This window comes from Rhodanobacter sp. Soil_C_14, assembly GCF_057657335.1.
In genome coordinates, this window is record NZ_JBDGIQ010000003.1 from 166,580 (window position 1) to 222,892 (window position 56,313).

Here is a 56,313-nt window from a genome sequence, read left to right on the forward strand (position 1 = left end):
TGCCTGGTGGTGACGGCTTCCTCGGGATCGCGCGGCGTCTACGGCGCGATTTCGCTGGCCGGCGCGTGGGGCCTGCCGCACGGCTGCGCGGTGGCGTATACCGACAAGGGCACCGGCACGGGCTACTTCGATTTCGCCGACAACAGCGGCGTGGCGCTGGACGGGCGTCGCGCGAAAAAGGGCGACGCTGCGCTGGAATTCCAGCCGATGCCGGGGCCGCCGGTCACCGGCATCGCGATCAAGCACATGCATTCGGGCGACAACCCGGAGGCGGCCTGGGGCAGGCACGTGATCCAGGCCGCGCAGTTCGGCCTGGCCATGCTCGATCGGGCGTATCCGGAAGAGGCGCCGTTCACGCCGCAGAACACGAAGATCATCGCCACCGGCATCTCCAATGGCGGCGGTGCGGTATTGCAGGCGGCCGGGCTGGATCACGACGGATTCTTCGCCGGCGTGGTCGCGCTGGAGCCGAATGTGCACGTGAAGGATCGCGGCCGCGCGCTGTACGACTACGCCACCGAGGCGGCGATCTGGCTGCCTTGCGCCCTGAGCGCGGAACAGTTTGCCGGCGTACCGATGGCGCGCGGGCCACGCGGCGTGGCGTTGCCGGCATGGCCGATCCGCTGCGCCAGCCTGCGGGCGCAGGGCAAGCTCAGTGGCAACACGCTGGCGCAGCAGTCCGCGCAGGCGCGGGACTATCTGCATGCGCGTGGCTGGACCGACGAGGCGATGGACACGGCGGCCAGCACTACGGCGTTCGACCTGTGGCGGGTGATCGCGGCGGGCTACGCCTCGTCCTACCTGCGGCGCGGCGCGGGTGACATGCCTTGCGGATTTCATTACGCGGCGATCGGCGCCGGCGGCGCGCCGGGCGTGGCGGACGCCGCGACGCGGGCAGCGTGGTGGGCCGATGGTTCGGGCATTCCCCCGGGCAACGGCATCGGGCTTTACGGCGGCGTCAATGTATCGGCCGATCCGACCCTGATCGGCAGCGAATGCCTGCGCGCGCTGTGGACCGGCGAAGATCACGAGGCGCAGGCGCTGCACGCTTCGGTGGCCGAAACCGCCGCCCGCCTGCCGCGGACGGACCTGCCGCTGTGGGTGCTGCACGGCGCCAGCGACGGCTTGCTGCCCACGGCTTTCAGTTCCGAACCGTACGTGGAGTGGCTGCGCGACGAAGGGCGCCGGCCGATCTACTGGAAGGTGCCGCATGCGCAGCACTTCGATGCGTTCCTCGCCCTGCCGGGTTTCGGCGAGCGCCACGTGCCGCTGTTGCCGTACGGCTACGTGGCCCTGGATCGGTTGTGGAGGCACCTGTACGAGGGCGAAGCATGGCCGGTCGATGCGCCCGCACCCGCGGCCCGGCCGCGTGGCGTCGGTGCCCTCGATCGCGGCAAGCTGGGCCTGCCTTGAGCATCGACGGTCGGCCATGGCTGATCCACCGCCCGGGCTGGGTTATCCTTCACGACCCCGATATCCGTGCCGTGGCACGGTGCAGCTCTTGAACCCAAGGATTTGCCATGACCATCAATGTCACCTTCACCACCAACCGCGGCCCGATCCATCTGCGCCTGCATGAAGACAAGGCGCCGGTCACGGTGGCCAACTTCGTCAACCTGGCAAAGCGTGGCTACTACGACGGCCTGTCGTTCCATCGCGTGATCGCCGACTTCATGATCCAGGGTGGTTGCCCCGAGGGCAGCGGTCGCGGCGGTCCGGGCTACAAGTTCGAGGATGAGTTCAACGCCTCGCTGAAGCACGACAAGCCGGGCGTGCTGTCGATGGCCAACGCCGGTCCGCGCACCAACGGCAGCCAGTTCTTCATCACCCATGGCCCGACCCCGTGGCTGGATGGCAAGCACAGCGTGTTCGGCGAAGTGGTCGATGCCGCCGACATGGACGTGGTCAACGCGATCAGCCAGGGCGACACGATCGAGAAGGTCACCGTGGACGGCGACGTCGACGCCCTGCTGGCGGCGCAGTCGGATCGCGTCAAGGAATGGAACGCGGTGCTCGACCAGCGCGGCTGATTCCATCATCAGGATTCGCAGAAAATCGCCGGCGGATGCCGGCGATTTTTTTGGGGACGAAGGTCATGGTCGCGCCGGTTTCATCAGCCTATGATCGACTGGCTTCACGCTTGTTCATTCATCAAGGAGAACGACCATGTCATTCCTCGACGATTTGCTTGGCGGTCAGGGACAGCAGCAGGCCGGCGGTGCCGGCTCGATGATCTCGGTGGCGGGTGATCTGCTGCAGCGCGCCGGCGGCGTGCAGGGCCTGATCAGCATGTTGCAGCAGCACGGGCTCGGCGGCGCGGTGCAGTCGTGGGTGGGCACCGGCGCGAACCAGCCGGTCTCGGGGGATCAGCTCGGTCAGGCGCTGCAGAGCGGTGGCATGGGTTCGCTGGTGCAGGAGGCTGCGGGCAAGCTCGGTGTCGATCCGGGCGTGGTGCTCAGCGGGCTGTCGCACGTCCTGCCACACGCGGTCGATCACATGACGCCGGATGGCCAGGTGCCGGATGCGGGGCAGGGCGGCGGCTTCGATCTGGGCATGCTTGAAGGTCTGGCCGGCAAGCTGCTGGGTGGGCTGGCGCAGGCCTGACAAACCCAGCACGATCAGGTGAGCCTGATCGGAAACATCCCGGCAGAGCGGCGCTCCGCCGGGATCGCTGCTCAGGCGGACTTGCGCCTGAGCAGGTGGTAGATCATCAGCAACACGATCGCACCGATCACCGAAGCGATGAAGCCGGCCGATTGCCCCTCCTGGTACCAGCCAAACACGTTCTGGCCGACCCAGGTGGCGAGCAGCGAGCCGGCAATGCCGATGATGGCGGTGATGATGAAGCCGCCCGGGTCCTTGCCCGGCATCAGCAGCTTGGCCACCAGGCCGACGATCAGTCCAATCACGAATACCCAAAGCCAGTGCATGTGGATCTCCTCCGCGTTGAGTGAGCCGCCCGTCGCGCGGGCGTGGCCATCATGCCCGGTTCTCGTGGACGTGGCGTGCACGACCAGCGCCGGGCCCGGATGGCGTGATAAAATCACCGCCTTTGCTTCCTCCCCCAGCGTGAGAGACCCATGCCCCAGCTCGCCCAGCGTGTCGGCCGCGCCAAACCCAGCGCGATCATGGTGATTGCCGAGAAGGCGAAACAGCTCAAGGCTGCCGGCCGCGACATCATCAGCTTCTCCATCGGCGTACCGAACTTCCTGCCGGGCGAACACGTGTATGCCGCCGCACGCGAGTCGCTGTCGCATGACTCCGGCCAGTACGGCAGCAACCGCGGCGCCGACGCGCTGCTGGATGCATTCCTCAAGCACATCGAGGCACTGGGTTTTTCCGGCTACGGGCGCACGAACCTGTCGATCGGCATCGGCGCCAAGCACGTGCTGTACAACCTGGCCGAGGCGCTGCTGGACGAGGGCGACGAGATCTGTTTCGCCGCGCCGTACTGGACCACGTACCGCGACATCGCCGACATCGTGGGCGCGAAGATCAACGTGATGCATTGCGGACCGGAGCAGAACTACAAGCTCACCCCGGCCCAGCTCGACGCCGCGCTGGCGCTCAAGCCGAAGGTGTTCCTGTTCAACAACCCGTCCAACCCCACCGGCATGGTCTACACCGGTGCGGAGATCGCGGCGCTGGCCGAGGTGCTGGCGAGGCACCCGGATACCTGGGTGATCACCGACGACATCTACAACTCGATGGTGTTCGACGGCATCGGCTACCACAACTTCGTGTTCGCCAAGCCCGAGCTGAAGGAACGGGTGATCTTCGTCGATTCGGTGTCCAAGACCTACGGCATGCCGGGCTGGCGGGTGGGCCTGATCGCGGCGCCGGAAGCGGTGGCGAAGGCCGTCACCACGCTGAACTCCAACCACATCACCAGCCTGCCGGAAGTGATCACCGCCGCGGCCGTGGCGGCGCTGAGCGGACCGCAGGATGTCCCGCAGGCCAAGTGCGAGGAATTCGCCGGCCGTCGCGACACCGTGTTTGCCGCGCTTAGCGCGATTCCCGGCGTGGTGTGCCCGCGGCCGCAGGGTGCGTTCTACGCATTCCCCGACGTTTCGGTGGCCTTCGGCAAGAGCCACCACGGCGTGGCGATCAACAACGACGTGGAATTCTGCGCCGCGCTGCTGGAGGCCAAGGGCGTCGCCTGCGTGCCCGGTTCCGCCTTTGGCGAGCCGCGTGCGATGCGCATCTCGTACACCTGTCCGGCTGCACAATTGCAGCCGGGCCTGCAACGCATTGCCGAGTTTTTCGCCGAGCTGAATTGAACCCGTGAATCGGGAATGGGGAGTCGGGCATCGGCCCGCTCCGCTCTTCCGATTTTCCTTTGCCGATTCCCCCTTCCCGGAGATCAAATGATGAAAGCCCCCGTTCGCGTTGCCGTTACCGGCGCTGCCGGCCAGATCGGTTATGCCTTGCTGTTCCGTATCGCCGCCGGCGACATGCTGGGCCCGGACCAGCCGGTGATCCTGCACCTGCTGGAAATCACCCCGGCCTTGCCGTCGCTGCAGGGCGTGGTGATGGAATTGAACGATTGTGCCTTCCCGACCCTGGCCGGCGTGGTCGCCACCGACGATGCCAACGTCGCCTTCAAGGACGTCGACTATGCGCTGTTGGTCGGCGCCCGCCCGCGCGGCCCGGGCATGGAGCGCAAGGATCTGCTGGAAGCGAACGGTGCGATCTTCGGTCCGCAGGGCAAGGCGATCAATGACCACGCCAAGCGCGACGTGAAAGTGCTGGTGGTCGGCAACCCGGCCAACACCAATGCGCTGATCGCCCAGCAGAACGCGCCGGACCTGGACCCGAAGTGCTTCACCGCGATGGTCCGCCTGGACCACAACCGCGCCAAGGCGCAGCTGGCCGAGAAGACCGGCAAGCACAACACCGACGTCAAGAAGATGACGATCTGGGGCAACCACAGCTCCACCCAGTATCCGGACCTGTCGCAGACCACCGTCGACGGCAAGCCGGCGCTGAGCCTGGTCGACCAGGCCTGGTACGAGAGCGACTTCATCCCGACCGTGCAGCAGCGCGGCGCGGCGATCATCAAGGCGCGCGGCGCCTCGTCCGCGGCCTCCGCCGCGTCGGCCGCGATCGACCACATGCGCTCGTGGGCGCTGGGCACGGCCGAGGGCGACTGGGTTTCGATGGGCATTCCGTCCGACGGTTCCTACGGCATCGCCCCGGGCGTGATCTACGGCTACCCGGTGACGGTGAAGGACGGCAAGTACACGATCGTGCAGGATCTGCCGGTCAGCGACTTCTCGCGCGCCCGCATGGATGCCACCGACAAGGAACTGCGCGAAGAGCGCGCCGGCGTCGAGCATCTGTTCGCGAAGTAACAAGTCGGCTCCCGCAGGGAACCGGAAAGGGTGGCCGATCGGCCACCCTTTTTTTTGCGCGCCGGTCAGTGCGGAGTGTGCGCCAGGCCCTTAAATGCCTGCCGCACGTAATCCAGCAGCGTGTCGTCCACCGCGGTGCCGCTGCGCAGGTCCGGTTCCCTGGCATAGGCCTCGCGGATGCGGGCGTGTGTCGCCGGATCATCGCCGGCGTAGGCGCGGAACAATGCCATCCAGCGCGTCGCCAGCTGTCGCGCATGCGGATCGTCGGTGGGCAGATGGTCGGCGATCGCCTGGCGCAGTTCGGCGATCAGTGGCGGCCACGCGTACATCTGCCGGCCGTAATGCTCGCGCATGCGCTGCATGTCGTGCGGCGTGAGGTAGCGCTCGAAGATCGCCAGCCGCTCCGCGACCATCGACTGCTCCACGAACTGCTCCAGCTCGCGGGTGATGCCGCTGCGTTCGCGCAGGCCGGGCTCGTTCTCGTTCATCGCCTGCAGGCGCATCAGGAAGGCGGGATTGCCGCCGGTGCCGCGGCCGACCATCGTCATCCACTGTTGCGCCAGGATCTGCGCGTCGGGATCGTCCGGCGTGGCGCCGCGGTCCATCGCCGATTGTACGGCGCTGACCAGGGCGCTCCAGTCGGTCAGCACGTCCGGGTCGGTGTGCAGCGGCAGGGTCTTCAGTTCCTCGGGTGAAAAATACTTCTCGTACATCGTCATCAGCTCCAGCGTGTCCAGCCAGTCGGCCAGGTCGGGGGGCTGTCCGTTCGCCAGCTGCGCGCGCAGATGCACCAGGCGCTCGCGCAGGCGGGTGCCTTCGGCGAGTTCGCGGTCGATCTGCGAGATCTGCTGGTCGACCACCTCGGCCAATGGCTGCAGCGGTCCGGACAGGGCTTTGCCGATGTCGGCCAGCGACAGGCCCAGCTGACGCAGGGCCTGGATACGGTGCAGGCGTTCGATGTTCGCCCGGTCGTAGTGTCGATAGCCGGCAGCGGAGCGCACCGAGGGTGTCAGCAGGCCGATGGTGTCGTAATGGTGCAGCGTGCGGACGGTCAGTCCGCAGCGCCTGGCGAGTTCGCCCACGGTCAACAACATGGCCTGCCTTCTCCTTCGGTGTGCGCCGTGCACGCTGGGGCCTCACGTTACGTGAGGGTCAAGCGTGGCGAAAGGCCATGCTCAGCTACGACCATTGTCGCGATGATGCGGCTGCCGGGCTGGTCTAGGCTGGCGGCAACGAAACCCTGGAGTCCGCCCATGCGCTACGAGGAGTTCTACCGGCAGTCCGTCGACGAGCCGGAGCGATTCTGGGCCGAGCAGGCGCGGCTGATTCACTGGGAGACGCCGCCGCGTCAGATCCTCGATCAGTCGAACCCGCCGTTCCGGCGCTGGTTCGTGGGCGGCACGACCAACCTCTGCTACAACGCGGTCGATCGCCACCTGGCCGAGCGCGCGGAGCAGCTGGCGCTGGTGGCGATTTCCAGCGAAACCGACATCACTCGCGAGTTCACCTATCGCCAGCTGCATCGCGAGGTGAACACGTTCGCCGCGGTGCTGCAGTCGCTGGACGTGGGCAAGGGCGACCGGGTAGTGATCTACCTGCCGAACATGGCCGAGGCGGTGTTCGCGATGCTGGCCTGCGCACGGATCGGCGCGATCCACTCGGTGGTGTTCGGCGGCTTTGCGGCGCACAACCTGGCGCTGCGCATCGACGACGCGCAACCGAAGTTGCTGGTTGCCGCCGATGCCGGCATGCGCGCGGGCAAGGTGATCCCGTACAAGCCGCTGGTCGACGCGGCACTGAACGAGGCCTCGGCACCGCCGCCGCATGTGCTGATCATCGACCGCGGGCTGGATCCGCAGATGACCCGGGTGACCGGGCGCGATCTGGATTACGCCAGCCTGCGCGCGCAGCACGCGGATGCCGAGGTACCGGTGACGTGGCTGGAATCGAACGAGCCGAGCTACCTGCTGTACACCTCGGGCACCACCGGCAAGCCCAAGGGTGTGCAGCGTGACGTGGGCGGTTACGCGGTGGCGATGGCCTTGTCGATCCGCCACGTATTCGACATCGCGCCGGGGCAGGTGATGTTCTCCACGTCCGACGTGGGCTGGGCGGTGGGGCATTCCTACAACGTCTACGGCCCGTTGATCGGCGGCGCCACCACCTTGTTGTATGAAGGCCTGCCGACGCGGCCTGATGCAGGCATCTGGTGGCAGCTGTGCGAGCGCTACAAGGTGCGCACCATGTTCTCCTCGCCCACCGCGATCCGCGTGCTGAAGAAGCAGGACGAGAGCTGGCTGAAGAAGTACGACCTGTCGACGCTGAAGTGGCTGTTCCTCGCCGGCGAGCCGCTGGACGAGCCGACTGCCCAGTGGATCACCGGCGCGCTGGGTGTGCCGGTGATCGACAACTACTGGCAGACCGAGACCGGTTGGCCAGCGATCACCCTGATGCCGGGGCTGGATTTGAAGACGGTGAAATTCGGCTCGCCCGGCCTGCCGGCGCCGGGCTACCGGATGAAGGTGATCGACGAGAACACCGGCGCGGAAGTACCCCACGGCACCAAGGGCGTGCTGGTGCTGCAGCTGCCGTTGCCACCGGGTTGCCTCAGCACCATCTGGCGTGACGACGATCGCTACGTGTACAGCTATTTCAGCCACTTCAAGGAGCTGCTGTACAGCTCGCTGGACTGGGCGGTGCGCGATGAGGACGGCTATACGTTCGTGCTTGGCCGCACCGACGACGTGATCAACGTGGCCGGCCATCGCCTGGGCACGCGCGAGATCGAGGAGTCGGTGGCCAGCCATCCGGCGGTGGCCGAGGCGGCCGTGGTCGGCGTGAAGGACGAGCTGAAAGGGCAGGTGCCGATCGTGTTCGCCACGTTGAAACGGGATGCCGGTGATGGTGCCGCCGAAGTGGCGAAGGCCATGCAGCAGCGCGTGGTCGACCAGCTTGGCGGCGTGGCAAGGCCGTCACGCATCTATGTGGTGAATGCCTTGCCGAAGACCCGTTCCGGCAAACTGTTGCGCCGCTCGTTGCAGGCGTTGGCGGAGCAGCGCGATCCGGGCGATCTGTCCACGCTGGATGATCCGGGCGCGCTGGAAGACATTCGCCGCGCGCTGGAACACGGGCCCGATCAAGGCAGCTGACGCCGGGCCATGGGCCCGCCCGGCGAAACGGTGAACGGGACAGCGAGTCATCCCGTTCACTTCGATCCGTTCGTTTCGATCAGGCGGCGACCGCTTCCTTGCGGTCTTCCGTGACCACCAGCGGGCTGCGGATCAGGTGATCGAACGCGCTCAGCGCTGCCGTGGAGCCGGCACCCATCGCGATCACGATCTGCTTGTACGGCACCGTGGTGGCGTCGCCGGCGGCGAACACGCCGGGCAGGGAGGTCTGGCCGCGTTCGTCGATCACGATCTCGCCGCGCGGGGACAGTTCCAGCGTGCCCTTCAGCCATTCGGTGTTCGGCAGCAGGCCGATCTGCACGAAGATGCCTTCCAGTGCCAGCGTGTGCATCTGCTCGTTGGTACGGTCGCGATAGACCAGTGCGCTGACCCGCTGGCCGTCGCCCAGCACCTCGGTGCTCAGCGCGCTGACGATGATGTCGACGTTGGGCAGGCTGCGCAGCTTGCGCTGCAGGACTTCGTCGGCGCGCAGCTTGCTGTCGAATTCGATCAGGGTGACGTGGGCCACGATGCCGGCCAGGTCGATCGCCGCCTCGACGCCGGAGTTGCCGCCGCCGATCACCGCCACGCGCTTGCCCTTGAACAGCGGACCGTCGCAGTGCGGGCAGTAGGCCACGCCCTTGTTGCGGTATTCGTCTTCGCCGGGCACGCCCATCTGCCGCCAGCGGGCGCCGGTCGAGAGGATCACCGTTTTCGACTTCAGCGTGGCGCCGTTGGCCAGTTCGATTTCAACCAGGCCGCCGGTCGCGTCGCTGGCCGGCACCAGCTTCTCGGCGCGCTGCAGGTTCATCACGTCCACGTCGTATTCGTGCACGTGCTGCTCCAGCGCGGCGGCGAGCTTCGGGCCTTCGGTATAGGTCACCGAGATGAAGTTCTCGATCGCCATGGTGTCCAGCACCTGGCCGCCGAAACGCTCGGCCGCCACACCGGTGCGGATGCCCTTGCGCGCGGCATAGATCGCCGCCGCCGCGCCGGCCGGGCCGCCGCCGACCACGAGCACGTCAAACGCGTCCCTGGCCTTGATCTTCTCCGCCTCGCGGGCGCTGGAGCCGGTGTCGAGCCTGGCCACGATCTGCTCCAGGCTCATGCGGCCCTGGTCGAACACTTCGCCGTTGAGGAACACGGTGGGCACCGACATCACCTGGCGCTTTTCCACCTCGTCCTGGTACAGCGCGCCGTCGATCGCCACGTGCTGGATGCGCGGGTTGAGCACGCTCATCAGGTTCAGCGCCTGCACCACGTCGGGGCAGTTCTGGCAGGACAGCGAAAAATACGTCTCGAACTTGAAGTCGCCATCGAGGTTGCGCACCTGCTCGATCGTATCGGCGGCCGCCTTGGACGGATGGCCGCCCACTTGCAGCAGGGCCAGCACCAGCGAGGTGAATTCATGACCCATCGGCAGGCCGGCGAAACGCACGCCGACGTCGGTGCCGACGCGATTGATCGCGAACGACGGCTTGCGCGCGTCGCTGTCGTCACGGCGCAGGCTGATCTTGTCCGACAGCGCGGCAATCTGCTGCAGCAATTCGTCCAGTTCCTGCGACTTGGCGCTGTCGTCCAGCGCGGCGACCAGCTCGATCGGCTGCACCAGCTTTTCCAGATAGGCCTGCAACTGGGTCTTGAGGGTTTCGTCGAGCATGGCTACCACTCCAGTGATGGATGCGTGGGGATCGTGGGGAGGGAAGAGGCTTGTGACAGCAGCCTGCGCCGGAGGGGAGGGCGGCAGGGCGGGAGCGGTGCCGGGCGCAAGCCGCTGACACAAGCATCCAGGCGGGTTGGAACCGGGCGCCGTGGCGCCCGGTTCCGATGCAGCGGTGAATCAGATCTTGCCGACCAGGTCCAGCGACGGCGCCAGGGTCTTCTCGCCTTCCTTCCACTTGGCCGGGCAGACCTCGTTCGGGTGGGCGGCGACGTACTGGGCAGCCTTGACCTTGCGCAGCAGTTCGGACGCGTCGCGGCCGATGCCACCGGCATTGATCTCGACGATCTGGATCTTGCCCGCCGGATCGATCACGAAGGTGCCGCGATCGGCCAGACCGGCTTCCTCGATCATCACCTCGAAGTTGCGGCTGATCGTGCCGGTCGGATCGCCGACCATGGTGTAGTTGATCTTCTTCACGGCGTCCGAGGTGTCGTGCCAGGCCTTGTGCGCGAAATGGGTGTCGGTCGAGACCGAGTAGATCTCCACGCCCAGCTTCTGGAACTCGGCGTAGTTGTCGGCCAGGTCCTCGAGCTCGGTCGGGCAGACGAAGGTGAAGTCGGCCGGGTAGAAGAACACCACGGACCACTTGCCCTTCAGGTCGGCATCGGAGATCTGGACGAATTTGCCGGCTTTCAGTGCGTCGGCCTTGAACGGTTTCACTTCGGTATTGATCAGGGACATCTTGGTTTTCCCGTGGTGGTTGAACAGTGGTGACGATGCTACGAGGGTGGGCGCGATAAATCTAATTGATTATCGGCATCGCAACGATTGGCCTGAGCTATCAGGTGCCCTGTCCCGATCTGTGGCCGGACGGGCCTGCTTCAAGCCCGCACTTCGGCCATGCCGGTGCGCTCAGGGCGCGACCAGTCGTCCGCGCAATTGCTGGTCCACCACCGTGGCGGTGACGATGTCGCTGCCCACGTTCACCGTGGTGCGCATCATGTCCAGGATGCGGTCCACGCCGATGACGATGCCGATGCCTTCGGGCGGGATGCCGAAGGTTGCCAGCAAGCCGGCGATCATCGGCAGCGAACCGCCAGGAATCCCGGCCACCGCCACTGCGCTCAGCACCGACAGCAGCATCAGGATGGCCTGATGGCTCAAGCTGAGTTCCACGCCGAACGCCTGCGCCACGAACAGCACCACGCAGCCCTCGAACAGGGCGGTGCCGCTCATGTTCATGGTCGCGCCCAGCGGCAGCACGAAGCCGGCGGTGCTGGGGTTGAGTTTCAACTCGTCATGCGCCACCGCCAGCGAGGCAGGCAGGCAGGCGTTGCTGGAGCTGGTGGAAAACGCGGTGATCAGCAGGGCGCGGATCTGCCGGAAGTACGCCAGCGGCGAACGCCTGGCCAGGAAACGCAACCACAGCGACATCGTGCCGAACAGGTGCAGCGCCAGCGCGACGCTGCAGCCGACCACGAACACCGACAGCGCCAACAGCACGTCCACGCCGACCTTGACGATTACGCTGTAGATCATTGCCGGCACCGCGAAGGGCGCCAGTTGCAGCGCGAAGCCCACGATCTTCGTCATCAGGTCGGTGATGGTGTCCAGCGCCACCTGCACCCGCTTGCGCTCCTTCTCGCGCAACTGGGTGGCCGCCGCACCGACCAGGATCGCGAACAGGATCAGCGGCAACACGTCGCCCAGCGCATTGCGGCTGGGGCCGGCCACCGCGCCGACCAGGTTGCGCGGCATGAACATCTCCACCAGCGTGCTGAAACTCATGCTGGGCTGGGCGGCCTTGGTGTCGATCGTCTTCTGCGCGCTGCTGCCGTATTCCTGCATCAGCTGGGTGCGCGCCTGCTCGTCCAGATGATGGCCGGGCTGTACCGTGTTCATCATCACCAGGCCGATCGCCACGGCGATCAGCATGTTGGCGAAGAACAGCGCAAAGGTGCGCCCGGCCAGCGGCCCCAGCCGGTCCAGCCGGCCCAGTTGGGCCACGCCGGAGGCCAGCGAGCTGAACACCAGCGGGATCACCACGAAGAACAGCAAGCGCAGGAAAATCTGGCCAAACGGATCGAACACCGCCGAGGAGATCTTCTGCATGAAGGCCAGCGTGGGCGGATGCAATTGGCCGACGCCCAGGGTGGCCACGGCAGCGACCACGCCGATCACCAGGCCCCAGAGGATGCGTTTCGCGAGAGGAGTCGATGTGCTCATGGGTTGAATGTACGGGGCGGCGGCGGATTCGTCACGCAGGAAATTGCGGCTCGCCGCCAGCCCGGCGCCAGCCTCCGTTCGAGGCGATGGCAGGGGTGTAGGAAGGTCCAATCCCGGCGGGATGCCCCGGTGGGCTAAAATGCCCGTTTTGACGGAGGCGACATGACTCAGCCCGCATCCCCCGGTACACGTTTCCGTACGGCCGTTGCCGCCGAACAGCCACTTCAGGTGATGGGCACGATCACCGCCTACGCCGGCCTGATGGCCAAGCGCGTCGGCTACAAGGCGCTGTACCTCTCCGGCGGCGGCGTGGCCGCCAATTCGCTGGGCATGCCGGACCTCGGCATCAGCACCATGGAAGACGTGCTCACCGACGCGCGCCGCATCGTCGACGCCACCGGTTTGCCGCTGCTGGTCGACATCGATACCGGCTGGGGCGGGGCGTTCAACATCGCCCGCACGATCCGCTCGTTCGAGCGCGTGGGCGTGGCCGCGGTGCACATGGAGGATCAGGTCGGCCAGAAGCGTTGTGGCCATCGTCCCGGCAAGGAAGTGGTGCCGAAGGACGAGATGGTCGACCGGGTGAAGGCGGCGGTGGATGCGCGCACCGATCCGGACTTCGTGATCATGGCGCGCACCGACGCGGCGGCCGTGGAAGGCATCGACGCGGCGATCGAGCGCGCAGTGGCCTATGTCGAAGCCGGTGCCGACATGATCTTCCCCGAGGCGATGAAGACGCTGGCGGATTACCGCAAGTTCAAGGCCGCGGTGAAGGTGCCGATCCTGGCCAACCTCACCGAGTTCGGTTCCACCCCGTTCTTCACCACCGACGAATTGCGCGACGCCGGCGTGGACATCGCGCTGTACTGCTGCGGTGCTTATCGCGCGATGAACAAGGCGGCGCTCAACTTCTACGAAACCGTGCGCCGCGAAGGCACCCAGAAGAACATCATCGACACCTTGCAGACGCGCGAGGAGCTGTACGACTTCCTCGGTTACCACGCCTATGAGGACAAGCTCGACTCGCTGTTTTCGAAGCAGGGCTGATCCCTGCGCAAACGCATACGCCAAGCAAAAAACCGCACCCTGGAGAACCCGATGAGCGAACAAGTCCTGCCCAAGGCCAAGAAATCCGTCGCCCTGTCCGGCGTCGCCGCCGGCAACACCGCGCTGTGCACGGTCGGTCGCAGCGGCAATGACCTGCATTACCGCGGTTATGACATCCATGACCTGGCGGCCAAGGGCTGCTTCGAGGAAGTGGCCTACCTGCTGGTGCACGGAGTGCTGCCAACCTGGACCGAACTGCAGAACTACAAGGCCAAGCTGAAGCGCCTGCGCGGCTTGCCCGCGCCGGTGAAGGCCGCGATGGAGCTGCTGCCGGCCTCGACCCATCCGATGGACGTGCTGCGCACCGGTTGTTCGGTGCTGGGCACTGTGCTGCCGGAGAAGGACGACCACAACGTCACCGGCGCACGCGACATCACCGACCGCCTGATGGCCAGCTTCGGTTCGATGCTGCTGTACTGGTACCACTTCAGCCACAACGGCAAGCGCGTCGAGACCGAGACCGACGACGACTCGATCGCCGCGCATTTCCTGCATGTGCTGCACGGCAAGAAGCCCAGCGACCTGCATGCGCAGGCGCTGGACAAGTCACTGGTGCTGTACGCCGAGCACGAGTTCAACGCCTCCACCTTTGCCGCCCGCGTCATCGCCGGTACCGGTTCGGACATGTATTCGGCGATCACCGGCGCGATCGGCGCGCTGCGCGGTCCGAAGCATGGCGGCGCCAATGAAGTGGCGATGGAGATCATCGCGCGCTATCGCAATGCGAACGATGCCGAGGCCGACATCCGCGCCCGCGTCGAGAAGAAGGAAATCATCATCGGCTTCGGTCACCCGGTCTACACCGTCTCCGATCCGCGCAACGAGATCATCAAGGAAGTCTCGCGCAAGCTGTGCACCGACGGCGGCAACCCGACCCTGTTCGAGGTGTCCGAGCGGATCGAGAAGGTGATGGGCGAGGTCAAGAAGATGTTCCCCAACCTCGACTGGTTCTCGGCCAGCGCGTACCACATGATGGGCGTGCCCACCGCGATGTTCACCCCGCTGTTCGTGATCTCTCGTACTTCCGGCTGGAGCGCCCACGTGATCGAGCAGCGCCAGGACGGCAAGATCATCCGCCCCAGCGCGAACTACACCGGCCCGGAAGACCAGGCCTACGTGGCGATCGACAAGCGCTGAACCCGTGGCGGCGAATCCGGGGCGCGGCCCCGGGTTCGCCGTGTCGACCAGCGTCCCCGGAGCGGGACCGGTTCAGTCCGCTCCGGGTGGGGCCTCGATTCAGTGGTTGGCCAACCTGGCCTGTTCCCTGCGCCTGTGCACCAGCCAGCCTCCGCCGCAGATGCCGATCACGGCCAGCGCATCGACGCCGTACTTCACCCATGCGTGCGCCTCGAACCAGCTGCTCAGCAGATGGTCGTGGGTGATCATGCGGCCGGCGGTGATCGCGATGGCCGCGGCGCCGATGTACATGATGATCGGGTAGCGATCGATCAGTTTCAGGATCATCGTCGAGCCCCAGACCACCAGCGGCACGCTGATCAGGAGCCCCAGGATTACCAGCAGCAGGTGGCCCTTGGAAGCGCCGGCAATGGCCAGCACGTTGTCCAGGCCCATCAGCGCGTCGGCGACGATGATCGTGCGCAGCGCAGCCCAGAACGTGTTGCCCGACTTGATGTCCGGGCCCTGGTCGTCACCGTGGTTCAGCAGTTTCCAGGCGATCGGCAGCAACAGCAGACCGCCAACCAGCATCAGTCCGGGAAGCTTCAGCAGATAGACGACCACGGCGGTCAGTACGAAGCGGATCGCGATGGCGCCGAACGTGCCCCAGAAAATCGCCTTCTTCTGCAGCTCCTTCGGCAACCGGCTGGCGGCCATCGCAATGACGATGGCATTGTCGCCGGCCAGCACCAGGTCGAGCAGGATGATGGCCAACAGGCCGGAGAGAAAGTCGGGAGCAGCGAAATCCATCGAGGTTTCCTTGCGCGTCGGACAATGCAATGGCCACGGACGCGCGCGGCCCGTGACCACCGCAAAAGTCTCGTTCGCAGGCAACTGCTGGACGACCGGAGCGAGACCTCGCTCGTGTTGACGATCGTCGCACCGGGGCGGGACAAAGCCTGCCGCGGGAACTACTCCCTTTTGGGAAGGTGTCCGAGCATTGTCGATGCCGTCGCGCACACCAGTCAAGCCAGGCCCTTAAGGAAAATGCCTGCTCCCGCTACAATCAGTCGTCCAATGATGCAGTTCTCCCGCTTTGCCCCCATGACCGGTTTGCCATGAACAGCACTTGTCGGGCGGGAGCGCAGACAACGCATCGACCTGCGTTCAACCGGGTATTTATCTCCAGGGTTCCCCAGCATTCATGAATACTGTCTATCGCCAATCCCTTTCCGGCACGTCGCTGGACTATTTCGATGCGCGCGCCGCCGTGGAAGCGATCCAGCCGGGCGCCTATGACGCGCTGCCCTATACCTCGCGCGTGTTCGCCGAGAACCTGGTGCGTCGTTGCGATCCGGCGATTCTCGTCGAGTCGCTGAAGCAGGTCATCGAGCGCAAGCGCGAGCGCGATTTTCCGTGGTTCCCGGCGCGTGTGGTGTGCCATGACATCCTGGGCCAGACGGCGCTGGTGGACCTGGCCGGTCTGCGCGACGCGATTGCCGAACGCGGCGGCGACCCGGCCAAGGTGAACCCGGTGGTGCCGGTGCAGTTGATCGTCGATCACTCGCTGGCGGTGGAGTGCGGCGGCTTCGACCCGGACGCGTTCACGAAGAACCGCGCGATCGAGGATCGCCGCAACGAAGACCGCTTCCACTTCATCGACTGGACCAAGCAGGCGTTCGAAAACGTCGACGTGATTCCGCCAGGCAACGGCATCATGCACCAGATCAACCTGGAGAAGATGTCGCCGGTGGTGCAGGTGCAGGACGGTGTCGCTTATCCGGACACCTGCGTGGGCACCGACAGCCACACGCCGCACGTGGACGCGCTGGGCGTGATCGCCGTCGGCGTCGGCGGCCTGGAAGCCGAGAGCGTGATGCTTGGCCGTGCCTCGTGGATGCGCCTGCCCGACATCGTGGGCGTGGAGCTCACCGGCAAGCGCCGGCCCGGCATTACCGCCACCGACATCGTGCTTGAGCTCACCGAATTCCTGCGCAAGCAGAAGGTGGTCGGCGCGTACCTGGAATTCCGCGGCGAAGGCGCGGCCAGCCTTACGCTGGGCGATCGCGCGACGATCTCCAACATGGCGCCCGAGTACGGTGCCACCGCCGCGATGTTCTTCATCGACGGGCAGACCCTCGACTACCTGCGCCTCACCGGCCGCAGCGACGAGCAGGTCCGGCTGGTGGAAACCTACGCCAAGGCTGCGGGCCTGTGGGCCGACACGCTGCTGCATGCGCAGTACGAGCGCACGCTGACGTTCGACCTGTCCGCCGTGGTGCGCAACATGGCTGGCCCGTCCAACCCGCACAAGCGCCTGCCGACATCGGATCTCGCCGCGCGCGGCATCGCTGCCGAGTGGGAAGAACAACCGGGCCAGATGCCCGATGGCGCGGTGATCATTGCCGCCATCACCAGCTGCACCAACACCAGCAACCCGCGCAACGTGATCGCGGCTGCGCTGCTGGCGCGCAACGCCAATGCGCGCGGACTCACGCGCAAGCCCTGGGTGAAGAGCTCGCTGGCACCGGGTTCCAAGGCGGTGCAGTTGTATCTGGAAGAGGCGAACCTGCTGCCCGAGCTGGAGAAGCTCGGCTTCGGCATCGTCGCGTTCGCGTGCACCACCTGCAACGGCATGTCCGGCGCGCTCGATCCGGCGATCCAGCAGGAGATCATCGATCGCGATCTTTACGCGACGGCCGTGCTGTCGGGCAACCGCAACTTCGATGGTCGCATCCACCCGTATGCCAAGCAGGCCTTCCTGGCTTCGCCGCCGCTGGTGGTCGCGTACGCCATCGCCGGCACCATCCGTTTCGATATAGAGAAGGACGTGCTCGGTCTGGACGCCAACGGCCAGCCGGTGACGCTGAAAGACATCTGGCCCACGGATGAAGAGATCGACGCGATCGTCTCCTCCAGCGTGAAGCCGGAGCAGTTCCGCAAGGTCTACGAGCCGATGTTCGCGCGCACCGGCCACGCCGGCACCCGCGCCGCGCCGTTGTACGACTGGCGCCCGCAGAGCACTTACATTCGTTGCCCACCGTACTGGGAGGGCGCCCTTGCGGGTGAGCGCACGCTCGCTGGCATGCGTCCGCTGGCGGTGCTTGGCGACAATATCACCACCGACCACCTGTCGCCGTCGAACGCGATCATGCGTAACAGCGCCGCGGGCGAATACCTTGCAAGGATGGGCCTGCCGGAAGAGGACTTCAATTCGTACGCGACCCATCGCGGCGACCACCTGACCGCGCAGCGCGCCACTTTCGCCAATCCCACGCTGATGAATGAAATGGCGGTGGTCGATGGCGAAGTGAAGAAGGGTTCGCTGGCCCGCGTGGAGCCGGAAGGCAAGGTCATGCGCATGTGGGAGGCGATCGAAACCTACATGGAGCGCAAGCAGCCGCTGATCATCATCGCCGGTGCCGACTACGGCCAGGGCTCGTCGCGTGACTGGGCGGCGAAGGGCGTGCGCCTGGCGGGCGTGGAGGCGATCGCGGCTGAAGGCTTCGAGCGGATCCATCGCACCAACCTGATCGGCATGGGAGTGCTGCCACTGGAATTCAAGCCGGGCACCAACCGCAAGACGCTTGGCATCGATGGCACCGAAACCTTTGATGTCGTCGGCGTACGCAGCCCCTTGGCGGAGCTGGTTCTGGTCATCCACCGCAAGCATGGTGAACGCGTCGAAGTGCCGATGATCTGCCGCCTGGACACCGCCGAGGAAGTGCTGATCTACGAAGCGGGCGGTGTGCTGCAACGCTTCGCGCAGGACTTCATCGAGGCTTCGCAGGCGGCCTGACCGCGCGTTGTTCCGCGGGTGATGCCACAAGGCATCGCCATGCGGTTGGCGGTTGCGCCGGCATGATTTGCCGGCGCGGCACAGTCACCACAGGATCACAGATACATGGCAAAGCTCCCCCAGCTCCGCATTCCCGCCACCTACCTGCGCGGCGGCACCAGCAAGGGTGTGTTCTTCCGTCTGCGGGACCTGCCCGAGACCGCGCAGGTACCTGGCGCCGCGCGCGATGCGCTGCTGCAGCGCGTGATCGGCAGCCCCGATCCCTACGGCAAGCAGATCGACGGCATGGGTGGCGCCACCTCCAGCACCAGCAAAGCGGTGATCGTCTCCAGCAGCACCCGGCCGGATCACGACGTGGACTACCTGTTCTGCCAGGTGGCGATCGACAAGGCCTTCGTCGACTGGAGCGGCAACTGTGGCAACCTCTCGGCGGCGGTCGGTCCGTTCGCCATCGCGGGTGGCCTGGTGGATCCCGCACGCGTTCCGCACGACGGCATCGCCACCGTGCGCATCTGGCAGGCCAACATCGGCAAGACCATCATCGCCCATGTGCCGATGACCGACGGCGCGGTACAGGAAACCGGCGACTTCGAGCTGGACGGCGTGACGTTCCCTGCCGCCGAAGTGCAGTTGGAATTTCTGGATCCGGCAGCTGAGGAAGACGGCGCTGGCGGGGCCATGTTTCCCACCGGTCATCTCGTGGACGACCTGGAAGTACCGGGTGTCGGTACGCTCAAGGCGACCATGATCAACGCCGGCATTCCCACGATTTTTGTGCAGGCCGACGCGATCGGCTACACCGGCACGGAGCTGCAGGAGGCCGTCAATGGCGACGCCACGGCTCTGGCGATGTTCGAGGCTATTCGCGCACATGGCGCGCTGCGCATGGGTCTGATCAAGTCACTCGACGAGATCGCCACGCGGCAGCACACGCCCAAGGTCGCATTTGTCGCCAGGCCGGCCGACTACGTCGCATCGAGCGGCAAGCCCGTCAAGGCGGATGACATCGACCTGCTCGTGCGCGCGATGTCGATGGGCAAGCTGCACCACGCCATGATGGGTACGGCGGCGGTGGCTATCGGTACCGCCGCGGCCATTCCGGGCACGCTGGTGAATATTGCGGCAGGCGGTGGTGAGCGACAGGCCGTGCGCTTTGGTCATCCGTCGGGCACCTTGCGCGTGGGTGCGGAGGCAACGCTGGTTGATGGTGCATGGACCGTCACCAAGGCGATCATGAGCCGAAGCGCGCGCGTGCTGATGGAAGGCTGGGTGCGCGCACCCGCAGGGTGATTCCGCAGAGCGGGGCAGTGTCCCCTTCGGTGCCACCACATGCTCAGGTGGCTTCTGACAAGATAGGCATCAAGCGACAAGGATGGTTCATCCCGAGCTATGGCGGCTTTCCTGCCGTCAGGAGACCAAGCACTCATGAGTACACACGACATCCGCTCCGCCAAGCGCCCAGATCCCGACCAACCGATGGTCGACGTCGCCAACTATGTCGTCGACTACAAGATCGACTCTACCGAAGCGTACGACACTGCGCGCTACATGCTGCTGGACTCGCTGGCCACGGCGATGATGGCGATGAAGTTCCCCGAGTGCGTGAAGCATCTCGGGCCGTTGGTGCCGGGCGCCATCTTGCCGGGTGGTGCGCGCGTCCCGGGGACCCACCATGAGCTTGACCCGGCACAGGCGGCGTTTGCGATCGGCACGCAGATCCGCTGGCTGGATTTCAACGACACCTGGCTGGCGGCGGAGTGGGGTCATCCTTCGGACAATCTCGGCGCGATCCTCGCCGTGGCGGACTACCTGAGCCGCAAGGCCGAGCGTGAAGGTGGACGACCACTGACCGTACGCGATGTCTTGGGTTACGCGATCAAGGCCCATGAGATCCAGGGCTGCTACGCGCTGCTGAACAGTTTCAACCAGGTTGGCCTGGACCACGTGATTCTGGTGCGGCTGGCGTCGACCGCCGTGGCCACTGCCATGCTTGGCGGGAGCAGGGAGCAAGTCACAACGGCCTTGTCACACAGCTGGATCGACAACGGCGCCCTGCGTACCTATCGCCACGCGCCAAACACGGGTCCGCGCAAGAGCTGGGCTGCCGGTGACGCCTGCCGTCGCGCGGTGACCCACGCCATCAATGCGGTCTACCGCGGCGTGGCGGGCTATCCGTCGGCGCTGTCGGCGAAGACCTGGGGCTTCTACGACGTGGCATTCGGCGGCAAGCCGTTCGAGTTCGAGCGTCCGTTCGGCAGCTACGTGATGGAAAACGTGCTGTTCAAGATCAGCTATCCGGCCGAATTCCACGCACAGACCGCGGTGGAGTGCGCCATGCAGCTGCATTCGCAGGTGGCGGGTCGGATCGACCAGATTGAAAGGATCGCCATCGAAACCCAGGAAGCCGGTTGTCGCATCATCGACAAGACCGGTCCGCTGGCGAATTACGCCGATCGCGATCATTGCATCCAGTACATGGTGGCAGTGCCGCTGATCCACGGTCGACTGGTGGCCAGCGATTACAACGACGACGTCGCCGCCGATCCGCGCATCGATGCGTTGCGCGAGAAGATGACGGTCGTCGAAAACCCGCAATTCACCCGGGACTACTTCGATCCGGCCAGGCGCTATATCGGCAATTCGGTCCAGGTGTTCTTCAAGGACGGCAGCAGCACGGAAAAGGTTTCGATCGATTTCCCCATCGGCCATCGCAAGCGTCGCGCCGAGGGCATACCGGTGCTTCTGCAGAAGTTCGAGGCCGCGATGCAGGGCCACATGCCCGCCCACAAGGTCAAGGCCATCATGGCAGCAACCCGGGACCCCGCACAGCTGGATGCGATGCCTCTGCATCACTTCCTGGAGCTCTTCACGTTGTAAAGACGACGTGAGTGGAAAATTAACGCAGGGTCGGGCGCCGGGATGGGCATTTCTTCGTCCCTGCGTTTCCATGTTCCAGCTAATGCCATATTCCGTTCAAATCCGACTTTCCTGAATGAAACCTCACCGGTAGTTGTTCTGAATAGTGTTAATTCGATCACGGCTTAACGCTTTTGCTACAATCCCCGCCGCTTGTCGCATAAACGCCAAGCAGGGGCTTTAAAAGCTCTGAGTGACGTAGTTCAGTCTGATGCGGGACTTCCGGTCAGGGTTGAACGGACGCGAAATTCTAATAATTGAGGAGACACCTGATGAAACGTAAGGGCTTGTATTTTCTGATCGCGCTGGCCCTGGGCGGCGTAGGTGCCGTTCATGCTCAGGACGCAGCCGCTCCGGCCGACACCGCCAGCTCGATGACCTCGCCGTCCTACGACGGTCGCTGGTACATCGCCCCCACGGTCGGCGGTTACTACAACGATACCGACCGCAACACCAACAGCCGTCAGATCTACTACGGTCTGGGCGTTGGTCGTTTCATTTCGTCGAACACCTCGATCGACATCTTCGTCGATCGCACCAAGCGTGATCGCGACTCGCGAGTGGGTGGCGGAAACTGGTCCAACAATGCCGTAGGTGCAGCCGTACGCTTTTACGCGGGTGACTGGAATTCGTGGCGTCCGTATCTGCTCGCCGGTGTAATGGGGAGCTTCCACAGCGCCACCGGCACCGACAGCGGCTGGTCCCCGGCTGCCGAACTGGGTGGCGGTCTGTCCAAGACCATCGACGACAGCTCCGATTTCCGCGTGGAAGCCGGCTATCGCTATGATTGGGACAACAAGACCCAGCCCGAAATGGACGGCTACGGTGACTGGTTCCTGGGTTTCAGCATCGTTTCGCGCTTCGGCGCCCCGGCTGCCGCTCCGGCTGCTCCGGTCGCCGCCACTCCGCCCCCGGCTGACTGCTCGACGATGGACAGCGACAGCGATGGCGTGAACGACTGCGAAGACAAGTGCCCGGCCACCGCCGCTGGCACGATCGTCGGCCCTGATGGTTGCGCGCAGAAGGTCGTGATCGACCTGCGTGGCGTGAACTTCAAGTTCGACCGCCCGAAGAAGGGTGAGACGGACATCTCCAAGTCGCTGGCCGAGCCGAGCGCTGACTCCATCGCGGTGCTGAACCAGGCCGTCGATACCCTGCAGCGTTACCCGCAGGTCAAGGTGACGGTTGCCGGTTACACCGACTCGAAGGGTACCGACGAGTACAACCAGAGCCTGTCCGAGCGTCGCGCCTCGATCGTCTACAACTACCTGACCAGCCACGGCATCGATGCCAGCCGTCTGGAAGGCCCGATCGGTCACGGCGAAAGCAACCCGATCGGTGACAACGAGACCGATGCCGGTCGCGCGCAGAACCGTCGTACGGAACTGCAGGTTCAGCAGTAATCGGACCGCAGTAAATCGGCAAGGAAAAACCCGGCTTCGGCCGGGTTTTTTTTCTCCTAGGGGGCCGCAATTGAGCACATTGAGCGGTTGGGGAGATTTGGAGCGGTGGGCTTTGAGGGGGGCACCTTTCCGTTCACGATTATGACCAACGGGCTTCTAATGGCGGGATTACACCTGCTGATATCCGTGCGGGCGAATGAATAGGCGTTGGCAAGACGGCTTTTCGCTGCGGTGAATATGCCCGATCACCACGAATCCACAAACAGTGGTACGCGCACATCCATCGTGGGCGTCGGCTGACATCATCTGGCGCGTCGCCATGTCACATTCCTTTCCGGTCGGGTACGGCATTCGCTGGCCGGTCAGCGGCACGTTTTCGGGCCTCACTGGAAGGGGAGTGATTGTGATGGTGACGATCCTGCTGAAGCCATTGGCAAACGGGGGCTGGAGCATCTGCCGCCATCACATCACCTTGTTCAGTGATCTGCAGCTGGGCGCTGCGATCAAGCTTGCACGCGAAATGGCACGGGACGAGTTTCAGCGCCTTGGCAGGGAAATTCGCGTAGAGATGCCCGGACCGATCTCCACCCTCGTTCTGGCGAGTTACACCCATGGCGCGGCTACGCTCGCGCAGGGGACCACCGGTCAGGGCCGGGGTGTGCTGGCCGCCTGAGCCTGTTGACGGATTCGGACACGCTGACTGCAACGCGCGGAGGGGGAGCGCGCGGCTGGACTGGCCGGGCGCAAGGATCGCGCCGGCGGTTCATGGGCCATGAGGCCACTTGCATTGGCGTACCATGCAGCCTAATTTCAAGCAGCCCTACCAAGGAGGGAGTCAAGTGATCAATGTGGTCCTGGTGGACGATCACGAGCTGGTGCGCACCGGCTTTCGAATGATCCTGCAACAGCAGTCGGACATCCACGTTGCCGGCGAGGCGGGCACCGCCGAGGAAGGGTTGCGGCTGATCCGCACCCTGAGTCCGGACATCGCCCTGGTCGACGTGCACATGCCGGGCATGAGCGGGATCGAGCTCACCGAACGCGTGTGCCGGTCGAAACTGTCCACGCATATCGTGATCGTGACCGTCGTGGACGATGCGCGTTTTCCCAAGCGCCTGCTTGACGCGGGGGCACTGGGCTACCTGACCAAGGGGTGCAGTGCGGACGAACTGGTTTCGGCGGTACGCCAGGTTGCCGGCGGCAGGCGCTATCTCGCCCCGGCCGTTGCCCAGCAACTGGCCCTGGCCACCCTCGATGGCAGCGCTTCGCCCTTCGATACGCTGTCCAGCCGCGAGCTGGAGGTGGCGATGATGCTGGTTCGGGGCAAGCCGCTGACGATGATCGGCGAGCAGCTCAATTTGAGTCCCAAGACCGTTTCCACCTACAAGCAGCGATTGATGGAAAAGCTCCACGTGGACCACGTGCTGAGCCTCGCCCATCTGATGACGGTGCATGGCTTGATCGATACGCCGAATCACCACGTGGGCAACTGAGGCCCCCGGCAACGGAAGCCCCGATGCGAGGCAAAAAAACCGGACTTTCGTCCGGTTTTTTTATTGCTGCAATCAGCCTTGCGCGTCGCTCTTGTCGTGCGGGACTGGTGCAGGTTCTTCCGTGTCTTCGATGGCCTTGTCCGTCACCGTGACGTGACGGGGAGGCATGCCCAGCAGGTCACCTTGCTTGGGCATCGGAAGGGGAGCGGACACAGCCTCGGTGGCGGTCGCCGGCCCGGTCTGCCCCGCCGCCACCAGTGATGCGGCCGTGCTGGGTGCCGCCGCCGGCTTGGGGCTGGTCGAATCAGTGTTCGGGAAACCGGAGGCCACTGGCGCAGCCGACGTGGGCTTCTCGACCGGAGCCGCCCTCACCGTGGGGGCGGGCGCTGTCACCGCCGCAACCTCGGCGGTGGTTTCTTCGGCAGGCCGTGCCGCCGGTGCGAGGATGGCGTCACTTGAAGCAACCGCGTGCGTGGACGGCTGGCTGACGGCTGGCGTCACCGCTGGTGCTTCAACAGCCACGAACCTTGCTTCGGGCGAAGCTTCGACGTCAACGGTTCCCGTCAACGTCTTTTCCTGGTCAGGCTTGGCTGCCAGCGTGCTGGATGGGGCCGTTGCGGGCCTGGTTTCGGCCACTTCAACCTTGACGGCATGCTGATCGGTGCCGCTGTTTGCCGGAGCCGGTTCGTCCTGGAGCGGAATCGGCGGCAGCGCGGGCAGGTTGAAGGCAGTTGCTGCGCTGATCACAGCCGCAGGTGTCTCCAGCTTCGACTGGCCTTCTGTCACACCAGACGCAGGGCTTTCATGGGTCGGGCGAGCCGGTGCCTTGGCCTGATCCGCGGCGCCAGTCCTGACGTTGGCGGCATCCGTGGACACGCGTTCGGCAACGCCTGCCTTAGTCTCGACGGGCGTGGGCGCCAGGGCGCTTTCCTCGCGGTCCTCGTCGTCCAGCGCCTCGGCCTGCTCGCTGCTGATATCGGTTCCATTGGCACCGGCTTCGTCATGACGACGGCGACGACGGCCACCGCGCCGACCGCGCCGACGCCGCGACTGGGCACCTTCGGTATCCGCCGCGCCTTCTTCGGACGAGGGCACCGGTGCCTCGGCAACGGGCGTCACCAGCAACTCGGCTTCCTTGGCCACCTCGTCCATCGGGGCCGCAACAGGACGCTGGTTTTCCACGACGCGCGGCTGGCGCTCAACCTTCGGCTGCTGTTGCGGATTGGGCTTGCGCTCGGCACGGGGCGGAGCGTTCTCGGCCGGCGCCTTGGGCTGGCGTTCCGCCCTGGCAGACTGGGCTTGCGCCTGCGGTGCCGGTCGCGACTGGGATTCGTTGTTGCGCTGACGATTGCTGCGCGCCTGCTGCTGAGCTGCCGACTTCGGCGAGCCTTGCGGCGGTGTCGTTTCGCGACGTGGCTGGCGGGCCGGCGTGGCATTGGCGCCGTTGCCGTTGCGGTTGCCGCGTTCGTCGCGACGACTGCGGTTGCCGCTCTCGTTGCCGCTGTCGCTGCGCGCCGGAGCAGGGGAGGTCGCCGCCGGCGTCTCCGGACCGCGGAACCAGCCCAGCAAACGGGCAATGACGCCGCCGGCGGGCGCACTGCGCGTTGCCGTGGGTTCTGCCGGGCCGCGACGGGGCGCGGTCGGCCGGCTGGGCGCCGGGGCGGCCGCGACTTCCTCGCGCACCGGGGCCGGGCTTGCCGGAAGCACGCCGCTGACTGCCGGCTGCTCACCGCTGCCAAGGGCCTGGCCCATCTTCGGCAATTCGGCGGTTTCCACCGCGGTCAGCATTTCGTAACTGGGCTTGCTGTGCTCGCCCATGTCCGCTTCGCGGATGCGCTGGATCTCGATGTGCGGGGTCTGCAGCTTTTCGTCGGCGATGATCATCACGTGCACCTTGTGGCGCAGTTCGATCTCCACCACGCTGGCACGCTTCTCGTTGAGCAGGAAGTTGACCACGCTGGAAGGCGCCTGCACCAGCACCTGGCCGGTGTTGTCCTTCATCGCGTGTTCTTCGATCAGGCGCAGGGTCGACAGCGACAGCGATTCCACGCCGCGGATATGGCCGTGGCCTTCGCAACGCGGGCACGTGATCTGGGTCGCTTCGCCGAGGCTGGGGCGCAGGCGCTGGCGTGACATCTCGAGCAGGCCGAAGCGGGAGATGCGGCCGATCTGCACGCGGGCGCGGTCAAGCTTCAGCGCTTCCTTCAGGCGGTCTTCCACCTCGCGCTGGTGGCGCGGGCTGTCCATGTCGATGAAGTCGATCACGATCAGGCCGCCGGCGTCGCGGATGCGCGCCTGGCGGGCGATTTCCACCGCGGCCTCGCAGTTCGTGTTGAACGCGGTTTCCTCGATGTCGCTGCCCTTGGTCGCCTTCGACGAATTCACGTCGATCGCGGTCAGCGCCTCGGTCTGGTCGATCACGATCGAGCCGCCCGACGGCAGGCGCACCTGGCGGTCGAACGCGCTCTCGATCTGGGTTTCGATCTGGTAACGGGTGAACAGCGGGGTGTCGTCGCGGTAGAGCTTGAGCTTGCGCAGGGCGTTCGGCATCACCTGCTGCATGAAGTCGCGAGCGTCGTTGTAGAGCGACTCGTCGTCGATCAGGATCTCGCCGATGTCGCTGCGCAGGTAGTCGCGCAGGGCACGGATGAACAGCTTCGATTCCTGGTAGATCAGGAACGGCGCCTTCTGCTTGCCGGCCGCCTCGGAGATCGATTTCCACAGCTGCAACAGGTAATCGAGATCCCACTGCAGCTCTTCGGCATCGCGACCCAGGCCGGCGGTGCGCACGATCAGGCCGACATCGTCCGGCACGGTGACGTGGTCCAGCGCTTCCTTCAGGGCCTGCCGGTCTTCACCCTCGATCCGGCGGGACACGCCGCCGGCCTTCGGGTTGTTCGGCATCAGCACCATGTAGCGGCCGGCCAGGCTGATGAAGGTGGTCAGGGCGGCGCCCTTGTTGCCACGCTCTTCCTTTTCCACCTGCACGACGACTTCCTGACCTTCCTTGATCAGTTCGCGGATGTTCGCCTTGTGCGGGTCCAGGCCGTTGGTGAAGTATTCGCGGGAGATTTCCTTGAGCGGCAGGAAACCGTGGCGTTCGGCGCCATATTCAACGAAGCAGGCTTCCAGCGAAGCCTCGACACGGGTGATTCGACCCTTGTAAATATTGGACTTTTTCTGTTCCCGCGAAGGGATTTCGATGTCCAGGTCGTACAGGTTCTGGCCATCGACAATGGCCACGCGCAACTCTTCACGCTGAGTCGCGTTGATCAACATACGTTTCATGGTGGTAATCCTCGGCTTGGCCGCGCGTCGCGTGCCGCGGTGGCGCCACAGTGGCGGCCTGCCGGGGATCGCGCCGCTGCAGTTAAGCGGCAAAAAAAACGGCACCGTTTCCGGCGTCGGGATGATTCGGTCAGCTGCGCCTGCCGCCCCGATGCCGCAACGGCATCGGACAAACGACGGCCCAACCGTTACGATGAAAGGGAGTCGCGACCGGTCGCCAGAAGGCAACCGGGGCAATCCTCGCCGACGTTACGGGCGGGCACTCGACCCGATCCAGACTTCGATGGGCAGAATGTAGCGCCCGCCGAGTATCCTATTTCAGCAGGTTTTTTTCAATGCAGACGGCAACTTCCCATGACGCACCTCACGGTGTACGTCAAGTCGAGATCGGTCCCGAACGGGACGGTCAACGCATCGACAACGCGCTGGTGACCCTGCTCAAGGGCGTCCCCAAGAGCATGATCTATCGGCTTTTGCGTACGGGTCAGGTGCGCGTCAACGGCAAGCGGGCCAAGCCCGATACCCGTCTCGCAGAGGGTGATACGCTGCGCATCCCGCCGGTTCGAGTGGCCGAGAGGCCGGAAGGACATGCCCCCGCCGGAGGGCTGGTTGCCGCGGTCGCCGATGCGGTGATCTTCGAGGACAAGCATTTCCTGGTGATCGACAAGCCCTCGGGCGTGGCCAGTCACGGTGGCAGCGGGGTCAGCCACGGCGCCATCGAACTGCTTCGCGCGGCCAGGCCGCAGGAGCATCTGGAACTGGTTCATCGGCTGGATCGCGATACCAGCGGTGTGCTGGTCTTCGCCCGGACTCGCGCCGGGCTGACCGGTCTGCAGGCGGCGATCCGCGCCGGCGAAGTCACCAAGCAGTACCTGTGCCTGATGCTCGGCCACCCGTCCAAGGCAAAGTTCGACGTGAACGCGCCGCTGTTGAAGTCGGTGCTGCAGGGTGGTGAACGCATGGTGCGGGTGGCCGACAGCGGCAAGCCGTCGCTGACGTTCTTCCGCGAGATGGAGCAGTACCCCAGCGCGCGCCTGATGCAGGCCACCCTGGGCACCGGCCGCACGCACCAGATCCGGGTGCATGCGGCACATGTCGGCCATCCGCTGGCCGGTGACCCGAAGTACGGCGACCGCGAAATGAACAAGCGCTACCGCGAGATGGGGCTGGAACGGCTGTTCCTGCACGCCTCGCACATGAGCTTCGACCTGGATGGACGGGCCTACAGCTTTTCCGCGCCGCTGCCCGATGACCTGAAAAACTTCCTCGACGTCCTTGCCGTCAAGGGCAAGCGGCTTGTCTATACCCGCGACAAGTCGCGCACCGACTACTGATCAGCGCGCCAGCAGCGCCTCGACCCGCGCGGCGCAGATGAAATCGTTGAGGGACAGCCCGCCCACGTCATGGGTCGACCACAGGACCCGGCAATGGCCGTAGCCAGCTTCCAGATCCGGATGATGGTCTTCATGGTTGGCCATGTAGCCGACCGCGTTGATGAAACCCAGGGTGTGGTGAAAATCCTTGAACGTGAAGTCCTTCACGATGGCCCGGCCGTCGTCCGCCAGGCTCCAGCCTGGCAGTTGTTGCAGCAGGTCGGTGATCTCGGGCGCCTGCAGTGCGTGTTCCTTGCCCTTGCAGGGCTGGCAATGTCTGGTCGAGAGCTCGTTGGCGTTCATGCAGTCTCCATCGGTGTTCGGAATAGCGGAGGCGAAGCGTCGAAGTTGTGCGCGCAAAAGTCAAAGCGCGCATGAAACCTGAAACAGGACTAAAATGGTGCTGTTTCGTCGGCACCGGTTGGCCGGCATCGACATGGGCGGTTCTGGAGCAGGCATGATTGATATTTCCGAGCGTGCGCAGCAGCACTTTCTGCGCCTTCTCTCACAACAGGGCATCGAAGGGCTGGGCATCCGCCTGCGGGTGACTTCGCCCGGTACGCCCGCGGCAAACTGCGAACTGGAGTTCTGCGAGCCCATCGACCTGGCTGGTGGAGAATGGACGATCGAGTGCGCCGGTTTCGATTTTCATGTGGATGGCGAAAGCGCCAGCTGGCTTGATGGCGCTAGCATCGACTTCGAGCCGAATGCGACTGGTGGCCAGCTCAATATCCGGGCACCGAAGATCAAGGGTGACATCCCAGGCGCAGAAGCGGGACTGATCGAGCGTGTGCGCTACGTGCTGGAGGCCGAGATCAATCCCAAGCTCGCGTCGCACGGTGGCCGGGTCAACCTGCTGGAGATCGACGCCAATGGCGTGGTGCTGCTCCAGTTCGGTGGTGGCTGCCATGGCTGCGGGATGGTCGACGTGACCCTGAAGCAGGGGGTCGAAAAGACCCTGCGCGAGCGGGTGCCGGAAATCACCGCGGTACGTGACGCTACCGATCACGCCGGCGGCGAGAAGCCCTATTACAGCAAGGCCGAGGGCAAATCCGCGGTTGCCTGAACCGGTCGGTGTGTCATGACGAAAAAGGCCCGCTTGCGCGGGCCTTTTCGGACGGAAGAGGGAATCGACTTACTTGTCGCCGCCGATGTGGCCCTGCAGGGTGTCGAGCTTGCTCGGCAGTCCCGAAAAATACGCGGACACGTCTTCGATGTCCTGGTCGGAAAGCGTGGCAACCATGCCCTTCATGATCGGGTTGTCGCGATCGCCATTCTTGTATTCGTGCAGCACGCGCTGGAGATACAGGTTGTACTGTCCTGCCAGGCGAGGGTACTGGGGGTCAATCGAGTTGCCATCGGTACCGTGGCAGGCGAAGCAGGTTGCAGCCTTCTGCTTTCCGTTCTCGGCATTGCCATTGGCCAGCAACTGGGTGGACGCGAACGCCAGCACGGCGCCGACGGAAAGCAGGGTAAGCACACGGTTCATGCGTGAAATCCTTGGCGACTACTTGGCGAGACTGGAAAGATAGGCGGCGATGTTCTGGATGTCCGCATCGGACAGGCTCTGGGCCTGCGCATCCATGGTGGGATGCTTGCGGTCGCCAGCCTTGTAACCATTCAGCGCGTTGACGATGTACTGCTCGTTCTGGCCGGCGATCTTCGGCACCGGATACTGCGGATAGGCATTGGTGTAACCGGGCACGCCATGGCAGCCGGCGCAGGTATAAACCAGCTTGCGGCCGGCGGCCTTGTCGCCTTCGGCGTGGGCGCTCGCGGTGGCGAACAGGGCAGAGGCCACAACCAGGCCCAGCAAATGCAATCGAGTCATCGAGGTCTTTCCCACGAGTGCGACGGATACGGGATCTTGCAAGCCACCAAGTATAGACGTTGCGTTAACGACCTAACAACACTCAGCTTGACGATGGTCAAGGATTGCACGGCTCGCATGCGGTACATCGGCCGGGCATTGGTGTTGCGTGCCGCGTCCCCATATACTTGGGGTGTCAGATCGTTTTCCCCGGGGGTGTCCTGGCTTCGACGGGGGTAGTGAGATGACTTGGTGCATGCCGAGGGGGCAGCTTTCCTCGTTAATCCAGCAGCAAACTCATAGTTGCCAACGACGACAACTACGCTCTCGCCGCTTAAGGCGTAAGCCCCGAACCCACTTGTGCTCATGCTCGTCGGTGTAGGGTCATTATCATGAGATCGCCGAACGCTGCCGCCTGGCGGTTCTAGGCTAAATCAATCAGGCTGGTTCCGCGGTGCGTTTTGCCCACCGTACTTGTCGCGGAACGAGATCGAACGGCGAGCTAAGCATGTAGATCCGGGCATTTAACGCCTTCGGACGCGGGTTCGACTCCCGCCACCTCCACCAATAAAAAACCCCCGAGCGATCGGGGGTTTTTCTTTGGTGCCTGCCGCCGTTTTCAGGCTGCGCGATTGTGCGACCGCATGGTGCGCTGCTTTTCGATCTGCCAGTCGCGCTGCTTCTCGGTATCGCGCTTGTCGTGTTCCTGCTTGCCGCGGGCCAGGCCGATCTCGACCTTCACCTTGTTGCCTTTCCAGTACATCGCGGTCGGCACCAGGGTGTAGCCCTTGCGTTCGACGGCGCCGACCAGTTGGTCGATCTCCTTGCGATGAAGGAGCAATTTGCGCGTGCGCCGGTCCTCGGCGATGACATGGGTGGAGGCACTGATCAGCGGGGGGATCGAGGTGCCAACCAGGAATATCTCGTTCTTCAGCACCACCGCATAGCTGTCGCCGAAATTGATGCGGCCCGCACGCAGTGCCTTCAGTTCCCAACCCTGCAATGCGACGCCGGCTTCGAAGCGCTGATCGATGTGGTACTCGAAGCGGGCGCGCTTGTTCAGCGCGATGGTCCCGCCACCCTTGTTGTCCTTGTCCTTGTTCTTGGCCATGTCCGCTAAACTTCGGGCCTCTGGGCGGCCGCATTGCCCGTCGTTCCCATCGGAGCGACGCTTTGTTGAGATTGCGTCCAGGCAGGACGCTCACTTGATCTTTCGCATTCACGGATGAATACACAAGCCGAAGAGGTTGTCGTGATCGAAATCCGCCGCAGCGCGCTGGTGAAATATTCGCCAGCGCAGATGTTCGACCTGGTCAATGAAGTCGAAGCATACCCAAAGCGCTTCTCCTGGTGTGCCGGTGCGGAAATTCTGGAGCGCTCGGAACATGTGCTGGTGGCGCGACTCGATCTCAAGTTCGCGGGCTTCCAGCAGAGCTTCACCACGCGAAACACGATCGACCCGCCACGGCGTCTGCAGATGGATCTGGTAAATGGGCCGTTCCGCAGTCTCGAAGGCGTATGGGATTTCATCGCGCTGGGCGAGGCGGGATGCAAGGTCGCATTTGCGCTGGATTTCGATTACGCCGGTCGGCTCGGCGGCAGTGCCCTGAAGCTCGGTTTCCAGGGGTTGGCCGGGCGCATGGTCGATGACTTTTGCCGGGAGGCGGGGCGCGTTTATGGGTGAGGCCACGATCCGGGTCGAAGTCATTTGCGCGAGGCCGGAGCGTGCCCTGCGGCGCCGGATCGATCTTGCCCAAGGTGCCACGGTGGCCGAGGCCATTGCCGCTTCGGGGATGGCCGAGGCACTCCCCGAGGGCACGATCAGTTCCGAACGCCTCGGCCTGTTTTCCCGCAAGGTGGCGCCAGGTCACGTACTGCGTGACGGCGACAGGGTCGAAATATATCGCCCCTTGCTGCTCGATCCGATGGAGGCACGTCGGCGACGCGCCCGTTGAGCCATGTGCAGCCAGGCCGTCGGCTGATCAGTGGCCGTCGTTGCTGCCCTGTCCGAAACCGCCGTTGTCCTTCTTGTCATCCGGCGAGGTGTTCTTGTCACCTTGGGTTTCGTTGGCCGGATAGCCGGCGTTGTATTTCTTGCTGTCCTTGACCAGTTGCTGGGCGTCCTGCGCAAAGAAGTCGCCTTCGGTGCGCACCAGGGTGTCGTTGTTGAAGGTCAGCGTGAACGTGCGCACCTTCATCGGGGCGCCACGACGCGAAAACGTCGAAACGTAGTCCCAGCGGCTCTGGTCGAACGGGCTGTTTACCGACGGTGTTCCCATCAGCACCAGCACCTGATGCTTGGTCATTCCCGGCTTGAGCTGATCCACCGTTTTCTTGTCCAGCAGATTGCCTTGCTGCACGTCGGGCTTGTAGACGATGTGGCAGCCGGCGACAGAGAGCGCCAGCATGGTGAAAACCAGCAGGGTAATCAGCTTTTGCATGCGTGTTGCGTCCGGATCGTGAAGGTGTCGGATGATACACTACCGGCTCGAAAAGGCCGTGTGCGAGGGTGGGGCATGGAACAGGAAACCAGAGAGCTGCGCAGGGTGGGCCTCAAGGTCACGCATCCGCGCATGCGCATCCTGCAGATTTTCGACGAAGAAGGCGTGCAGCATCTCAGTGCCGAGGACGTCTACAAGAAACTGCTTGCCCACCAGGAAGACATCGGACTGGCCACCGTTTACCGGGTGCTGACCCAGTTCGAGGCGGCCGGCATCATCGTCAAGCACAATTTTGAAGGTGGCCAGGCGGTCTACGAACTTGACCGCGGAAAGCACCACGATCACATGATTGATGTGGACAGCGGAAAGGTCATCGAGTTCGTCAGCGAGGAGATCGAACGTCTCCAGCATGAAATTGCGGCCAAGCACGGCTACGTGATCGAGGATCACAACCTGGTCCTCTATGTAAGGCCCAAGCACCGTCCCCGCAAAGGCTGAGCAGTTGCCGCGGCGTCCATCGTAGGCGCCATTCCCCCGAAGGGGCAGCATTTCCCCGAAAGGGCAAACGGCAGGCATAAAAAAGCCGCGAGGAGGACTCCTGTCCGCCCGCGGCTGCTCCTCTACCTGTCGATCGGCAAGCGAATGGCTCGCTGTTGCCTCATGACTCTCGCCAGGTAGCGGCGAAACGGCGTCCTGCCGTTTTTTCAGAGCCGCCGTCCCCACGGCTGCCCTGATCCGTCATCTTGCGATGACGGCTCCCCCACATCGATGGATTGATCGTAACGAGAGCTTCACGTTTGCGGTATCAGAAAAATTCCTAGGTCACTCGCTGCTCTTCCATCGCGCATGTGCTGCTTCGCAGCAAGATGCGAAGGTGGACTCCGGTCGCGGCGGGACGCAGCCGGAACTGCCCACCCAGCGAGGTGACTCGGTCACGCATGCCTTGCAATCCACGACCGCCACGCGGCAGTCGGCTGGGCAGGCCCGCGCCGTCATCACGGACGTCCAGCAGGGCCACGGCGATGCCCTGGCGTTCGCCGATGCGCAGGCGCAGGCGGAATTCGCTGGCCCGGGCGTGCTTGACGGCGTTGGTGGCGCTCTCCTGCACCAGCCGGTAAATGGCGGTGCGAGTATCGTCGTCCAGCAGGCGCGGGTCGCCATGCAACTGGGTGTGATACGTCATCCCGGCGGCATTCAGCAGGTCGCGAATCGGTCCCTCGTCGAGCGCGCGCAGCAACCCGAACTCGTCCAGCACGGCCGGGCGCAGGTCGTCGAGCAGCCGATGCAGGGCCCGCCGCATGTGCGCCAGAATGGTGTTGATCGAGGTACTGATGTCCTCCATGCCGGCCTGATGCAGGCGTGCCTGGGCCAGCTTCACGTGGGTCTGGATCGCGGTGATGTTCTGGCCGAGCTCGTCGTGCAGTTCGGCGGCCAGATGGCGGCGCTGGTTTTCGTCGGCCTGCAGGTTGCCGCGCGCGGCGTCCCGCAATTGGTGGGCCAACTGGTCGAGGCGGCGGTTGACGGCGCCGAGGTAGACGTTCTGCTCGGCCACCCGCGCGCTGCTGCGGCGCAGGGCGTCCGTGGCCGAACCGAGCATCAGTGCGCCGGTGCCTGCCACGGCCAGGAACAGGTAGGCCGCGGCCGTCGTGGGCGCGTGGCCCAGGTGCTGATCCACCAGGGTCATGCCCAGGCTGGTGGTCAACATGGCCAGGCTGGCCCCTCGCCAGCCGTGACGGAAAGCGAAGAACAGTACCGGCGCCAGCGAAAGCACCCGGGCGAACTGCGGTTGCGGTGCGGCCTGTTCCGACAGCACCAGCAGGATGGTCATCGACGGCAGCATGACCAGCAGGCCGTCCATGACCAGGCTGGCCAGGGCGCGCTGCTCGATTCGCGTGCGCAGGACCATGATCATCAACGGCACGATCAGGAGGATGCCCAGATACTGGCTGAGCAACTCCTCGCCAAGCATGCGAGCCAGCAATTCGGGGGAGCTCGGGGTGCTGACCATCGCCAGCAGGGCGGCGTCGACGGCGGTCGTCGCGGAAACCACCAGAACCACCGACAGCATCAGCCGGGTCACTTCCTGCGGGCTTTGCAGGCTGGCATGCAGGTTGAACCGACGCAGCAACCACAGGCCGCCGGCCATCACCAGCGGCTCCGGCACCTCGCCGATGGCGAAACCCGGCCAGCCCAGCGGCATGCCATGGGCGAGTGCGATACCGGTGGTCGCCGCCAGCTCGGCCCCCAGCAGCCAGCCCCAATAGCGCACCGGGGTCAGCAGCAGGGTGCCGAATCGCAGGCCGTAAGGCAGCATCCAGTAGGGCTGGACGGTCGACCACAGCAGCAGCCAGAGCAGCAGATAGCCCGCGGCGATGATGGGCCCGGAGTCGGGCAGATGCAGGAGTTTCGATCGCATGGACGAATGTTACATGCGCGCCCCGTGCGGGTGTTCAGGGGGAGCGACCGACAGCGGATGTACAGAAGGGCTGCCGCTCTGTGTAAAGTAGGCGGATGTACAGCATTGTTCTGGTTGATGACCATGCCATCGTTCGCGAGGGCTTCAAGCGGCTGATCGAGATGGAGTCCGATCTCGATGTGGTGGCCGAATGCCGCAGCGCCGACGATGCCGTCGAAGCCGTGGGGCATTGGCGTCCCGATCTGGTGGCCCTGGACCTGTCCCTGCCGGATGGCAGCGGCCTGCCGCTGATCGAGCATCTTCGCAGCGTGCATCCGCAGGCCCGCATCGTGGTGCTGAGCATGCATGACGGCGAGCCCTATGTGTCCGAAGCGCTTCGTCGCGGCGCCAGTGGTTACGTCACCAAGGGTGTCGCTCCCGAAGAACTGGTGGCAGGTCTGCGCGCGGTGATGCAGGGCGAGTGTTTCCTGAGCTCGGACCTGCGCCAGCGTCGGGCGGAGCGGCCGAATGAGGCGCTGGACCCGGTCAACCGGCTCACCACCCGGGAGCGCGAAGTGTTCCTGCTGCTGGCTGGCGGGCTGACCCCGAAGCAGGTGGCGGCGGAGCTGGGCATCGGCCAGAAGACCGTCTACATCCACCGGGCCAGCTTGATGGGCAAGCTGGGGGCGGGGTCGGAACTGGATCTCTACCGCATGGCCAGCGAACGAGGGTTGCTGTCACCGGCGGGCTGACGGGTCACTCACGCCGGCATCAGCTCAGTCCGTCTGTGCGCGGTCCAGCATCTGCCTGGCGTGGGCCCTGGTTTCCCGGGTGATCTCCAGACCACCCAGCATGCGCGCCAGCTCGTCGCGGCGGCCGGCGGCATCGAGCTTCTCGATACGGGTGCGGGTGGAGTCGTCATCGCTGTGCTTGCTGACCCGCAGATGGTCGTGCCCCTGCGCGGCAACCTGCGGCAGATGGGTGACACACAGAACCTGTCGCTGCGCGCCCAACGCCCGGAGTTTCTGCCCGACCACCTCGGCGATCGCCCCACCGATGCCGGTATCGACCTCGTCGAAGATCATGCTGCCGACCGTGTCCTTGCCCAGCGTGGCGACTTCGATGGCCAGGCTGATGCGGGCCAGTTCGCCACCGGAGGCGACCTTGCGCAGTGCGCGCGGTGGTTGACCGGGATTGGCACTGACCAGGAACTCGCAGCGTTCGCGCCCCTGCGGGTCGGGCTCGACGGCGGCAGCGGGTTCCAGTTCGACCTGCAACTGGCCGCCGGCCATGCCCAGTTCGTTCATCAGGGCGCTGACTTCCTCACCAAGCCGACTGGCGGCCAGCGAGCGTGCTTCGCTCAGTCTGGCGGCGGCGTCGGCATGGGCCAGCTCCAGCCGACGGCTTTGCGTGGCCAGCGCTTCAAGCGCATCGCCGGCGCCTTCCAGTTCATCGTGTTCGGCGCGCAGGGCGGTCAGCTTGTCATGCAATTCCGCAGCCGGCAGCCGGTGCCGCCGCGACAGTTCGTGCAGCCGGGCCAGGTGGTTGTCCACTTCGCTGAAGCGTTCCGGATCGAGGTCGACGTCCTGCGCGTATCGTCCCAGACCATCGGCCGCCTCGGCCAGCTGGATGCCGGCGTTGTCCAGCAGATCGAGCAGGGGGGCGAGCTTGTCGTCGAGTGCGGCAAGCTTGGACAGCTCCGCGTGGGTGCGGCCCAGTGCGCGGCGCAGCGCGAATTCGCTGTCGCCATCGAGCAGTTCCAGCACGCTGGTGCTGCCTTCAGCCAGCCGTCCGGCATTGGCCAGCCGCTTGTGACTCGATTCCAGCTCGGCCAGGTCGGCGGCCGGCAGGGACCATTTTTCCAGCGATTCGATTTCGTGGCGAAGCAGTTCGAGGCGCTGGTCCCGGTCGTCGCCGCCGCTGAGCTTGCGCATGCGCGCCGCGAGCTCGCGCCACTGCATGGCGCTTTCGCGCACCTGCACCAGCAGGTCGTCATGGCCGGCATAGGCGTCGAGCAGGGCCAGCTGATGGGGACGGGACAGCAGTGCCTGATGCTCGTGCTGGCCATGGATCTCGACCAGCAGGGCGGCCAGTTCGCCGAGCTGGCGCGCGTTGGCCGGGCGGCCGTTGATCCAGGCCCTGGAACTGCCCTCGGCACGGATCACCCGGCGCAACTGGCAGCCACCATCCTCGTCCAGTTCCTCGCGGGACAGCCACGCCCGCGCCTCGGCCAGATCGGTGAGGTCGAACTCGGCAGCCAGTTCAGCGCGGTCGCTGCCGGCGCGGACCATGCCGCTGTCGGCGCGGGCCCCGGCCAGCAGCATCAGGGCGTCGACCAGCAATGACTTGCCGGCACCGGTTTCGCCGCTGACCACGGTCAGGCCGGGGCCGAAGGACACTTCGGCGGCTTCCACAACGGCAAAATGGCGGACGTAGAGCGAAGTAAGCATGGCTGGCTTGATCAGGGAGTGACGGGATTGTAGCGGGAGCCGCCGAGCTGCTGGATACGTTTCACTTGCAAGGCGCGCGCGCAGACCTTATTTCTGTGTGGTCTCACGGACTGCAACACTCAGCATGACGAACCGGCACGGCCACGACCTCGATGCACGCGCGCGCAACCTGTTGCGCACGCTGATTGCGCAATACCTGATCGACGGCGAGCCGGTCGGCTCGCGCACGCTGTCGCGTTCGTCCGGCCTGGATGTCAGTGCCGCCACCATCCGCAACATCATGGCGGATCTGGAAGACGCCGGCCTGGTCGCTTCGCCGCACACCTCGGCGGGGCGGGTACCGACGCCGCGCGGGCTGCGCCTGTTCGTCGACAGCCTGATCGAACTGCAGCCGCTGCCGCAGGCCGAGATGGCCCGCCTGCAGCGCGAACTGCCGCCGGGGCCGACCACCACGCGCGACCTGCTGGGCAATGTTTCCACCTTGCTGTCGGCGATGACCCGGTTCGCCGGCGTGGTCACCGTGCCGCGCCAGGCCGATTTCCCGCTGCGGCATATCGATTTTGTGTCGTTGCCGGATGCGCGGGTGCTGGTGATCCTGGTATTCAGCGACAACCAGGTGCAGAACCGCATCGTGCAACTGGCCAAGCCGCTGGATGCCAGCGAGCTCGAGCGCGCCGCCAATTACCTCAACAGCCACTTTGCCGGTTTCCGGATCCACGACATCCGTGCCCACCTGCTGGCCGAGGTGCGCAAGGCCGGCAGCGAATTGAACCGGTTGCTGGCCAGTACGGTCGAGCTGGCCACCGCCTCGTTCGGCCCCGACGGTCCGACCGGGCCGGACATGCTGGTCAGTGGCCAGACCAATCTGATGGGTTATGCCGAGCTGGCGGACATGCAGCGCATGCGCGAGCTGTTCGAGGCGTTCCAGCAAAAGAACGAACTGCTGCAGCTGATGGAAGTCTGCGCCCGGGCCCCCGGGATGCGCCTGTTCATCGGCGAGGAATCGGGCTTTACCGCGCTCGATGGTTGCAGCGTGGTGACCGCCAGCTATGGCGCGCAGGGTCGGGTGCTGGGCGCGGTGGGCGTCATCGGGCCGACCCGGATGGCCTACGAGCGGGTGATCCCGGTGGTGCAGGCCACTGCCGGATTGCTCAGCGACGCCTTGAATCGGGCGGCCACGACCCTATAACCGCTGCGGGAGACGGGGTTTCTCGCAAGAATCATGGGCGGTCGGCATTCGTGCCGGCCATGACAACCGTTTGGAGTGAACATGCAGAACAACGATCCGCATTCGTCGGGCGACACGCCAGCCGAGGACTATTCCGCCGACGCGGCCAATCCCGAGCTGGAGGCCCTGCAGGCGCGTGTGGCCGAGCTGGAGGCCAGCAATGCCGAGCTGCGCGAGACCGTCTTGCGCGAGCACGCCGAGCTCGACAACCAGCGTCGCCGGCTGCACCGCGACCTGGAGCAGGCTCGCCGTTTCGCCAACGAGAAACTGCTCGGCGAGTTGCTGCCGGTGTACGACGGACTGGAGAGTGGCCTGGCAGTCGAGGCGGCCGACGTCGCTTCTATGCGCGAAGGCCTTGGCCTGACCCTGAAGGCCCTGCTGAAGGTCGCCGAGAACCATGGCATGTCGCAGGTCGATCCGCTGGGTCAGCCGCTCGACCCGGAACGGCACCACGCCGTGAGCATGGTCGACGCTGCCGGCCAGGCGCCGGGCACGGTGGTCAGTGTGCTGCAGAAGGGTTACGTGCTGAATGACCGCTTGTTGCGTCCCGCCCTGGTGGCGGTGGCCAGGGACTGAATGGTCACCACGCTGGCGCCCGCCTGAATGGCGCGCCGGCGGGAACGCTGGAACACGTCTTCGGGGCATTGCCGGCATTGAATCGCCAGAGCAGACCCCCATCTGAAAACCATCGCGGCCGCGGGGGCCGCAAAGAAAATCTGGAGAGATTGAACATGGGCAAGATCATCGGCATCGACCTGGGCACCACCAACTCCTGCGTGTCCGTGATGGACGGCACGACGACCAAGGTCATCGAGAACTCGGAAGGCGATCGCACCACGCCGTCCATCGTCGCCTTCAACAAGGACGGCGAAGTGCTGGTGGGCGCCTCGGCCAAGCGCCAGGGCGTGACCAACCCGAAGAACACCTTCTACGCGGTGAAGCGCCTGATCGGCCGCAAGTTCACCGACGCCGAAGTGCAAAAGGACCTGCACATCGTGCCCTACGGCATCGTGGCGCACGACAACGGTGACGCGTGGGTGCAGACCTCCGACGGCAAGAAGATGGCGCCGCAGGAGATCGCTGCCAAGGTGCTGATGAAGATGAAGAAGACCGCCGAGGACTATCTCGGCGAGACGATCACCGAGGCGGTGATCACTGTTCCGGCGTACTTCAACGACAGCCAGCGCCAGGCGACCAAGGACGCCGGCAAGATCGCCGGCCTCGACGTCAAGCGCATCATCAACGAGCCGACCGCGGCCGCATTGGCTTACGGCCTCGACAAGAAGGGCGGCGATCGCAAGATCGCGGTGTACGACCTGGGCGGTGGCACCTTCGACGTGTCGATCATCGAGATCGCCGAAGTCGACGGCGAGAAGCAGTTCGAGGTGCTGGCCACCAACGGCGACACCTTCCTGGGTGGCGAAGACTTCGACATGCGCGTCATCGACTATCTGGTCGAGGAATTCCAGAAGGAGCAGGGCATCGACCTGCGCAAGGACCCGCTCGCCCTGCAGCGCCTGAAGGACGCCGCCGAGCGCGCCAAGATCGAGCTGTCCTCGAACCATCAGACCGACGTGAACCTGCCGTATGTGACGGCCGACGCCTCGGGCCCGAAGCACCTCAACATCAAGCTGACCCGGGCCAAGCTTGAGGCGCTGGTCGAGGATCTGGTCAAGCGCACCATCGAGCCGTGCCGCACCGCGTTGAATGATGCCGGCCTGCGCGTGTCCGACATCGACGACGTGATCCTGGTCGGCGGTCAGACCCGCATGCCCAAGGTGCAGGAAGCGGTGAAGGACTTCTTCGGCAAGGAACCGCGCAAGGACGTCAACCCGGACGAGGCCGTCGCCGTGGGCGCGGCGATCCAGGGCGGCGTGCTGGGTGGTTCGGTCAAGGACGTGCTGCTGCTCGACGTCACCCCACTGTCGCTGGGCATCGAGACGATGGGCGGCGTGATGACCAAGCTGATCGAGAAGAACACCACGGTGCCGACCAAGGCCTCGCAGACCTTCTCCACCGCCGACGACAACCAGACCGCGGTGACCGTGCACGTGCTGCAGGGCGAGCGCGAGCGTGCCAGCGCGAACAAGTCGCTGGGCAAGTTCGACCTGCAGGGCATCGATCCGGCACCGCGTGGCATGCCGCAGATCGAGGTCACCTTCGACATCGACGCGAACGGCATCCTGCACGTGTCGGCCAAGGACAAGAAGACCGGCAAGGAACAGAAGATCGAGATCAAGGCCGGCTCGGGCCTGTCCGAGGAAGAGATCGCCCGGATGGTCGCCGACGCCGAGGCGAACAAGGAAGAGGACAAGAAGTTCCATGAACTGGTGGCCACCCGCAACAAGGCCGACCAGCTTGTCCACGCCACCCGCAGCGCGCTGAAGGAGCACGGCGACAAGGTGCCGGCTGATCAGCTGAGCAGCATCGAGGGTGCGTTGTCCGACCTGGAGAAGGTCAAGGACGGCGACGACAAGGCGGCGATCGAATCCAAGGTCGAGAAGCTGGAACAGGTGGCGCAGGCGTTGTACGCGGCGGCGCAGGGTGGCGCCCAGGCTGACGCCGGTGCACAGTCCGCACCGGGCGGCGGTTCCGCCCAGCCCGATGACGTGGTGGATGCCGAGTTCACCGAAGTGAAAGACGACAAGTAATCTTCGGCATCGTCATCGGCGTTGCCGATGGGCCAGCCCGCGCCGGGAATTCTCCGGGCGTGGGCTGTTTGCTGAATGCGGGACAGGGGCGCGACAGGCAGTGTGGATGCATCAATGAGCAAACGTGATTACTACGAAGTGCTGGGCGTGGAGCGCAGCGTCAGCGAAGTCGAGCTGAAGAAATCCTTTCGCCGACTGGCGATGAAATACCACCCGGATCGCTGCCCGGACGATCCCGCGGCGCAGGACAAGTTCAAGGAGGCCAAGGAGGCCTACGAGGTGCTGTCCGACACCCAGAAACGCGCAATGTACGACCAGCACGGTCATGCCGCGTTCGAGCACGGCATGGGCGGTCGAGGCGGCGCGGGTTTCGGCGACGTGGGCGACATCTTCGGTGACATCTTCGGCGACATTTTCGGTCGTGCCGGCGGCGGGCGCGGGCGTCCGCGTCGCGGTGCCGACCTGCGCTACATCATGGAACTGGACCTGGAAGAGGCCGTGTTCGGCGTCAGCCGGCAAATCGAGATACCCAGCCAGGTCAACTGCCACCACTGCAACGGCAGCGGCTCGGAAGATGGCAAGGTCAGCAAGTGCAAGACCTGCCACGGCCACGGCCAGGTGCGCATGCAGAACGGCATCTTCTCGATCCAGCAGGCCTGCCCGCATTGCAGCGGCAGCGGCCAGACCATCGAGAATCCGTGCAGGAAATGCCACGGCGAAGGCCGCATCGAGGAGACCCGCACGCTATCGGTGCAGATTCCCGAGGGCGTCGACAACGGCGATCGCATCCGCCTGACCGGGCAGGGCGAGGCCGGCCCGTCCGGTACGCCGGCCGGCGATCTGTACGTGGAAGTGCAGGTGCGGGAACACGCGATTTTCCAGCGCGAGGGCAACGACCTTTATTGCGAGCTGCCGATCCGCTTCTCGCAGGCGGCCCTGGGCGCCGAACTTCCCGTGCCGACCCTGGATGGCGAGGTGCCGATCAGCATCCCGTCGGAAACCCAGACCGGAACGCAATTCCGCCTGCGCGGTCGCGGCGTCAAGTCGGTGCGCAGCAGCCGGCATGGCGACCTGATCTGCCGGGTCGTGGTGGAGACGCCGGTGCGCCTGACCAAGCAGCAACGCGAGTTGCTGGAATCGCTGGAGGCCACCTTCGACGGCAGCGAGGCCAGCAAGCACACGCCGCGCGCCAACGGTTGGGTCGACGGCGTGAAGAAATTCTGGTCGAAAGTCACCGCGTGATCCTGGCTGGCCGCGGGCCAGCATCCAACAATCGAGCCACTGGAGTGCGTCGCTGATGACCCGACCCGTCCGTCTTGCCATCAACGGCGCCTCCGGCCGCATGGGTCGTGCCTTGCTGGATCTTGTCGGCAAGGATCCCCGCTTCGCGCTCGTCCACGCAGTGGTAGCCCCGGGTTCTTCGCACGATGGCCAGCTGGTGGCGCCGCTCACCGACAGCGTCCTGCGCCATGCGCACGACTGGGCGCAGGCGCCGGCGATCGATGCGGTCATCGACTTCAGCAGCCCGGCGGCCCTGTCATCGGCGCTCGAGCACTGCCTGACGCGCGGAATCGCGCTGGTCAGCGGCACGACCGGCCTCGACGCCGCGCTGGAAGCGCGCCTCGCCGATGCCGGCCAGCACATCGCCCTCCTGCGCGCGGCCAATTTCAGCCTGGGCGTGGCGGTGCTGACGCGACTGCTGCGCGAAGCCGCTGCCGCGTTGCCGGAGTGGGACCTGGAGATCGTCGAAGCACATCATGGCCGCAAGCAGGATGCTCCGTCGGGCACCGCCCTGGCGCTCGGCCACGCCGCCGCCGCTGCCCGCCGGACCACGCTGGAGGCGACGGCGGTGTACAGCCGCGAGGGCCAGACCGGTGCACGGGGCGAGGGCAGCATCGGCTTCGCCGTGGTGCGCGGCGGCGACATCGTCGGCGAACATTCCGCGATGCTGATCGGGCAGGGCGAGCGGCTGGAACTGGTTCACCGTGCCACCGATCGTTCGATCTTCGCGCGCGGTGCCTTGCAGGCGGCGCACTGGCTGGTCGGCCGTAGCGCCGGGCATTGGCAGCTCGAGGATGTCATCGCGACGCAGCGGTGAGTCGTGTCGACGGCCGGATCGGCTGGTGACAGCTCAGTGATAGGCGCTGATCAGGCCGAAGCAGGCGGCGACCAGCAGAAACGCGACGGCGACGATCGACAGCAGGCCTAGCAGCATGCCCTTGCCGGTGCGTGGCTTGCTGCCGTTGAGCAGGACGACCCCCCACACGACGATAGCCAGCGGCGGAAGCAGGAAGCCGCCCAGGATCGCGCCGAGGCTGTCAGTCATCAGTATCAGCGTCATCAACAGCACTTCGCCAACGATCATGACCAGCCACGCCAGGCCGACCCCGGCCGCCAGCGAGCCGCCGGAAGTGTACGGTTCGTGGGGCATGGGTGGGGGCGGTGATGGCGCGGAGGTTGGCGGTTCCAGACGCATCTCACTCATGGGGTGTTTCCTCGATGGCGCGGCCCTGTTCGATCTCGCGGCGCAACTTCGTCAACGTGGCAGCCTTGTCGTCGCGATAGAACAGGTTGAAGGTATCGAACGGAATGATCTTTCCATCGGGCTGGGCGATGTGCACGCAGGATTTCTTCACCGCGCGCAGGTCGAAGCCGTGGGCGTCGATGAACTGCATGATCAGCACGCGGAACACGTTGCGGTAGCCGAGGTCGGACGGCGCCTGCACCTGCGGCAGGCAGCACAGCAGGTCGGCCAGCGAGCAGGCCTGCGATTCGGGTGAATGGTTGGTGGCGAACAGCTCGAACACGTGGGCGCGCAGTTCCTCGTCACGCTCCACCACGATCGTGTTGCGGCCCTTGCTGACCAGGGTTTCCGGCGAGACGAAGCGGGTCAGCGGCACGACCTGGCCACCCATCTTCAGCGCATAGGCCATCGCCAGGCAGTCCGGGTTGCATGGCACCGGAATCAGGTCGTCGGGCTGGAACAGCGGACTCTGTTCGAGGATGCGCCGGCGCACTTCGCTCAGGGTCAGCCGGTTGTGTTCGGGTTCGTAGCCTTCCAGACGGCCGGCGGCCTGGATCGGCTGGAACGTCACGCCGCGCACGCACGGCTGGGTCAGTGCGAAGTCGATGATCTCGCCCAGCTCGCCATCGTTGAGGCCCTTCTTCACGGTGACGACCAGCGTGGTCGAAATGTCGTGCCGGTTCAGGTGCTCCAGCGCCTTCAGCCGCACGTCGTGCAGCTTCGCGCCGCGCAAGTCCTTGTGCACCTCGTCGCGCAGGGAATCGAACTGCAGGTACAGCTCGAAGCCGGGCTGGTATTCGGCCAGTCGCGCGGCGAACTCTGGTTCCTTCGCGATGCGCAGGCCGTTGGTGTTGACCATCAGGTGCCGGATCGGACGCGCCCTGGCGGCATCGAGGATCGCGAAGAAATCCGGATGCAGGGTCGGTTCGCCGCCGGATATCTGCACCACGTCGGGCTCGCCCTCGTTGGCCACCACCGCATCGAGCATGCGTTCCACCGTGGCCAGATCGCGGAAGCCGGGGCGGTGCGGGCCGCTGTCGGCGTAGCAGATCGGGCAGCGCAGGTTGCAGTGGTCGGTGATCTCGACCAGGGTCAGGCAGGAGTGCTGCATGTGCTCCGGGCACAGGCCGCAGTCGTACGGGCAGCCGTAGTGTTGCGGCGTGTTGAAGCGCTGCGGCAGCTCTGGCGGCTTGATGTACAGCTCGCGGCACTGGCGGTAGTACGCCGCGTCGTCGGCGATCAGCACGCGTTCGCGGCCGTGATGTGGACACCACTTTTCCAGGTAGACGCGTTCGTCCTTGATCAGGATCTTCGCCTCGACCCGGCGCAGGCAGGTCGTGCAGATCGACACCGCGCTGTCGTAGAAGAGATATGGCCTTACCTTGGCTCCCATGCACCGCTTCCCCTGGCGAACAACGCCCGCAGGATACGTGGAATGTCGCGGGCGTAGTAAACCAGTCCGGCCACGCACAGCCATTGCAGCCCGGACAGCCCGCCCGGGTAGGTGTAGAACACCGGCTTGATGAACTCGACCAGCAGGCGGAACAGCAGGTAGCCGACCATGAACGCGCGGAAGCGGTCGCCCGGCCGGGTCAGAGCCTCTCGACGCCAGTGGAGCAGCACGTACTGGGCCAGCAGGAAGGCGATCTCGTAGAGCTGGGTGGGATGGCGTGGCAGGCCATCACCGAAGTCCACGCCCCACGGCAACGCCGTCGGTAAGCCATACGTGTGGTCGCCGAGGCCAGCCAGGAAGCAGCCGATCCGGCCGATGCACATGCCCAGGGTCAGCGGCAGCACGAAGGCGTCGCCGGTGGAGCTGTCGACTCCAGCGATGTTCTTGGCCAACTCCACGCCGACAAGGCCGCCGAGCAGGGCGCCGATGATCGACTTGCCTTCCAGCAGGTGGTGCAAGTCGGGGAAGTCGGCGAACGCGGTCAGCGGGTCGTCCAGCCAGAACGACAGCTTGGCGCCCAGCGCAGCGCCGACGATCGCACCCACCGCCACCCAGACCAGGTGGTCCTCATGCCGGAATGCCGTGGGCGCCAGTCGACGCCGCGTCCACAGGAAGGTGCGAAAGCCGATCGCGTAAGCCAGAGCCTCGAACATCGTGTGCAGCGCGATGGGCGACATGGCAGGGCGAATTCAGTCGCGATGCGAGGCGTTGCGATCCCGGCCAGCGCCGAGCTTCCTGTCCAGACTGCCGAAGATTTTCTTGAAGGTGCGCGAGAACTTGCCACGCCTGGTCTTGCGCAGTTTCTCCTCCTCGCTGGTCAGCCACGCGACCTGGATCACGCGTCGTTCGCCTTCATAGGGCAGGTGCCCGTGGAAGGAGTTGTCGCAGCGCTTGAAGACGGCGAACTCGCCATAGAGCGGCGTCAGCTCCGGAGCGATCACGCTGTCGATGTCATCGATGCGATGCAGGAAGCGCAGGCAGCCCTCGCTGGTGTCGGGCCACTGGGGGTTGAGGTAGATCAGCGCGGTGGCGATCTTGGACCGGCTGTCGGTATGGATGGTGCCGTGGCGCTTGTTGAGCAGCCGGCACAAGGTGACCAGCGTGGGATAACGCCCGAGATCATCGATGCCCAGGCGCCGGCCGATCGCGCTGGCGAAGTCCGGTGCGGTCATGTCCCGGATCAGGGCGTTGACGCTCGGTCCGCAGTCGGCCGGGTCGTAAGGGAAAAATCCGGCGCTGGCGTATTTGGGGAAATCGCGGTCCAGGTCGCTGCGCACTTCGTCCGGCAACTGGCCGTGCGCCACCATGAACGGGAAGGGATCGTGCTGCACCGTGGTATCCGGGCGATCGAGACGAGCGGGATCGAGCAGGACGGCAGCACTCATGGGACATCGTTCTCCGGCAAAATGTGGCCTAGTGTAGCGCTGGCCGACTGACTGGAAAGCTCCGGGCATGAGCGCAATGCCTGTCCTGCGAGGTGGACAGAAACGGCGTCGCCACTTATCATTTCCACCCGCCCAGATCCTTTCCCTCACAAGCTCCACAAGCCAGCAATCGTGCGGCTTGCGGACTTTGCTGCATCAAAAAGGCGGTTATCGTATGCCTATTCCTGCCCTGCTGGCCCTCGAAGACGGCAGCGTGTTCCATGGTCACGCTGTCGGAGCAACCGGCGAAACCGTTGGCGAAGTGGTTTTCAACACCGCCATGACCGGTTACCAGGAGATCCTCACCGATCCCTCGTACTCCCGCCAGATCGTCACGCTGACCTATCCCCACATCGGCAATACCGGCATCAATGCCGAAGACGTGGAATCTACCGCGGTGCACGCCGCCGGCCTGATCGTGCGCGACGTGCCGCGCCGGGCCAGCAGCTGGCGCAGCACCGAAAGCCTGCCCGATTACCTGAAGCGCCATGGCACGGTCGCCATCGCCGGCATCGATACCCGCCGGCTGACCCGCATTCTGCGCGACAAGGGCGCGCTGGCCGGTTGCATCATGGCGGGCGAGCAGGTTGACGCCGATGCGGCGCTGGCCAGGGCGCGCGCATTCCCCGGCCTGAACGGCATGGATCTGGCCAAGGTGGTCAGCACCGCCAAGGCGTATGTCTGGAATCAGGGTGTGTACGACCTCGATCGCGCTGCGTTCAACCAGCCAGCGGCGCGCTTCAAGGTGGTCGCTTACGACTTTGGCAGCAAGCTCAACATCCTGCGCCTGCTCGCCGAGCAGGGCTGCGAGGTCACCGTGGTGCCGGCACAGACGCCTGCCGCCGAGGTGCTGGCGATGAAGCCCGATGGCGTGTTCCTGTCCAACGGCCCCGGCGATCCGGCGGCCTGCGATTACGCCATCGTGGCAACCCGCGCCTTCCTCGATGCGAAGATCCCGCTGTTCGGCATCTGCCTCGGTCATCAGCTGATGGGCCTGGCGCTGGGCGGCAGGACGGTGAAGATGAAGTTCGGGCACCACGGTGCCAACCACCCGGTCAAGGATCACGACGACGGCCGCGTGCTGATCACCTCGCAGAACCACGGTTTCGCGGTCGATCCGGCCACGCTGCCGGCCAATGTGCGAGTCACCCATACCTCGCTGTTCGACGGTTCGCTGCAGGGTTTCGCGCTGACCGACCGTCCCGCGTTCTGCTTCCAGGGTCACCCCGAAGCGAGTCCCGGGCCGCTCGATGTCGGCTACCTGTTCCAACGTTTCGCCACCCTGATGCAGGAGGCCCGCACGCATGCCTAAGCGCACCGATATCAAGAGCGTCCTCATCATCGGTGCCGGTCCGATCGTGATCGGCCAGGCCTGCGAGTTCGACTATTCCGGCGCGCAGGCATGCAAGGCGCTGAAGGAAGAGGGCTACCGGGTGATCCTGGTGAACTCCAATCCCGCCACAATCATGACCGACCCGGAAACCGCCGACGCGGTCTACATCGAGCCGATCAACTGGCAGACGGTGGAGCGCATCATCGCCAAGGAACGCCCGGATGCGGTGCTGCCCACGATGGGCGGGCAGACCGGCCTGAACTGCGCGCTCGACCTGGCCGACAACGGCGTGCTGGAGAAGTACAACGTCGAACTGATCGGTGCGAAGCGCGAAGCGATCCGCATGGCCGAGGACCGCGAGCTGTTCCGCGTGGCGATGGCGGAGATCGGGCTGGAGTGCCCGAAGGCCGAGATCGCGCGCACCTTCGAGCAGGCGCTGGAAACCCAGGCCAAGGTTGGTTTCCCCACCGTGATCCGGCCCAGTTTCACGTTGGGCGGCTCCGGCGGCGGCATCGCCTACAACCGCGAGGAGTTCGAGGAAATCGTCAAGCGCGGCCTGGAGCTTTCGCCGACCAGCGAAGTGCTGGTCGAGGAATCCGTGCTCGGCTGGAAGGAATTCGAGATGGAAGTGGTCCGCGACACCGCGGACAACTGCATCATCGTCTGCTCGATCGAGAACCTGGACCCGATGGGCGTGCACACCGGCGACTCGATCACCGTGGCGCCGGCGCAGACGCTCACTGATAAGGAATACCAGCGCCTGCGCGACGCCTCGATCGCCGTGCTGCGCAAGATCGGCGTGGACACCGGCGGTTCCAACGTGCAGTTCGGCATCAATGCCGAGGACGGCCGCGTGGTGGTCATCGAGATGAACCCGCGGGTGTCGCGATCGTCCGCGCTGGCGTCGAAAGCCACCGGCTTTCCGATCGCCAAGGTCGCCGCGAAGCTCGCCGTCGGTTACACCCTGGACGAGTTGAAGAACGACATCACCGGCGGCCTGACCCCGGCCTCGTTCGAGCCGTCGATCGACTACGTGGTCACCAAGATCCCGCGTTTCGCCTTCGAGAAATTCCCGGCCGCCGACGCGCGCCTGACCACCCAGATGAAGTCGGTGGGCGAGGTGATGGCGATCGGCCGCAGCTTCCACGAATCGCTGCAGAAGGCCTTGCGCGGACTGGAGATCGGCAAGACCGGCCTCAACCCGACCGGCCTCGACATCGGCACCGAGGACGGCCTGGCCGTGCTCAAGCGCGAGCTGCGCGAGCCGCGCCCCGACCGCGTATTCCATCTGGCCGACGCGTTCCGTGCCGGCCTGTCGCTGGAGGAGGTGTTCAACCTCAGCCGGGTCGACCCGTGGTTCCTCGCCGCGTTCGAGGACATCGTGCTGACCGAAGCCGAAGTCATTGCACAGGGCATCACCGCGCTCGATGAGCCGCGTCTGCGCGAGCTCAAGCGGCTGGGCTTTGCCGATGCGCGCATCGCCGAACTGCTGAACACCGACGAAGCCGCGGTGCGCCACCTGCGCCATACGCTGGGCGTGCGACCGGTCTACAAGCGGGTGGATTCCTGCGCGGCCGAGTTCGCCACCAGCACCGCGTACATGTATTCGACCTACGAGGAAGAATGCGAAGCCGAGCCGACCAGCCGCGACAAGATCATCGTGCTGGGCGGCGGCCCGAACCGGATCGGGCAGGGCATCGAGTTCGACTACTGCTGCGTGCATGCCTCGCTGGCGCTGCGCGAGGACGGCTATGAAACCATCATGGTCAACTGCAACCCGGAAACCGTGTCGACCGACTACGACACGTCCGACCGGTTGTACTTCGAGCCGCTGACGCTGGAAGACGTGCTGGAAATCGTCCATGTCGAGAAGCCGAAGGGCGTGATCGTGCAGTATGGCGGGCAGACCCCGCTGAAACTGGCGCGGGCGCTGGAAGCCGCTGGCGTGCCGATCATCGGTACCAGCCCGGATTCGATCGACCTGGCCGAGGATCGCGAGCGCTTCCAGCAGATGATCGAGAAGATCGGCCTGAAGCAGCCGCCGAACCGCACCGCCCGCAACGCCGACGAAGCGTTGGCGCTGGCCCGCGAGATCGGCTATCCGCTGGTGGTGCGTCCCAGTTACGTGCTCGGCGGTCGCGCCATGGAAGTGGTGCACGACGACGCCGATCTGTCGCGCTACATCCGCGACGCGGTGAAGGTGTCGAACGATTCGCCGGTGCTGCTGGACCGCTTCCTCGATCATGCGGTGGAAGTCGACGTGGACGTGATCGCGGACGCCGAGGGCACCGTGCTGATCGGCGGCATCATGGAGCACATCGAGGAGGCCGGCGTGCATTCGGGCGACTCGTCCTGCTCGCTGCCGCCATACTCGCTGAGTACCGAGATCCAGGACGAAATGCGCCGCCAGGTCAGCGCGATGGCGAAGGAACTCAAGGTCATCGGCCTGATGAACACCCAGTTCGCGATCCAGGGCGACACGGTCTACATCCTGGAAGTGAACCCGCGTGCCTCGCGCACCGTGCCCTTCGTGTCCAAGGCCACCGGCGTGCCGCTGGCCAAGGTCGCCGCGCGGGTGATGGCGGGTCGTTCGCTGGTGAGCCTCGGCGCCACGCGCGAGGTGATTCCGTCGTACTACTCGGTGAAGGAGGCGATCTTCCCGTTCCTGAAATTCCAGAACGTGGATCCGATCCTGGGTCCGGAGATGCGCTCCACCGGCGAAGTCATGGGCGTGGGGCGCAGCTTCGGTGCCGCGTTCGCCCGTGGCCATGAGGCGGCGGGGATCCGGACGCTTACCGTGGGCAAGGCGTTTCTGTCGGTGCGCGACAGCGACAAGGATCGCCTGCTGACCGTGGCGAAGGAAATCATCGGGCGCGGTTTCACCCTGGTGGCGACGTCGGGTACGGCCAGCTACCTGGCCGAGCATGGCGTGGCCTGCGAACGGGTCAACAAGGTGCTCGAAGGGCGGCCGCACATCGTCGACCTGATCAAGAACGGCGAGATCGCGTACATCGTCAACACCACCGAGGGCAAGCAGGCGATCGCCGACTCGTTCTCGATCCGGCGCGAGGCCCTGCAGCATCGCGTCACCTATTCCACGACCGTGGCAGGCGCCCGTGCGCTGGTCCATTCGCTTGATTTCCACAGCGATGGCGAGGTGCACAGCCTGCAGGAACTGCACAAGGAGCTCGGCGCATGAGTCGTCCCCCCATCACCAAGAGCGGTTCGGAACGTCTGCGTGGCGAACTTGACCGGCTGAAGTCGGTCGATCGTCCGCGCATCATCGCGGCGATTGCCGAGGCCCGCGCGCATGGCGATCTGAAGGAAAACGCCGAGTATCACGCGGCGCGCGAGCTGCAGAGCTTCACCGAGGGGCGCATCGCCCAGCTGGAAGCCCTGTTGTCGAACGCCGAAGTGATCGACGTGGCGAAGTTGAACCCCGGCAAGCGGGTCGTCTTCGGCGCGATCGTGGATCTCGAGGACGAAGACAGCGGCGTGGCGGTGACCTACCAGATCGTGGGTGACCTGGAAGCCGACATCAAGCAGAGCCTGATTGCCGTGTCATCGCCGATCGCGCGGGCATTGATCGGCAAGCATGAAGGCGACAGCTTCGAATTCACCGCGCCGAACGGCGTCAAGCATTACGAAATCACCGGCGTGCGTTACGAATAGTCGGCGGGCGGCCTCGGTGGACACGATCTGCCGAAGCCGCCACGCAGTTTGCAGACACAAAAAAGGCCGCTTGCGCGGCCTTCTTCGTGTCGCCTTGCGCGATGACTCAGCGCTGACGAGCCTTGAAACGGGGGTTGCTCTTGCAGATCACGAACACCTTGCCGCGACGGCGAACAACCTTGCAGTCGCGATGCCGCGCTTTGGCGGACTTCAAAGAGTTAAGCACCTTCACGGCTAGCTCCTGACACAAAAGAATAAAGTAAGCTGGCAATTGTAACCAGTTGAAAGCCTTGTCACAAGCCCGGGCCAATGACCATTTCCGTGACCGTGGCCAGGAACTGCTGCAGCACGGGTGAGGTGTCGTCGACGCGCGAAGCCAGGGCCAGCAACAGGTAGGCATCGGCGTCTTCCAGCGGCACATAACTGACGCCCGCCAGCCGCACGGCCCGCATGCTGGCCGGGACCAGGGCCAGCCCCAAGCCGCCGGCTACCAACGCCAGCAAGCCGTTGACCTGCTGGGCGTGCTGGATGATCGTGGGCTGGAACCCTGCCCGGGTGGCCAGTTTCACCAGCCGATCGTAGAGCGTGGCGACCAGTTGGCGCGGCTGCGAGACGAACGCATCGCCGGCGACTTCGGCCAGATGCAGGCTGCTGCGCCCGGCCAGCGGATGGCCGGTGGGGAGCGCCAGCAGGAGCGGTTCACGGTCGATCACGTTCAGCCGCAGGCTGCGTGCCGTCTGGGGGTTGGTCGGTTCATCCCGCACGAAGCCGACGTCGATCTGGCCGGCGAGCAGGGCGGCAAATTGCGGTTCGGTATACATCTCGCTCAACTGCAGCGCGACCCTGGGGGCGATCTGGCCGTAACGGAGCAGGGTCTGGGGCAGGGCGGGATGGAACGAGACAGACACGCTATAGGCCAGTCGCAACTGGCCGCTGTAGCCGGCCGCAGCGGCGGTGACCTGGCTGCGTGCCTCATCGGCCTTGGCGAGAATCTGTCGAGCCTGTTCGAGGAACACGCGGCCCGGTTCGGTCAGGGCCACATGGCGCTTGTTGCGCTCGAGCAGCCGCACATCGAGGTCCTCCTCGAGGGCGCGGATCTGCTGGGATAGCGGCGGTTGGGACAGGTGCAGGCGCAAGGCCGCCCGGGTGAAGCTCAGCTCCTCGGCGACGGCGACGAAATAGCGCAACTGGCGAAGATCGAACATATAGCGATATCGAATTAATGATGCGCCAAATATATATTAGATACTTTATTGAGGCGATCATAAAATGACGACGTCCCGCCACCTCCCCTCCCCCCGGTGGCGGTGACCCTCGCCCCGCAGCGACGCTAAATACGACGTCTGGTTCAACTCCCCCCCTGAACCCACGTTGATGCGTCTCCCCTGCGGGGCGCTTTCTTTTTCCGGCTTGCACGACACCGCTGTCATCCGACAGCGGTGTCGTCGCCATCGGCGGTCGCATGACTCCGGCCCTGAGCCCCCGGAATTCTCACGCGACGCTGGCGGTGGCCGGCCGGGCAGGATTCGGCGCGCCGAAAACCCCGCCGTGCGGATGGGCAAGACTAGATCCTGCTGGCGAGTCGAGTGCCCTGGTCGATGGCCCGTTTCGCATCGAGTTCCGCCGCCACGTCGGCGCCGCCGATCACGTGTACCGTGATGCCGGCAGCAATGAGTTCGTCGGCAAGTCGACGGTTGGGCTCCTGGCCGGCGCATATCACCACGTTGTCGACGGGCAGGATCTGCGCCTTGCCATCGACCGTGACGTGCAGGCCCTGGTCGTCGAAACGTTCATAACCGACCTTGCCGAGCATGCTGACCTGCTTTGCCTTCAGCGTTGCACGATGCACCCAGCCGGTGGTCTTGTTGAGTCGCGCGCCAGGGCGGCCCTCGCTGCGCTGGAGCAGCCACACTTGCCGCGCTGGCGGCTCCGGCTGCGGCGCCTGCAGGCCACTGGGCTGCCTGAGTTCCATGTCCACGCCCCATTCCCGGGTCCAGCGAGCCACGTCCGTGGTGGGCGAGGGCAGGTGTTCGACCAGGAATTCGGCCACGTCGAAACCGATGCCGCCGGCACCGATGATGGCCACCCGCGCACCGACCGGCTGGTGCCGGGCCAGCACGTCGAGATAACCCAGCACGCGCGGATCATCACTGCCGGGAAAGCTCACCCGGCGCGGCGTGATGCCGGTGGCGATGACCACCTCGTCATAGCCGCCTTCGCGCAACGTCGTGGCATCCGCCGACTGGCCGAGTCGTACCTCGACCCCGACGTCCTGCAGTCGGTGGCGGAAGTAGCGCAAGGTCTCGTGGAACTCTTCCTTGCCCGGAATCTGCTTGGCGACGTTGAACTGGCCACCGATTTCCCCGGCTTGGTCGATCATGGTCACCGCGTGCCCCCGTTCGCCCAGGGTGCTGGCGCAGGCCATCCCGGCGGGACCGGCACCGATCACGGCGATGCGCTTGCGGATGCTCGCCGGCTCGATCTTCAGTTCGGTCTCGTGGCACGCGCGCGGGTTGACCAGGCAACTGGCGCGCCGGTTCTGGAACACGTGGTCGAGGCAGGCCTGGTTGCAGGCGATGCAGGTGTTGATGCGTTCGCTGCGCCCGGCCCTGGCCTTGTTCGCCCAGGCCGGATCGGCCAGCAGCGGCCGCGCCATCGAGACCATGTCGGCTTCGCCGCCGGCCAGGATGCGTTCGGCCACGTCGGGCATGTTGATCCGGTTGGTGGCGACCAGCGGGACCGCTACCTCACCCTTCAGCTTTTGCGTGACCCAGGCGAAGCCGGCGCGCGGCACGCTGGTGACGATGGTGGGAATGCGTGCCTCGTGCCAGCCGATGCCGGTGTTGATGATGCTGGCGCCGGCCGCCTCGATGCCCCTGGCCAGCGTGGCGATTTCATCCCAGTCCTGGCCGCCCTCGACCAGGTCGAGCATCGACAGCCGATAGATGATGATGAAATCCCGGCCCACCGCTTCGCGCGTGCGGCGCACGATCTCGATCGGAAAGCGCATGCGCCGGTCGGCGTCGCCACCCCAGCGGTCGTTGCGCCGGTTGGTGCGCGCGGCGATGAATTCGTTGATCAGATAACCTTCGGAGCCCATCACCTCGACACCGTCGTAGCCGGCGTCGCGGGCGAGTTTCGCGCAATGCACGAAATCGTCGATGGTGCGTTCCACGCCGCGGGCGGACAGTGCGCGCGGCGTGAACGGGGTGATCGGCGACTTGATCCTCGATGGCGCCACCGACAACGGGTGATAGCCGTAGCGCCCTGCGTGCAGGATCTGCATGCAGATGCGCCCGCCCTCGGCGTGGACGGCGTCCGTGAGCTTGCGATGGCGGGGCTTGTGCCAGGGCATCGTCAGGCGGCCGCCGAACGGTTTCAGCCAGCCCTCGATGCTGGGCGAAATGCCGCCGGTGACCATCAGCCCCACGCCGCCGCGGGCGCGCTCGGCGAAATACGCGGCCAGCTTGTCGTAATCGCTGGCCTTGTCCTCCAGCCCGGTGTGCATCGAGCCCATCAGGATGCGGTTGGGCAGGGTGACGTGGCCCAGATCGAGCGGGGCAAACAGGTTGGGGTAGTTCATGCGATCCACGGCCGACTCAAACGATCGTATGAATGTGCCGGTGTTCGCTATCCGAAAGCAAGCACCGTCTGCGGACGGAGCCGGTACTCAGGCCAGCAGTTGTTGTACCAGTGCGATGTAGCGGCGCATGGCCTCGTCTTCCGGAACACCGCTCAATTGCGCCCAGGCCTCGTGTTTGGCTGTGCCGACAAAGTCGAAGAAACCGGGCTGGGTGCGCTTCAAATCGCCCTCCGAGCCCTGCTTGTACAGGGCATACAGCTTCAGCAAGGTATCGTTGTCGGGGCGCATTCCCAGTCGCTGGATGTCTGCGGCAGCCTGTTCGAACTCGCGGCGAAGATCGGTCATAAGGCAGTTCGACAACGCAGACAGGCAAGGTGGGATCGGCTAGATAGCACGCGTCCGGGAGCGGGTCAACGCGTTAAACTGCGCGCTTTGCCGTTCAGC

The 56,313-nt window shown here is 65.1% G+C and carries 50 protein-coding genes and 1 other RNA gene (1 of these 51 running past the window's edge); 29 read left to right on the top strand and 22 right to left on the bottom strand.

All coding sequences use genetic code 11. The features are described 5' to 3' along the window. From AC3A56_RS09325 to AC3A56_RS09335, 3 genes are all read left to right on the top strand, one after another. Nucleotides 1-1,413 carry the 3' portion of a 3-hydroxybutyrate oligomer hydrolase family protein gene (locus AC3A56_RS09325; RefSeq protein ID WP_487770291.1) on the top strand. 381 nt of this gene lie to the left of the window's left edge, so only the last 1,413 of its 1,794 coding nucleotides appear in the window; its start codon lies beyond the left edge, outside the window; its stop codon occupies nt 1,411-1,413. 107 nt (nt 1,414-1,520) lie between these two features. Further along, nucleotides 1,521-2,030 carry a peptidylprolyl isomerase gene (locus tag AC3A56_RS09330; protein WP_056764779.1) on the top strand — a complete coding sequence of 170 codons (510 nt, stop codon included), beginning with the start codon at nt 1,521-1,523 and terminating at the stop codon, nt 2,028-2,030. 136 nt (nt 2,031-2,166) lie between these two features. Further along, entirely contained in the window at nt 2,167-2,604 is a 438-nt protein-coding gene (locus tag AC3A56_RS09335; RefSeq protein WP_056764781.1) for a YidB family protein, read from the top strand. 71 nt (nt 2,605-2,675) lie between these two features. On the opposite strand, the gene AC3A56_RS09340 is transcribed toward AC3A56_RS09335, so the two are convergent. Next, nucleotides 2,676-2,930, bottom strand: a complete 255-nt coding sequence (locus AC3A56_RS09340; RefSeq protein ID WP_487770126.1) for a GlsB/YeaQ/YmgE family stress response membrane protein — start codon at nt 2,928-2,930, stop codon at nt 2,676-2,678. 150 nt (nt 2,931-3,080) lie between these two features. On the opposite strand from AC3A56_RS09340, the gene AC3A56_RS09345 reads away from it, so the two are divergent. Further along, nucleotides 3,081-4,280 carry an aminotransferase class I/II-fold pyridoxal phosphate-dependent enzyme gene (locus AC3A56_RS09345; protein ID WP_056764783.1) on the top strand — a complete coding sequence of 400 codons (1,200 nt, stop codon included), beginning with the start codon at nt 3,081-3,083 and terminating at the stop codon, nt 4,278-4,280. A 90-nt stretch (nt 4,281-4,370) separates the two neighbouring features. Next, on the top strand, nt 4,371-5,354 hold the full coding sequence (locus tag AC3A56_RS09350) for a malate dehydrogenase (RefSeq protein ID WP_487770127.1): 984 nt from the start codon (nt 4,371-4,373) through the stop codon (nt 5,352-5,354). A 65-nt stretch (nt 5,355-5,419) separates the two neighbouring features. Here AC3A56_RS09350 and AC3A56_RS09355 read toward each other — a convergent pair whose 3' ends face one another. Then, complete coding sequence (locus tag AC3A56_RS09355; protein ID WP_487770128.1) at nt 5,420-6,448, bottom strand: MerR family transcriptional regulator; 1,029 nt, start codon at nt 6,446-6,448, stop codon at nt 5,420-5,422. Between the two features lie 159 nt (nt 6,449-6,607). Between AC3A56_RS09355 and prpE the strand changes: the two genes are divergently transcribed. Beyond that, the gene (prpE, locus tag AC3A56_RS09360; protein ID WP_487770129.1) at nt 6,608-8,503 is read left to right on the top strand and encodes a propionate--CoA ligase; all 1,896 of its coding nucleotides are present in this window, start codon (nt 6,608-6,610) and stop codon (nt 8,501-8,503) included. Between the two features lie 79 nt (nt 8,504-8,582). On the opposite strand, the gene ahpF is transcribed toward prpE, so the two are convergent. From ahpF to AC3A56_RS09375, 3 genes are all read right to left on the bottom strand, one after another. After that, on the bottom strand, nt 8,583-10,181 hold the full coding sequence (ahpF, locus tag AC3A56_RS09365; protein WP_487770130.1) for an alkyl hydroperoxide reductase subunit F: 1,599 nt from the start codon (nt 10,179-10,181) through the stop codon (nt 8,583-8,585). 180 nt (nt 10,182-10,361) lie between these two features. Then, complete coding sequence (gene ahpC / locus AC3A56_RS09370) at nt 10,362-10,925, bottom strand: alkyl hydroperoxide reductase subunit C (RefSeq protein ID WP_056717598.1); 564 nt, start codon at nt 10,923-10,925, stop codon at nt 10,362-10,364. Nucleotides 10,926-11,096: 171 nt separating this feature from the next. After that, nucleotides 11,097-12,410 carry a dicarboxylate/amino acid:cation symporter gene (locus AC3A56_RS09375; RefSeq protein ID WP_082542683.1) on the bottom strand — a complete coding sequence of 438 codons (1,314 nt, stop codon included), beginning with the start codon at nt 12,408-12,410 and terminating at the stop codon, nt 11,097-11,099. Between the two features lie 162 nt (nt 12,411-12,572). On the opposite strand from AC3A56_RS09375, the gene prpB reads away from it, so the two are divergent. Then, a complete protein-coding gene (prpB, locus tag AC3A56_RS09380; protein WP_487770131.1) occupies nt 12,573-13,457 on the top strand; it encodes a methylisocitrate lyase in 885 nt (294 codons plus the stop codon). A gap of 51 nt (nt 13,458-13,508) precedes the next feature. After that, the gene (prpC, locus tag AC3A56_RS09385) at nt 13,509-14,654 is read left to right on the top strand and encodes a bifunctional 2-methylcitrate synthase/citrate synthase (protein ID WP_487770132.1); all 1,146 of its coding nucleotides are present in this window, start codon (nt 13,509-13,511) and stop codon (nt 14,652-14,654) included. Nucleotides 14,655-14,753: 99 nt separating this feature from the next. On the opposite strand, the gene AC3A56_RS09390 is transcribed toward prpC, so the two are convergent. Then, entirely contained in the window at nt 14,754-15,443 is a 690-nt protein-coding gene (locus tag AC3A56_RS09390; RefSeq protein ID WP_056717595.1) for a TerC family protein, read from the bottom strand. A 394-nt stretch (nt 15,444-15,837) separates the two neighbouring features. Between AC3A56_RS09390 and acnD the strand changes: the two genes are divergently transcribed. From acnD to AC3A56_RS09420, 6 genes are all read left to right on the top strand, one after another. After that, nucleotides 15,838-18,432 carry a Fe/S-dependent 2-methylisocitrate dehydratase AcnD gene (gene acnD, locus AC3A56_RS09395; protein WP_487770133.1) on the top strand — a complete coding sequence of 865 codons (2,595 nt, stop codon included), beginning with the start codon at nt 15,838-15,840 and terminating at the stop codon, nt 18,430-18,432. 105 nt (nt 18,433-18,537) lie between these two features. Next, nucleotides 18,538-19,722, top strand: a complete 1,185-nt coding sequence (gene prpF / locus AC3A56_RS09400; protein ID WP_487770134.1) for a 2-methylaconitate cis-trans isomerase PrpF — start codon at nt 18,538-18,540, stop codon at nt 19,720-19,722. 135 nt (nt 19,723-19,857) lie between these two features. Beyond that, complete coding sequence (locus AC3A56_RS09405) at nt 19,858-21,309, top strand: bifunctional 2-methylcitrate dehydratase/aconitate hydratase (RefSeq protein WP_487770135.1); 1,452 nt, start codon at nt 19,858-19,860, stop codon at nt 21,307-21,309. Nucleotides 21,310-21,620: 311 nt separating this feature from the next. Then, the gene (locus AC3A56_RS09410) at nt 21,621-22,751 is read left to right on the top strand and encodes an OmpA family protein (protein ID WP_487770136.1); all 1,131 of its coding nucleotides are present in this window, start codon (nt 21,621-21,623) and stop codon (nt 22,749-22,751) included. A gap of 406 nt (nt 22,752-23,157) precedes the next feature. Beyond that, a complete protein-coding gene (locus AC3A56_RS09415; protein WP_204111436.1) occupies nt 23,158-23,424 on the top strand; it encodes a hypothetical protein in 267 nt (88 codons plus the stop codon). A 166-nt stretch (nt 23,425-23,590) separates the two neighbouring features. Next, nucleotides 23,591-24,244, top strand: a complete 654-nt coding sequence (locus AC3A56_RS09420; protein ID WP_056718622.1) for a response regulator — start codon at nt 23,591-23,593, stop codon at nt 24,242-24,244. 72 nt (nt 24,245-24,316) lie between these two features. Here AC3A56_RS09420 and AC3A56_RS09425 read toward each other — a convergent pair whose 3' ends face one another. After that, nucleotides 24,317-27,532 carry an Rne/Rng family ribonuclease gene (locus AC3A56_RS09425; protein WP_487770137.1) on the bottom strand — a complete coding sequence of 1,072 codons (3,216 nt, stop codon included), beginning with the start codon at nt 27,530-27,532 and terminating at the stop codon, nt 24,317-24,319. A 335-nt stretch (nt 27,533-27,867) separates the two neighbouring features. On the opposite strand from AC3A56_RS09425, the gene AC3A56_RS09430 reads away from it, so the two are divergent. After that, nucleotides 27,868-28,866, top strand: coding sequence for an RluA family pseudouridine synthase (locus AC3A56_RS09430; protein WP_255358015.1), 999 nt, complete (start codon nt 27,868-27,870; stop codon nt 28,864-28,866). On the opposite strand, the gene AC3A56_RS09435 is transcribed toward AC3A56_RS09430, so the two are convergent. Next, a complete protein-coding gene (locus tag AC3A56_RS09435; protein WP_487770138.1) occupies nt 28,867-29,208 on the bottom strand; it encodes a 4a-hydroxytetrahydrobiopterin dehydratase in 342 nt (113 codons plus the stop codon). 154 nt (nt 29,209-29,362) lie between these two features. Between AC3A56_RS09435 and AC3A56_RS09440 the strand changes: the two genes are divergently transcribed. Then, nucleotides 29,363-29,971: an NfuA family Fe-S biogenesis protein gene (locus AC3A56_RS09440; protein WP_487770292.1), complete on the top strand. Its 609-nt coding sequence runs from the start codon at nt 29,363-29,365 to the stop codon at nt 29,969-29,971. Between the two features lie 69 nt (nt 29,972-30,040). On the opposite strand, the gene AC3A56_RS09445 is transcribed toward AC3A56_RS09440, so the two are convergent. Both AC3A56_RS09445 and AC3A56_RS09450 read right to left on the bottom strand, forming a co-directional pair. Beyond that, on the bottom strand, nt 30,041-30,394 hold the full coding sequence (locus tag AC3A56_RS09445) for a c-type cytochrome (protein ID WP_056718618.1): 354 nt from the start codon (nt 30,392-30,394) through the stop codon (nt 30,041-30,043). A gap of 18 nt (nt 30,395-30,412) precedes the next feature. Continuing rightward, complete coding sequence (locus tag AC3A56_RS09450; RefSeq protein WP_487770139.1) at nt 30,413-30,736, bottom strand: c-type cytochrome; 324 nt, start codon at nt 30,734-30,736, stop codon at nt 30,413-30,415. Nucleotides 30,737-30,927: 191 nt separating this feature from the next. Between AC3A56_RS09450 and ssrA the strand changes: the two genes are divergently transcribed. After that, nucleotides 30,928-31,282: a transfer-messenger RNA gene (gene ssrA / locus AC3A56_RS09455) on the top strand. A gap of 52 nt (nt 31,283-31,334) precedes the next feature. Here ssrA and smpB read toward each other — a convergent pair. Continuing rightward, a complete protein-coding gene (smpB, locus tag AC3A56_RS09460; RefSeq protein ID WP_056765104.1) occupies nt 31,335-31,826 on the bottom strand; it encodes an SsrA-binding protein SmpB in 492 nt (163 codons plus the stop codon). A 141-nt stretch (nt 31,827-31,967) separates the two neighbouring features. Here smpB and AC3A56_RS09465 point away from each other — a divergent pair, with 141 nt between their 5' ends. Further along, the gene (locus AC3A56_RS09465) at nt 31,968-32,399 is read left to right on the top strand and encodes a type II toxin-antitoxin system RatA family toxin (RefSeq protein ID WP_056718641.1); all 432 of its coding nucleotides are present in this window, start codon (nt 31,968-31,970) and stop codon (nt 32,397-32,399) included. After that, on the top strand, nt 32,392-32,670 hold the full coding sequence (locus AC3A56_RS09470; protein WP_487770140.1) for an RnfH family protein: 279 nt from the start codon (nt 32,392-32,394) through the stop codon (nt 32,668-32,670). Before AC3A56_RS09465 ends, AC3A56_RS09470 begins: the two co-directional genes overlap by 8 nt. Nucleotides 32,671-32,697: 27 nt before the next feature. On the opposite strand, the gene AC3A56_RS09475 is transcribed toward AC3A56_RS09470, so the two are convergent. Further along, on the bottom strand, nt 32,698-33,156 hold the full coding sequence (locus tag AC3A56_RS09475; protein WP_204111273.1) for an outer membrane protein assembly factor BamE: 459 nt from the start codon (nt 33,154-33,156) through the stop codon (nt 32,698-32,700). 75 nt (nt 33,157-33,231) lie between these two features. Between AC3A56_RS09475 and fur the strand changes: the two genes are divergently transcribed. After that, complete coding sequence (fur, locus tag AC3A56_RS09480; protein WP_056718613.1) at nt 33,232-33,654, top strand: ferric iron uptake transcriptional regulator; 423 nt, start codon at nt 33,232-33,234, stop codon at nt 33,652-33,654. A gap of 319 nt (nt 33,655-33,973) precedes the next feature. Here fur and AC3A56_RS09485 read toward each other — a convergent pair whose 3' ends face one another. Next, nucleotides 33,974-35,572 (bottom strand): MASE1 domain-containing sensor histidine kinase, encoded by a 1,599-nt coding sequence (locus tag AC3A56_RS09485; RefSeq protein ID WP_487770141.1) that lies wholly within the window; start codon nt 35,570-35,572, stop codon nt 33,974-33,976. A gap of 95 nt (nt 35,573-35,667) precedes the next feature. On the opposite strand from AC3A56_RS09485, the gene AC3A56_RS09490 reads away from it, so the two are divergent. Continuing rightward, complete coding sequence (locus AC3A56_RS09490; protein ID WP_007805399.1) at nt 35,668-36,303, top strand: response regulator transcription factor; 636 nt, start codon at nt 35,668-35,670, stop codon at nt 36,301-36,303. Between the two features lie 24 nt (nt 36,304-36,327). Here AC3A56_RS09490 and recN read toward each other — a convergent pair whose 3' ends face one another. Beyond that, entirely contained in the window at nt 36,328-38,001 is a 1,674-nt protein-coding gene (recN, locus tag AC3A56_RS09495; protein WP_487770142.1) for a DNA repair protein RecN, read from the bottom strand. 124 nt (nt 38,002-38,125) lie between these two features. Here recN and hrcA point away from each other — a divergent pair, with 124 nt between their 5' ends. The 5 genes from hrcA to dapB all read left to right on the top strand — a co-directional run bounded on the left by hrcA (nt 38,126) and on the right by dapB (nt 43,978). Beyond that, nucleotides 38,126-39,190 carry a heat-inducible transcriptional repressor HrcA gene (hrcA, locus tag AC3A56_RS09500; RefSeq protein WP_056718610.1) on the top strand — a complete coding sequence of 355 codons (1,065 nt, stop codon included), beginning with the start codon at nt 38,126-38,128 and terminating at the stop codon, nt 39,188-39,190. Between the two features lie 81 nt (nt 39,191-39,271). Beyond that, a complete protein-coding gene (gene grpE, locus AC3A56_RS09505) occupies nt 39,272-39,805 on the top strand; it encodes a nucleotide exchange factor GrpE (RefSeq protein ID WP_056718609.1) in 534 nt (177 codons plus the stop codon). A 155-nt stretch (nt 39,806-39,960) separates the two neighbouring features. After that, nucleotides 39,961-41,880 (top strand): molecular chaperone DnaK, encoded by a 1,920-nt coding sequence (gene dnaK / locus AC3A56_RS09510; protein ID WP_056718608.1) that lies wholly within the window; start codon nt 39,961-39,963, stop codon nt 41,878-41,880. A gap of 114 nt (nt 41,881-41,994) precedes the next feature. Continuing rightward, complete coding sequence (dnaJ, locus tag AC3A56_RS09515; RefSeq protein ID WP_056718607.1) at nt 41,995-43,122, top strand: molecular chaperone DnaJ; 1,128 nt, start codon at nt 41,995-41,997, stop codon at nt 43,120-43,122. 55 nt (nt 43,123-43,177) lie between these two features. Then, nucleotides 43,178-43,978, top strand: coding sequence for a 4-hydroxy-tetrahydrodipicolinate reductase (dapB, locus tag AC3A56_RS09520; protein ID WP_056718606.1), 801 nt, complete (start codon nt 43,178-43,180; stop codon nt 43,976-43,978). 33 nt (nt 43,979-44,011) lie between these two features. Here the strand turns inward: dapB and AC3A56_RS09525 are convergent, their stop codons facing one another. Genes AC3A56_RS09525 through AC3A56_RS09540 form a run of 4 tightly spaced genes read right to left on the bottom strand, consistent with a single transcriptional unit; the run spans nt 44,012 to nt 47,242 of the window. After that, nucleotides 44,012-44,365 carry a hypothetical protein gene (locus AC3A56_RS09525; RefSeq protein ID WP_487770143.1) on the bottom strand — a complete coding sequence of 118 codons (354 nt, stop codon included), beginning with the start codon at nt 44,363-44,365 and terminating at the stop codon, nt 44,012-44,014. Further along, nucleotides 44,358-45,797 (bottom strand): radical SAM protein, encoded by a 1,440-nt coding sequence (locus tag AC3A56_RS09530; RefSeq protein WP_487770144.1) that lies wholly within the window; start codon nt 45,795-45,797, stop codon nt 44,358-44,360. The genes AC3A56_RS09525 and AC3A56_RS09530 overlap by 8 nt, the downstream gene beginning before the upstream one ends. Then, nucleotides 45,782-46,534 carry a prolipoprotein diacylglyceryl transferase gene (locus AC3A56_RS09535; protein WP_487770145.1) on the bottom strand — a complete coding sequence of 251 codons (753 nt, stop codon included), beginning with the start codon at nt 46,532-46,534 and terminating at the stop codon, nt 45,782-45,784. Before AC3A56_RS09535 ends, AC3A56_RS09530 begins: the two co-directional genes overlap by 16 nt. Nucleotides 46,535-46,546: 12 nt before the next feature. Further along, nucleotides 46,547-47,242, bottom strand: coding sequence for a 2OG-Fe(II) oxygenase family protein (locus AC3A56_RS09540; protein WP_056718602.1), 696 nt, complete (start codon nt 47,240-47,242; stop codon nt 46,547-46,549). A 214-nt stretch (nt 47,243-47,456) separates the two neighbouring features. On the opposite strand from AC3A56_RS09540, the gene carA reads away from it, so the two are divergent. Genes carA through greA form a run of 3 tightly spaced genes read left to right on the top strand, consistent with a single transcriptional unit; the run spans nt 47,457 to nt 52,286 of the window. Then, complete coding sequence (gene carA / locus AC3A56_RS09545) at nt 47,457-48,593, top strand: glutamine-hydrolyzing carbamoyl-phosphate synthase small subunit (protein ID WP_056718601.1); 1,137 nt, start codon at nt 47,457-47,459, stop codon at nt 48,591-48,593. After that, nucleotides 48,586-51,813, top strand: coding sequence for a carbamoyl-phosphate synthase large subunit (gene carB / locus AC3A56_RS09550; RefSeq protein ID WP_056718600.1), 3,228 nt, complete (start codon nt 48,586-48,588; stop codon nt 51,811-51,813). The genes carA and carB overlap by 8 nt, the downstream gene beginning before the upstream one ends. After that, on the top strand, nt 51,810-52,286 hold the full coding sequence (gene greA, locus AC3A56_RS09555; protein ID WP_056718599.1) for a transcription elongation factor GreA: 477 nt from the start codon (nt 51,810-51,812) through the stop codon (nt 52,284-52,286). Before carB ends, greA begins: the two co-directional genes overlap by 4 nt. Before the next feature lie 106 nt (nt 52,287-52,392). Here the strand turns inward: greA and ykgO are convergent, their stop codons facing one another. From ykgO to AC3A56_RS09575, 4 genes are all read right to left on the bottom strand, one after another. Further along, a complete protein-coding gene (ykgO, locus tag AC3A56_RS09560; RefSeq protein ID WP_007508267.1) occupies nt 52,393-52,518 on the bottom strand; it encodes a type B 50S ribosomal protein L36 in 126 nt (41 codons plus the stop codon). 61 nt (nt 52,519-52,579) lie between these two features. Further along, the gene (locus AC3A56_RS09565) at nt 52,580-53,491 is read right to left on the bottom strand and encodes a LysR substrate-binding domain-containing protein (RefSeq protein WP_487770146.1); all 912 of its coding nucleotides are present in this window, start codon (nt 53,489-53,491) and stop codon (nt 52,580-52,582) included. Between the two features lie 359 nt (nt 53,492-53,850). Beyond that, on the bottom strand, nt 53,851-55,869 hold the full coding sequence (locus AC3A56_RS09570) for an oxidoreductase (protein WP_487770147.1): 2,019 nt from the start codon (nt 55,867-55,869) through the stop codon (nt 53,851-53,853). Nucleotides 55,870-55,956: 87 nt separating this feature from the next. Continuing rightward, complete coding sequence (locus AC3A56_RS09575; protein WP_056765080.1) at nt 55,957-56,214, bottom strand: acyl-CoA-binding protein; 258 nt, start codon at nt 56,212-56,214, stop codon at nt 55,957-55,959. Nucleotides 56,215-56,313 lie beyond the last annotated feature (99 nt).

What these genes read in the sequence shown, in the direction of transcription:
- AC3A56_RS09330 (WP_056764779.1), top strand. Translation starts at nt 1,521, where the DNA reads ATGACCATCAATGTCACCTTCACCACCAACCGCGGCCCGATCCATCTG.
- AC3A56_RS09335 (WP_056764781.1), top strand. Translation starts at nt 2,167, where the DNA reads ATGTCATTCCTCGACGATTTGCTTGGCGGTCAGGGACAGCAGCAGGCC.
- AC3A56_RS09340 (WP_487770126.1), bottom strand. Translation starts at nt 2,930, where the DNA reads ATGCACTGGCTTTGGGTATTCGTGATTGGACTGATCGTCGGCCTGGTG.
- AC3A56_RS09345 (WP_056764783.1), top strand. Translation starts at nt 3,081, where the DNA reads ATGCCCCAGCTCGCCCAGCGTGTCGGCCGCGCCAAACCCAGCGCGATC.
- AC3A56_RS09350 (WP_487770127.1), top strand. Translation starts at nt 4,371, where the DNA reads ATGAAAGCCCCCGTTCGCGTTGCCGTTACCGGCGCTGCCGGCCAGATC.
- AC3A56_RS09355 (WP_487770128.1), bottom strand. Translation starts at nt 6,448, where the DNA reads ATGTTGTTGACCGTGGGCGAACTCGCCAGGCGCTGCGGACTGACCGTC.
- prpE (WP_487770129.1), top strand. Translation starts at nt 6,608, where the DNA reads ATGCGCTACGAGGAGTTCTACCGGCAGTCCGTCGACGAGCCGGAGCGA.
- ahpF (WP_487770130.1), bottom strand. Translation starts at nt 10,181, where the DNA reads ATGCTCGACGAAACCCTCAAGACCCAGTTGCAGGCCTATCTGGAAAAG.
- ahpC (WP_056717598.1), bottom strand. Translation starts at nt 10,925, where the DNA reads ATGTCCCTGATCAATACCGAAGTGAAACCGTTCAAGGCCGACGCACTG.
- AC3A56_RS09375 (WP_082542683.1), bottom strand. Translation starts at nt 12,410, where the DNA reads ATGAGCACATCGACTCCTCTCGCGAAACGCATCCTCTGGGGCCTGGTG.
- prpB (WP_487770131.1), top strand. Translation starts at nt 12,573, where the DNA reads ATGACTCAGCCCGCATCCCCCGGTACACGTTTCCGTACGGCCGTTGCC.
- prpC (WP_487770132.1), top strand. Translation starts at nt 13,509, where the DNA reads ATGAGCGAACAAGTCCTGCCCAAGGCCAAGAAATCCGTCGCCCTGTCC.
- AC3A56_RS09390 (WP_056717595.1), bottom strand. Translation starts at nt 15,443, where the DNA reads ATGGATTTCGCTGCTCCCGACTTTCTCTCCGGCCTGTTGGCCATCATC.
- acnD (WP_487770133.1), top strand. Translation starts at nt 15,838, where the DNA reads ATGAATACTGTCTATCGCCAATCCCTTTCCGGCACGTCGCTGGACTAT.
- prpF (WP_487770134.1), top strand. Translation starts at nt 18,538, where the DNA reads ATGGCAAAGCTCCCCCAGCTCCGCATTCCCGCCACCTACCTGCGCGGC.
- AC3A56_RS09405 (WP_487770135.1), top strand. Translation starts at nt 19,858, where the DNA reads ATGAGTACACACGACATCCGCTCCGCCAAGCGCCCAGATCCCGACCAA.
- AC3A56_RS09410 (WP_487770136.1), top strand. Translation starts at nt 21,621, where the DNA reads ATGAAACGTAAGGGCTTGTATTTTCTGATCGCGCTGGCCCTGGGCGGC.
- AC3A56_RS09415 (WP_204111436.1), top strand. Translation starts at nt 23,158, where the DNA reads ATGGTGACGATCCTGCTGAAGCCATTGGCAAACGGGGGCTGGAGCATC.
- AC3A56_RS09425 (WP_487770137.1), bottom strand. Translation starts at nt 27,532, where the DNA reads ATGAAACGTATGTTGATCAACGCGACTCAGCGTGAAGAGTTGCGCGTG.
- AC3A56_RS09430 (WP_255358015.1), top strand. Translation starts at nt 27,868, where the DNA reads ATGCAGACGGCAACTTCCCATGACGCACCTCACGGTGTACGTCAAGTC.
- AC3A56_RS09435 (WP_487770138.1), bottom strand. Translation starts at nt 29,208, where the DNA reads ATGAACGCCAACGAGCTCTCGACCAGACATTGCCAGCCCTGCAAGGGC.
- AC3A56_RS09440 (WP_487770292.1), top strand. Translation starts at nt 29,363, where the DNA reads ATGATTGATATTTCCGAGCGTGCGCAGCAGCACTTTCTGCGCCTTCTC.
- AC3A56_RS09445 (WP_056718618.1), bottom strand. Translation starts at nt 30,394, where the DNA reads ATGAACCGTGTGCTTACCCTGCTTTCCGTCGGCGCCGTGCTGGCGTTC.
- AC3A56_RS09450 (WP_487770139.1), bottom strand. Translation starts at nt 30,736, where the DNA reads ATGACTCGATTGCATTTGCTGGGCCTGGTTGTGGCCTCTGCCCTGTTC.
- smpB (WP_056765104.1), bottom strand. Translation starts at nt 31,826, where the DNA reads ATGGCCAAGAACAAGGACAAGGACAACAAGGGTGGCGGGACCATCGCG.
- AC3A56_RS09470 (WP_487770140.1), top strand. Translation starts at nt 32,392, where the DNA reads ATGGGTGAGGCCACGATCCGGGTCGAAGTCATTTGCGCGAGGCCGGAG.
- AC3A56_RS09475 (WP_204111273.1), bottom strand. Translation starts at nt 33,156, where the DNA reads ATGCAAAAGCTGATTACCCTGCTGGTTTTCACCATGCTGGCGCTCTCT.
- fur (WP_056718613.1), top strand. Translation starts at nt 33,232, where the DNA reads ATGGAACAGGAAACCAGAGAGCTGCGCAGGGTGGGCCTCAAGGTCACG.
- AC3A56_RS09485 (WP_487770141.1), bottom strand. Translation starts at nt 35,572, where the DNA reads ATGCGATCGAAACTCCTGCATCTGCCCGACTCCGGGCCCATCATCGCC.
- AC3A56_RS09490 (WP_007805399.1), top strand. Translation starts at nt 35,668, where the DNA reads ATGTACAGCATTGTTCTGGTTGATGACCATGCCATCGTTCGCGAGGGC.
- recN (WP_487770142.1), bottom strand. Translation starts at nt 38,001, where the DNA reads ATGCTTACTTCGCTCTACGTCCGCCATTTTGCCGTTGTGGAAGCCGCC.
- hrcA (WP_056718610.1), top strand. Translation starts at nt 38,126, where the DNA reads ATGACGAACCGGCACGGCCACGACCTCGATGCACGCGCGCGCAACCTG.
- grpE (WP_056718609.1), top strand. Translation starts at nt 39,272, where the DNA reads ATGCAGAACAACGATCCGCATTCGTCGGGCGACACGCCAGCCGAGGAC.
- dnaK (WP_056718608.1), top strand. Translation starts at nt 39,961, where the DNA reads ATGGGCAAGATCATCGGCATCGACCTGGGCACCACCAACTCCTGCGTG.
- dnaJ (WP_056718607.1), top strand. Translation starts at nt 41,995, where the DNA reads ATGAGCAAACGTGATTACTACGAAGTGCTGGGCGTGGAGCGCAGCGTC.
- dapB (WP_056718606.1), top strand. Translation starts at nt 43,178, where the DNA reads ATGACCCGACCCGTCCGTCTTGCCATCAACGGCGCCTCCGGCCGCATG.
- AC3A56_RS09525 (WP_487770143.1), bottom strand. Translation starts at nt 44,365, where the DNA reads ATGAGTGAGATGCGTCTGGAACCGCCAACCTCCGCGCCATCACCGCCC.
- AC3A56_RS09530 (WP_487770144.1), bottom strand. Translation starts at nt 45,797, where the DNA reads ATGGGAGCCAAGGTAAGGCCATATCTCTTCTACGACAGCGCGGTGTCG.
- AC3A56_RS09535 (WP_487770145.1), bottom strand. Translation starts at nt 46,534, where the DNA reads ATGTCGCCCATCGCGCTGCACACGATGTTCGAGGCTCTGGCTTACGCG.
- AC3A56_RS09540 (WP_056718602.1), bottom strand. Translation starts at nt 47,242, where the DNA reads ATGAGTGCTGCCGTCCTGCTCGATCCCGCTCGTCTCGATCGCCCGGAT.
- carA (WP_056718601.1), top strand. Translation starts at nt 47,457, where the DNA reads ATGCCTATTCCTGCCCTGCTGGCCCTCGAAGACGGCAGCGTGTTCCAT.
- carB (WP_056718600.1), top strand. Translation starts at nt 48,586, where the DNA reads ATGCCTAAGCGCACCGATATCAAGAGCGTCCTCATCATCGGTGCCGGT.
- greA (WP_056718599.1), top strand. Translation starts at nt 51,810, where the DNA reads ATGAGTCGTCCCCCCATCACCAAGAGCGGTTCGGAACGTCTGCGTGGC.
- AC3A56_RS09565 (WP_487770146.1), bottom strand. Translation starts at nt 53,491, where the DNA reads ATGTTCGATCTTCGCCAGTTGCGCTATTTCGTCGCCGTCGCCGAGGAG.
- AC3A56_RS09570 (WP_487770147.1), bottom strand. Translation starts at nt 55,869, where the DNA reads ATGAACTACCCCAACCTGTTTGCCCCGCTCGATCTGGGCCACGTCACC.
- AC3A56_RS09575 (WP_056765080.1), bottom strand. Translation starts at nt 56,214, where the DNA reads ATGACCGATCTTCGCCGCGAGTTCGAACAGGCTGCCGCAGACATCCAG.